A 56586-nucleotide genomic window follows, 5' to 3' on the forward strand; every position below is an offset into this window, starting at 1 on the left:
GCACGTCCCTGGCATGAACCCGCTCTTCCGCCGTGTCATATACATAGACACGCTTGCCATCGAGCAGCGCACGGGTCGGAATCCGCAACACGTTGTCCTGTTCCTGCAGAATCACTTCCACATCGGCGCTATACCCCGGCAGCAACGTCACCGATTGAATGTCTTCCAGCTCAGCTTCGATTTCCACAGTGCGCGCCTGCTTCTCCACGTCGAGCACATAGGGCGCCACCCGTCGCACGTGAGCAGCGAACGTCCGGTCTCGGAACGCATCGAGCGACACTCGCGCCGGCATGCCCTCTCGAATTCGCGGCGCGTCGACCTCGTCGATGGGCGCGGTTACATAGATGCAACGAGTGTCAACTACATCGACAGCTGGCGGCGTCGGAATTCCGACCGGCGACGGTGTTACAAACTCCCCGATCTCACCATTGATCTCGGCAACGATGCCGGCGAATGGCGCGCGTAACAGCGTGCGCTCCATCGACGCTTTCGCCTGCTCGATGCGCGCCTCGGCCACTTTGATATTTTGAGTAGTCGCACGACACGCCGCCGCTCGACTATCAGCATCGCCTCGCGCTCGCTCGGCCGCATCGATCGACACCAGACTTTGGGTCACCAGCTTGGCCAGACGATCCGACTCGCGCTGAGCGACTTTCGCCGCGACACAGGCTTCCTCGGCCCGCGCATGCGAAGCCACGGCATCGCGTTCAGCCAAACTCAGCTCGGCGCGGATGTCGTCGTTCCACAACTCGAGCAGCACTTGTCCGGGCTGCACGCGATCGCCTTTCTTTACCGGCAATTTGGCGATTTGACCGCCCGAAGGCGGCGCGAGTCGGGCGCGTTGACAGGCCTTGATGGTGCCGGCCCGCGTATTGGTAACTGTTTCAGCGACCGGCCCGCGGCTCACCGTTGCAGTTTCCACCTCGATGGGAACCGGCCGGCTCGCCAGCACACCGATCGCGAGCGCCACGAGCACGACTCCAGCCACGATATATAAGGTGCGGCGTTTCATATGTTGGCGGTGTCCTGCCCCGCAGGTAGCGCAGATATCGAAGTCACAGGCGGATTATCGACCCAACTTACCGGCGTTGCGCGGCTTTTCACCGACGCGCCTTACTTCTGCCCGGCCCGGGGATTAGAATCCGTGCGCCCTGCCGGTCGCCGGCATTGGCTTTTCTCGCATATACCAATGACCGCGCCGTCATTCGCTACGCGCGCGATCGCTAAAGGACTGAAGGCTTCCATGTCATTCGATCAGAACGCACTCGACAGCCTCCGCATCGAACGCAGCCCGGAACCCACTCGCAACGATCGCCAGGGCGGTGTCTATAAATGGTTCATCGCTGCCGTACTGGTTCTAGCCGCGGTGGCCGCGGCATATGCATTGTTCCGCGATAACGCCATCGAAGTGGAAACAGTGACTGCGACCGCCGCTGCCACGGGCGGTGGCGGCGGCGGCTCGGTGCTGAACGCCTCCGGCTACGTCGTGGCGCGCCGTCAGGCCACCGTGTCGGCGAAAGTGACAGGCAAGGTCTCCGAAGTGCTCATCGAGGAAGGCATGGAGGTCAAGGAAGGCCAGCTGCTCGCGCGCCTGGACGATACGACCACGCGCCCGCAGCTCGACCTCGCCGAACGTCAGCTCGATGCGACGACCAAGAATCTGCAGGAAGTCGAAGTGCGCCTGGCCGAAGCTGAACGCAACTTGCGTCGTACGCAGCAGCTGCGCGCCGACAAGCTGGTCAGCGAACAGGCGCTGGATTCGGCGCAAGCGGAATTCGGCGCTCTGCAGGCGCGACTGGAAGCACTGAAGAGCGAAGTGAAAGTGGCCCAGAGCAGCGTGCGCGTGCGCAACCAGGATCTGGACGATTTGTTAGTTCGCTCGCCCTTCGACGGCGTCGTGGTCTCCAAGGATGCGCAGCCCGGTGAAATGATTTCTCCGATTTCCGCCGGCGGCGGCTTCACGCGCACCGGAATCGCGACAGTCGTTGACATGGATTCGCGAGAGATTGAGGTCGACGTGAACGAGGCCTTCATCAATCGGGTGAAGGCCGGACAAAAAGCCGAGGCCGTGCTGGATGCCTACGGGGATTGGACCATCCCCTGTCACGTCATCAACATCGTGCCCACCGCCGATCGCCAGAAGGCGACGGTGCGTGTGCGCATCGGGTTCGATCAGCTGGATCCGCGCATCCTGCCGGACATGGGCGTGAAGGTGAGCTTCCTCGACGACCGCGCCGGCGAGCCGGCCGCCGCGTCGGCCCGCCCGGCCGTGCGGGTGCCGAGCGAAGCCATCATGAAAGATGGGGAGACGACGTTCGTCTGGCGAGTGCGGGATGACTCGGTGGAACGAGTCGCGGTGCGCACCGGGGGCGAACGTAGCGGACAGACAGAAGTGTTGTCGGGAATCGCCGCTGGCGACGTCCTTGTAGGGAAACCGGTCGAGGGGCTCGCCGACGGCGCCCCGGTCAAAAAGAAAGCGGAGTGACACATGGCTGATGAATCGTTGGTTCGACTGCGCGGCGTGGCGAAGGATTACAAGCGGGGCGCCGAGACCGTGCATGTGCTGCACGCCCTCGACCTGGACATCCCCAGGGGCGATTTCCTCGCGTTGATGGGCCCGTCGGGCTCGGGCAAGTCCACGTTGTTGAACCTGATCGGCGGCATCGACCGCCCGACCTCGGGCAGCATCGAGATCGCCGGTACGCGCACCGATTCGATGACCGACGGCGACTTGGGCAAATGGCGCGCTCATCACGTCGGCTTCGTGTTTCAAATGTATAACTTGTTGCCGGTATTGACCGCCGAGCGCAATGTCGAGCTGCCGCTGTTGCTGACGAAGCTGCCGGCGGCGGAACGGCGCAAGCGCGCGAATGCGGCTCTGGGCCTGGTCGGCTTGAGCGAGCGCGCTCATCACAAGCCTCGCGAGTTGTCGGGTGGTCAGGAACAGCGCGTCGGCATCGCTCGCGCCATCGTTTCCGATCCCACGCTGTTGTTGTGCGACGAGCCCACCGGCGATCTCGATCGCAAGTCCGGCGATGAAATCCTGGATCTGTTGCAGGCGCTGAACCAGCAACAGGGCAAGACCATCATCATGGTGACGCACGATCCGCACGCCGCGGCTCGCGCCAAGCACGTTCTGCACTTGAACAAGGGTCAGCTGAGCCGCGAAGCCGCGGCCTGAGGTGACGTCATGTTCAAATACTTACCTCTGCTGTGGGCCAACCTCGGGCGCAAGCGATTGCGCACCAGTCTCACGTTGGCATCGATCGTCGTTGCGTTCCTACTGTTCGGACTGATGCAGACGCTGCGCGTCGCGATGACCGGCAGCCCCGAGCTCGCCGGCATCGATCGTTTGATCACGATGCACAAGACCTCGTTCGTGCAATCGCTGCCGCTCGCTTATTTGAATCGGGTCAAAGGCGTCGACGGCGTCGTGACGGCATCGTCGCAGGACTGGTTCGGCGGCGTGTATCAGGAAGATCGGAATCAGATCGCCGCATTCGCGATCGACGCCCCGACGTTCTTCGAGGTCTACAACGAATACAAGCTGAAGCCCGAAGAGAAGCAGGCGTTCTTGCAGGATCGCACCGCCGTCATCGTCGGGCCGATGATCGCGGAACGCTTCAAGTGGAAAGTGGGCGACACCATTCCCATGCGCTCCAACATCTGGACGCGCAAGGACGATGGCGGCAACTCCTGGCCGATGAAGATCGCAGGTATCTACCAGGCGAGCAACGGCGACAACCAGAGCATGTACTTCCATTACGACTATCTCAACGAGTCGCGCGCCGAGATCCGGGACATGATCGGTTGGGTGGTCGTGAAAGTGAAAGATCCAGACCGCTCGGCCGACATCGCGCGCAGCATCGACGATTTGTTCCGCAATTCCTCCACGGAGACCAAGACTTCGACCGAGAAGGCCTTCATCCAAGGGTTTGCGAATCAGATGGGCAACATCGGCAAGCTGCTCACGTTCGTGGCCGCGGCCGTGTTCTTCACGATGCTACTGGTCACAGCCAACACGATGGGCCAGGCGATTCGTGAGCGCATCAACGAGATTGGCGTGATGAAGACGCTGGGCTTCTCGGGCGCGGGCGTCACGTTCCTGATTATCGCCGAAGCGATTCTCGTCACTGGGCTGGGTGGCCTGATCGGTCTTGGACTGGCGGCGCTCGCGAGCAAAGGCATCGGCGCGGCGGTCGCGCAGTTCTTCCCCGTGCTCGGCATGCCGCCCGCGACGTGGGGCATCGGTGTCGTGTTGATCGTGCTGCTCGGCGGCTTGGCCGCGGCCATTCCCTGCACGCAGGCATCGCGACTGAAGATCGTCGACGCCCTGCGTAAGTCCTGAGCCAGGAAGGATCAGCATCATGTCGAACAATTCTTGGGATCAGATCACCGCGATCACGAGCATGAACGTGCGCAACATGTCGCAGCGTGCAGCGTCGTCGATCGTCGCGCTCATCGGCATCGCCGGCGTCGTCACCGTGCTCATCGGCGTGCTCTCCATCGCCGAAGGCTTCAAAGCGGTGCTGGAAATCTCCGGCTCCGACCAGGTCGCCATCGTGCTGCGAAATGGCGCGACCGACGAAATGGGCAGCGGCCTGCAGCAGGAACAAACCCGCCTCATTGCCGACGCCAAACAAGCGGCGCGCGACGAGCAAGGGCCGATCGTTTCTCCCGAGCTGTACGTCGTGGTCGATGTACCGCTGAAGAGCACCGGCACCGCGGCGAATGTTCCTTTGCGCGGCGTCGGTCCGCAGGCAGTGAAGCTGCGTAGCAACTTCAAGATTGTCGAAGGTGTGAACTTCACGCCCGGCAAGTTCGAAGTCGTGGTCGGCAAGGGCGCGAGCATGCAGTTCTCCGGCCTCACCGTCGGCAGCCAACTGCGCCTGGGAACCACGAACTGGACGGTCACGGGCATCTTCGAGGATCGCGGCAGCGTCGCCGAGTCGGAAATCTGGACTGACGCTACTGTGCTCCAGGGCGCGTACAACCGCGGCACGTCGTATCAATCAATGCGTGTGAAGCTCACCAGCCCGAGCGCCATGCAGGCGTTCAAGGACGAGCTGTCGACCAATCCGCGACTCAACGTTCGTGTGTTCAGCGAGAAGCAGTACTACGCCGAGCAGTCGAAGATTCTCGTGACGCTGGTGAGCACCATCGGCAGCGCGATTGCGATCCTCATGGGGTTGGGCGCGATTTTCGCGGCGCTCAACACGATGTACTCGGCCGTGTCGTCCCGCACGCGTGAGATCGCGACGTTGCGCGCACTGGGCTTCGGGCCGGCTCCCGTGATCACGTCAGTGCTCGCGGAAGCATTGCTCATTGGCTTGGTCGGCGGTGTGGTCGGGATGGTCGTGTCGTATGTCGCATTCAACGGCGTGCGCGCATCGACGATGAACTTCGCGACTTTCAGCCAGCTGACCTTCGCGTTCACAGTGACGCCGCAGCTACTGGTTCAAGGACTGGTTTACGCGCTGATCCTCGGTTTCATCGGCGGACTATTGCCCAGCCTGCGCGCGGCAAAGTTGCCGATCACGACCGGCTTGCGCGAACTCTGATACCGACGCAGACGTTAGGCATCCATGCCAGAGCTGCCTGACGTCGCCGTCTACATCGAATCGCTCGAGGCCCGCGTCGTCGGGCATCGGCTGGAGCGGATTCTGTTGAAGAATCCGTTCCTGCTGCGCACCGCCGAGCCGCCTCTGCAAAGCTGCGAAGGCCATGCCGTCAGCAAGCTGCGCCGCCTCGGCAAACGCATCGCCATCGGCTTCGATAACGATGTGTGGCTGGTGATTCATCTGATGATCGCCGGCCGGCTGCATTGGTATGAGGCGGGTCATCGCGGCAAGATTCGCGGACCACTGCTTCAGCTCGATTTCGACAACGGCGCGCTGACCCTGACGGAAGCGGGCACGAAACGCCGCGCCTCGCTGCATGTTGTCGCCGGCGAAGCGCAGCTCGAAGAACATGACCGCGGCGGGCTCGAAGTGCTCGGTGTCGAGCCGGCTGTGTTTCGCGGACGCATGAGTGAGCGCAATCACACGCTCAAACGGGCCCTCACCGATCCGACCATTCTCAGCGGCATCGGCAACGCCTACTCGGACGAGATCCTGCATCGCGCCCGACTCTCGCCCATGATCCAGACGAAGCAGCTCGATGACGACGAATGGCGCCGGCTCTACGACGCCGTTCAAGAAGTGCTGACTGAATGGATCGAGCGCTTGCGTGCCGAAGCTACTCGCGGCTTTCCAGAGAAGGTCACCGCGTTTCGCAAGGACATGGCCGTGCATGGCAAGTTCGGTGAACCTTGCCCAGTGTGCGGCACGGCCGTCCAGCGCATTCGTTATGCCGAGAACGAAACCAATTACTGTCCTCGCTGCCAGACCGGCGGCAAGCTGCTCGCCGATCGGGCGCTGTCGCGGTTACTGAAAGACGATTGGCCGCGGACGATCGATGCGCTGGAGAATGCCAAGCGGCGAACGTAGCTACGGCAACAGCACTGTCGCACCAGTCGTCTGCCGCGATTCGAGGCGGCGATGTGCTTCCGCCACCTCGGCCAGCGGCATCCGTGTGTGCACCGGCACTTTCACCGCCCCACTCGCCACCACCGCAAACAACTCCTTACTCATCGCCACGACATCCTCACGCTTCGCCAGATGCGTAAAGAGCAGCTGCCAGGTGGCGAACAGCGAGCCCTTCTGCATCAACAGCATGATGTCGAACGGCTCGATCGCCCCGGATGCCGCGCCATAGCTCACGAAATAGCCAAGAGGTCGCAGGCTATCCAACGAGCCGTGGAACGTCGCTTTACCCACGCCGTCGTAAACGACGTTGACGCCCTCGCCGTCGGTGATCTCTCGCACTCGCTTCGCGAAATCTTCCTTGCGGTAGTCGATGACATAGTCTGCGCCGTTGGCACGCACGAGCTCAGCCTTCTCCGGCGATCCAACCGTGCCGATGACCGTGGCGCCCAGATGCTTTGCCCACTGAGTAAGCATCAGCCCAACGCCACCCGCCGCCGCATGCACGAGAATCTTGTGACCCGGCTCGACCCGAAACGTCCGCCGCAATAGATACTGCGCCGTCAGCCCCTTCAACATCATCGCCGCACCGGTCTCGAAGTCGATGGCATCAGGCAGGCGCACGACGAAATTCGCCGAGACGTTGCGCTCTTCGGCATATGCACCTAGCGTTTCGATATATGCGACTCGATCGCCCGGCTTGAATTCGCTCACGCCCTCACCCACCGCAACGACCTCGCCCGCGGCTTCGTTACCCGGAATGAACGGCAGAGTTGGCGGCGCATATGCGCCGGTCCGAAAATAGACGTCGACAAAGTTGAGTCCGATCGCGCGGTTGCGCACACGAATCTCGCCGGGTCCGGGCGGACCAATGGCGACGTCCTCGTAACTGAGCACTTCCGGACCGCCATGCCGATGAACTCTGATCGCTTTCACGAATGTCTTTCCTCTCGAATCGGGAGAGGAAGATAGCGACGGGCCCAGCCTTCGCGTAGGCTGATAACAGCAACATCTGAGTTCAACGAAAATGATATCGGAGCAAATCGGCCTCGACCTGCTGCGCACCTTCGTCGCCGTCTGCCAGCAAGGCAGTCTGAGCCGGGTGGCTGCGCACACCGGTCGCACTCAATCCGCATTGAGCATGCAGATGCGGCGGCTGGAGAGCTTGTTGGAACGTCACCTGTTTCAGCGCACCGGCCGCGGTGTGGTTCCCACGCCCGAAGGAGAGATCTTTCTGGGCTATGCCACGCGCATCCTCGCATTGAGCGACGAGGCTTACGCTCGCCTGCGCGAGACCGCCGTTAGCGGCAGTGTGCGTATCGGGCTCGCCGAAGAGATCGCCAATTCGGCCTTGCCGGCCGCGCTCGGTCGCTTACATCGCACCCATCCGGACGTTCAACTGGACGTCGTCGTCGAGCACAGCACAGCACTTGGCCGTACATGGGAAGAGAACACCATGGACATCGTGATCGCGCCGACTTCTGCCGTGGGCGCGGCCGATGCCTTGGTGACCTGGAATGTCGAGCTGCAATGGGTGAGCGCCATGGACTACGTGCAGGAGCCCGGGCGTCCGCTCGATCTCGTCGCGTTCGCGGCGCCTTGTCTGTGGCGTCGAAGAATGATTGAGGCGCTTGCGGCGACCGGGCGTGAGCACCGGGTAACTTTCACGAGCCAGAGTGTCATGGGCCTGCAAGCGGCCATCGAGAACGGACTCGGCATCGGCCTGCTTCCGCCCGACTCGATCCGCACGGAGACAATGCGGACTCTCGATGCGTCTTCCGGGGTTCCCCATCCGCTCACCGTTCAATACGGACTATATGCTCGCGACCGGCGAGCGCGCGTCGTCGATGCAACCATCGACGTGCTGCTCGCCGCTACTTCACCTTACGGCTCTCGTAACGAAAGTCCACCAGCTGCACAGTCAGCGATGTAACGCGACCGGATTTCTTGTTGAAGGTGTACTCGCGATCCGATTCGATCGCGAAGAAGCTTCCGTCGGCACGCGCACGCAGCTCGCGCTTGTTGTTAGCGACCTTCATGAACAGCTTGCCCTGCTCCATAGTGACGACGGACGTTTCATCGCTGTACTTGTACTCGCCAACGTAGCTGCGCAGCCCTGAGGGTGAAACAGTCGTCTCCGGAACCACGCTTTTCGGATCGACGCCGATCTTCTCCAATTCCTTGCGGGCGCCCTCGTGTCCTGGGTATAGCGCCAATGTTTTTTTCAACTCCGCCTCGCCCTGCGGTCGGTCGTTCAGCGCCAGATACACCTTGCCCAGCTCGAAGTGCGCGCCTGGACTGTGCGGATACAGCTCCAGCACTCGCTGCAGCACCTGCCGCGCTTCCTGGGGACGTTTGACGTGCTGCAAGTAGCCTTGGGCCTGCATGAGCTGGTGTTCCGGCACCTTCACTTCATACCCCAAATACTTCGAGATGAGCTCGAAGCGCTTGTCGAAGTACTGCAGCCCGCCCTCTTCATACGCGCGCGCCGGATCGTGGGTGTAGTAGAGCTCGTTCAGCCACTCCATCCCTTCGTAAACACTGCGCAAGACGACGGAACCGTGGTTCTCTTCCGGCCAGCGCTGAAAGTTCGCACCCGTCTGACGCAAGCTGGCCAGCGAGCCGATGACCTTCTGCGCGCCACCGAGCATCGCGCCACCTTCATTGCCCATCGTCATGTAGATGGCGGTCTGCAGATCCTTGTGATCGATCACGAACTGGTCGGCCTGTTTCGCCAGCGCCTGGTCGTCCCACCACAGCGACGGGCTCACTGCGATGTACGCCTTGAAGATATCGGGCCGGTTGAACAGCGTGTACACGGCGAACAGCCCGCCGTATGAATGCCCGATCAGGATTCGAGTCGGCCGCGTGCGATACGCGCGATCGATCTCGGGCAGCAATTCATCGGCGATGAAGCTCAGAAACTTGGCGGCGCCACCCACGTTGCCCGGCGGCCGCCCTTCCGTCCCGGCGAACGGCGGCGTGAAGTCACGCTGCCGGTCCGTGTTCTCGATGCCGACGATGAGCATGGGCTCGGACCGACCGTTTCTCGCCAACTGCTCGACGGTTGCGCTGACATGATGAATGTGCCCATCGCCGTCGAGCAGGATGACCACTCCGTAGCGCTGATCGGAGAAGTCATAGGCGTCTGGCTTATGAACGATATAGGTGCGCTGTTCGCCCAGCACCTTCGACGCGATCCGATAGCGATGTCCGATGACGACCGGCTCGCCCTGCGGTTGCACTGGGGCACTCGCCTGTGCCAACGGAGCTGCGAGCAGCGCGCAGCCGAGAATCCATTCATAGCGCATGACCTACTCCTTGTCGCTTCCCTGCAGTGTCCGTTGTATGAATCCGCGCATGACGATCATCGCGCCTTGCTCGACGGTGCCGTGATCCAGCCCCGCCATTTCGTAGAACTCCACTTTCTTATGACCCAGATTGCGCAGGGTCACCGCCATCAGCTCGTTCTCCTCCACGCGCGACTTGAACTCGATGTCCCGGCCGCCGACGATCAGGCAGATCGGCGGGAACTCATTCGCGGCGTGATACAGCGGCGCGTATTCGTCGATGATCGGGCGCAGTTGCGGGGCCGTGTCACCGCGTTGTTTCTTGACGGTGAAATGCGTGGTCATCTGGCCGCTGACGGCGATGACGCCCGCGAGCGATTTGTTAGATAGCCGGTGCGCACCGAGCCACTTCGGGTCCATCGCGATCATGGTTGCGAGGTAAGCACCGGCGGAGTGACCCGCAACGAACACTTTGCTCGGATCGCCGCCATAGCGGCTGATGTTCTTGAGCACCCACGCGATCGCAGCGGCGCTGTCTTCCAGATAGGCGGGCGGTTGAGCCTTCGGCGCGAATCGATAACTTGCGGCGACGAGTGCGATGCCTTGGTCCTTCAAGTTGGGAAAGTAACGACTGCCACCCGTCAGCCCGCCGCCATGAAACCACACGACCGTGGTGAAGCCCTTCGCGCCTTTGGGGTAATAAACATCCAGCTTGCTCTGCTGTTTCTGATATTCGTCGGCACGCGCCAACGCCGCGGCGTCGTAATAGGCGATGTTGTTCTCGATGCCATACTCCAGCTTCGGGGCCGTCCCGTCCGCTAGCGATACGGCGCCCGACAGCAGGCACCACATCCCGATCAACAAAGCACAGCGAAAAATCATCGGCTCTCCCCTCTTGGGCCCATTCCGTCCGCGGTCACACGCCGAAGTATGCAGTACTTTGCACGATTTAGACGCACCCACATTTGTCTGAGATAATGCCAGAGTCGGCGCCACGCGCGCCGAACTGCCGCTGAAGGGTTCCATCGATGCGAAATTTTTTCCGCTCTCGCCGCGACGAGGGCCATGCGTTGCGTCCGCTGCTGACCTGGCGCAACGTCCTGGTCTTCACTCTGTCACTGGTTGCGCCGGCACTGGCCTCGGCTCAAACCATCGCGCCAGGCGAACGCGTTTCCATCAACTCCGGCTGGCGTTTTCAGATGGGCGATCCGGCGGGCCTCACGACGCCACTGATGTACGACGTGCGTCCCGTGGTCACGCTGACCGAAGACGGCAAGCAAGCGGATGCGAAGCCCGAAGAGGCCGCGCAAGTTGCAGCCGCCAAACAGCAGGTGCTGAAGCCGTGGATCCTGCCCTCGGGCAACGCTTTCATCAAAGATCCAGCGCAGCGATATCAACGTCCGGCGGGCGATCCCGGCAGCGATGTTTCCTATGTCCAGGCGAACTTCGACGACAGCACCTGGCGCAAGGTCACCTTGCCCCATGACTGGGCAATTACCGGTCCTTTCATTACCGAAGGTCCGTATGGCGGCATGGGCCGGCTGCCGAGCTGGGGCATCGGCTGGTATCGGCAGAAGCTGGAGATTCCAGCGAGCGATCGAGATCGCTCTGTATTTCTGGATATCGACGGCGCGATGTCCTACGCCACCGTGTGGCTCAATGGCAAGCTCGTCGGCGGCTGGCCTTACGGCTACAACTCCTTCCGTCTCGATCTCACTTCGCACGTCGCTTTCGGCGGCACGAACCAACTCGTCGTCCGCCTCGACAACCCTCCGCACTCGGCGCGCTGGTATCCCGGCGGCGGCCTGTATCGCAATGTCTGGTTGACCAAGACGAATCGCGTGCACGTGAGCCATTGGGGCACTCAGGTCACGACGCCGCAGGTTTCGAAGTCGTCGGCCACTATCGATGTCGCCGTCTCCATCGACAACGATTCGCAGACCGAGGCGTCGGTCGATGTTTCAACGGACGTTTATGCGCTGGACGTTGGCGGCAAACGCAGCGGCGGCATCGTCGCAAAGATCGATCATGGGAAAGCTCGCGTCGCCGCCGGCGCGAGCGCTCAAGTGAAAGGTTCTGCAACGCTCGCGAATCCTCGCTTGTGGGGACCGCGACCGACGCAAACGCCGAATCGTTACGTCGCTGTGACGACGGTATCGCGCGGTGGCAAAGCCATTGATCGATACGAGACGCGCTTTGGCATCCGCTCGCTACGCCTGGACCCGACCCATGGCGTGTTCGTGAACGACGAGCGCATTCCGCTCAACGGCGTCAACAATCACCACGACCTCGGCGCGCTTGGCGCAGCTTTCAACGTGCGTGCGGCCGAGCGTCAGCTGGAAATGCTTCAGGAGATGGGCTCGAACGCGCTGCGCATGAGCCACAACCCGCCAGCGCCGGAGCTGCTCGAGCTGACCGATCGCATGGGCATCCTGGTGATGGATGAAGTATTCGACGTATGGGAACGCAAGAAAACACCGCTCGACTTCCACCTGATCTTCCCGGACTGGCACGAGCAGGATCTGCGTTCGATGCTGCGCCGGGATCGCAATCATCCCTCCATCATCATGTGGAGCGTCGGCAACGAAGTCGGCGAGCAATACACGGGCGAGCATGGCGCCGCGATTGCGACCTCGCTCGTGAACATCGTTCGCGAGGAAGATCCGACGCGCCTCGCCACCACCGCGATGAACTGGGCCAAGCCGGACATGCCGCTGCCCGCTACGGTCGATGTCATCAGCCTCAACTATCAGGGCGCCGGCATCCGCAGCCTGCCCGGCCAGTTTCCTGCGTTCCGCGAGCGCTTCCCGGACAAACTTATTCTCAGCAGCGAGAGCGCGTCAGCACTCAGCAGCCGCGGCGAATATCAGTTCCCTGTGAGCGGCAGCATCAGCGGCCCGGTGCGGCCAGGATCTGGCGGCGATCCGAAAACTCGCCAGGTCAGCGCTTACGAACTGCATGCCGCCGACTTCGGCTCCTCCGCCGATCGCGCCTTCGCCGCGCAGGATCAACATCCGTATGTCGCCGGTGAGTTCGTCTGGACCGGCTGGGATTATCTCGGCGAGCCGACGCCGTACTACTCATCGCGCAGCTCCTACTCCGGCATCATCGATCTCGCCGGCTTCAAGAAGGACCGGTTCTATTTGTATCAAGCGAAGTGGCGCCCCGAGCTGCCGCTCGCTCACCTGCTGCCGCACTGGACCTGGCCCGGGCGCGAAGGCGAAGTCACGCCGGTGCATTTGATCACTTCGGGCGATGAGGCGGAGCTGTTCGTCAACGGCAAGTCACAAGGCCGGAAGAAGCGCGCGGCCTATGAATATCGTCTGCGCTGGGACTATGTGACGTACGAACCCGGCGAGCTGCGCGCTGTGAGTTACAAGAACGGCAAGGAATGGGCCACCGCTTCCGTTCGCACCGCCTCCTCGCCGGCCAAGCTCGAGCTCACTGCAGATCGTTCGAAGATCCAAGCCGACGGCCAGGATCTGTCGTTCATCACCGTTCGTGTACTTGATCAGAACGGCCTGCCTGCTCCGACTGCGAAGAACTCCATTCGCTTCACCGTCGAGGGCCCCGGCGAAATCGTCGCTACTGACAACGGCGATCCAACCAGCTTCGTACCGTTCCAATCGCCCGTGCGCGAGGCGTTCAATGGACTGGCGTTGGTGATCGTGCGCGGGAAGGCGGAACAGGCGGGGAAGGTCACGGTGAAGGCGGAGTCGGCGGAGCTGGAAGGTGCGAAGGTCACCTTGAAGACGACAAGGCGACTCTAGCCGCTAATGGTTGTGACTTAACGGCGCTGCCATTTGGAACGCGGCGCAAGTCGCAGACGCATCGGCGCGGAACATCACGCGCGCACTCTCGCGCGGCATTCCTCACGTATTGGGCGCGCGCAACGGCAGCAAAAAAGATTCGAATTTGCGCCAAGACACTATCTGTTGTTATATACAGCCACGCCGCATCGAGTTACGATCAAACCATCGCTCGAAACCTCCCCGAAATTTTCGAGCGGTCCACCGACGATTCCTAGTGAGAGAAATGTTCAATGCATGAAGGCGGCGCTCGACGGTGCTGTCACACCGCCGAACGCCTGACCAAGCCACCTAACCAGAGGAAGATGACATGGCTGAGAAAGATGATACTTCCAACATCACCCGCCGACGTCTCAATCAACCCGATCACGCCGTCGCGGCACCCGTCCTCGCAACCTCTGACTCCGGCCCGCCACCCGACGGTGCTCCACCACCACCTCGCACCCTGGAGGAAGCCATTGAAAACGTACGCACCCTACTGCGCGAAGTGCGCGGAATGCTCTACTGCTTGTCCGAAGTACTGCAGTACGCGGACGACCCCGACTCAGTGCTACACGCGGAAGTGGCGCACGCCGCGCAGCGCTGGATCAGTGACTCAGCCGATCAGCTAGATCTCGTCAAGCTGAAACCGCTGATCGAGGCAGTTCGCCAGCGCGGCGGTGGAACGCCAGGCAATGACGAGCCGCAGGGAAATGCAGGCAACTTCCCGTACCAAGTGAGAGAGCAGACGGCGGTTTACCGCGTTTAGCAGACGAGCCCTTTGAGCGCCTCTGCCGCTGAGATCGGTTCGGCGGCAGAGAGCCGAGACAAACATCGCTGAGCATGAGGCGAGAACTTTATGGTCGCAATTTGCGACCTTAAATACCGGCCGTGACCAGTAAGGAAGACAACACTAGAGGAATAGGCCTGACGAAGAACGCCGCACTCATCTCCGTCGAGCACGTCGCACAGTCGATCTTCATCCTGCGCGGTCAGCGCGTGCTTCTCGATAGCGAACTCGCTGCGCTTTATCAGGTGCCAACCAAGCGGCTCAACGAGCAGGTCAAACGCAACCTAGACCGGTTTCCGGAAGACTTCATGTTTCGGCTCTCACGCCCAGAAGTCGACGTCTTGAACCGGTCGCAAATTGCGACCGGTTCCCAAAAGCATCGCGACCCGCGCTATCCGCCCTACGCCTTCACCGAGCATGGCGCCATCATGGCCGCCACCATCCTAAACAGCCAACGGGCAATTGAAATGAGCATCTACGTGGTCCGCGCCTTCGTGCAGCTGCGCGATCCGCTCGCTTCCAACCGCCAGCTCGCTGAGAAGTTCGCAGAGCTGGAGCGCAAGGTTTCCTCACATGACCGAGCCATCGTCGGCATCCTCAAGACATTCGCGAACTCATGCACACGCCGGAGCCGAAGACGCGGCCAATCGGGTTTACCGCCAACCTCGATGAGTGAACTCGCCCTACTGAGGCGGTTAAGGTGGGTTTCAGCAAGCGCGGAGCACCATAGTGCGGATTTTAGAGTTTCACCGAACGTCCTTTCGCGGAGACTCCCATGCGCGCACTCTGGTCAGCGTCAATGATGACCCTCGGACTGCTTTCCGCTGCCTGCAGCTCACACGGCACCCTGTATTCCAGACACGACGCGCAACGCAGCTGGACCGTGCGCGAGGGCACCGTCGTTCAGGTAGTCGAAGCCACCATTGAGGGTCAATCGGGAGTCATCGGCACGTACGGCGGCGGCTATGTCGGCCATGAGATCGGCCGAACGATAGGCTCCGGTTCTGGCTCGGGTATTGCCGGCGCGGTAGGCGCAGTCGCCGGCGCCGTTGTCGGCAAGCAAGCCGAAAAGAGCGCCACACAGAAGAAAGCCTGGGAGCTGCTGGTCGAAATGAACGGCAGCCGCGAAACTCTCGCCATCATCCAACCCGCGGACCAAAACTTCGACGAAGGAGAAAAGGTCCGCGTCTACACGCGTTCGGATGGCTCGGCGAGGATCGCGAAGTTGTAATCGCCCGCTGGCGCTAAGGTTGAAATTCCTCTGAAGTAACAAGCGAGCCGTCTGCCAACCTCAGCGTCAGCTTGCAACGCCCGGCCCGGTAGTCCCGTAAGAACTCATCAGGCATAGCAAAGCCTGCAACCAGTTCCAGTTGCCTGGCCGAGCCGATCTCGATGATCTCCGGCATGCCATCCACCAGAGTGTAGGGACCGGGTGTCCATAACCCGGTGGTTCCCTCGTGACACGCCACCCATCCATCCCATGCACTAGCGCGCCCGGATTCTGTGCGGTCACCTCGCAGCGAGATTGCCCGGGCCGACTGGTTTGTCAGCGCAAACACAAATTCATTCTCCGAATTGCTCACGTGTCGCAAGCCGATCTCTCCCGTGATTGGAAGCGGCGGCGTGTCCGGCTGACATGCACACAGCACGGCAATCACTGCGAAGAGACAACTCCTCACAGTCCTTACTCTGAATCGCATTTGAGCGTCCGAGCTTCTTGCATGAGCCCACGAAACTCGCGAACCAGGTCGGCGCGCTTCTGATCGATCGTGGCCAGCCGATCCAGTTCCTCACTGGCTTTCGGGTTGCACGATAGTGCCAACGCCGCATACGCAGATTTGTTGTGGCAACACTTATCGTCGAGCGCGATTTGTCTCAGCTTCGCTATATCGCGCTCAGTCAGAAAGTCGCCGATCCCCATGATCGCGGTATGCGCGATCTCCGAGCTCGGCGACGTCAGTGAGCCGCGAAGAGTATCCAAAACAGACTCCAGTTGCGGGACCTCCAACATCCGATTCGCTTGCGCCTGCGCGAGCGCATTGGCGACGGATACGCGGACGATCTCCTTCTGCATGCAATGATTCACAGCCGGATCGCCGCCACCGTCGGCCCAGGAGTCACTCAGGAACATCAACAGGTCGGCTGACGCCGGCGAACCCAGCACGTCTCGCAGGATCGGCATGACTTTGCCCACGTCGCACTGTTGCAGCAGCTGCTTCAGTTCGTCTGCATCGACGCCCGTCGGCGTGGAAGCAATGAAGGCAGCCGGTGGCTCTTGCACCGATACCGGCTCGAGCTGCGATGATCTGCCACACCCTGCGGCAGCCACGCATGCAGTAACCAATAGGAACGAGCGCCATCCATAGCTCGCGCCGCTCATCGCTCGTGCCCGCGTCATCGATCCGATCATCGCCTCACTCCGTTGATCCACTCACGCCGCGTAACCACTCCGTAACCTAAGGTTTTCTCCTAGCTCAAATCTGCGAACTCATTGACAATTCGATGACAATTTCCGCATCTCGCACTACGCCGTCGCATGATTGCGCTCCCATGCACATCGCGAGTGCATCCAAGCAAATCTCCGCGCATGCAGGCCCTTATTTTTCGCCGCTTCCAGGCCGCGGCGAGTTGGCACGCGTCCTGCATTTATGAAACCGAGCGTCTCAGGACGCGAGTCTCTTCGGTTTCAACGTGCTTACGACGATGGTCAATTATCCCCCTGAGCCATCTCGGATGCAGGCGTGCGCGATGTGATGAACCTCGCGCACGCTATTTTTTTCCCCCACCCTCTCGACGACTGAAACTCAACGCACGCTCAGCCATTGCGGCACGAGCGGCCAGAGGGTTTGTTCGAACTGTGGACGGAAGAAGCCGAAGTGGCCGATGTGGCGGGCGCCGATGTCGCGAGGGGTGATGCGGCGATATTCGACGGGCGCATTCGCATACAAGCCGTGCAGTGACTTGATCCCCTTCGCCGACATCATCTCGTCGTCGGTAAACGAAAGAGAAAGCATCGGCGTGCGCACGGACGCATAGTCGGCGCGAACGTCATCGCCTTCGGCGCCCACGACGTATTCGCGATTGAGGCACCAGCGGCGCCACTGCTGCATCACTCCAAACGGCAGGTTGCCGACTTTGCGCAGACGTTTGCCGGGGAAATAACCAGCGGTGCGCAGCGCGAGCGGCACAAGGATGAACCACAGCCACCACACCGTGGACTTGGTGCGCCAGGTGTTCTCGAGCCAATAACCCGTGCCGGCGGCGACGGTGATGACGCGATCGATGCGATCCCGGTTGGGAACGAGGCCGATCAATTGGCCGGCGAGGCTGTGGCCGATCCAGTGCAGCGGCACGTCGGGCATCTCGGACTTCACCCTGTCGATGATGGTGGCGCAGTCCTGTCGCGCCCAATCGAAGATGTTCACCGGGTAACCGCGCAACGAACGCGGCGCGGAGAAACCGATGCCGCGATAGTCGAACGTCGTCACGTGATAACCCTGCTGCGCGAGCCATTGCGCGAACTGGGTGTAGTACTTCTGAGCCACGCCCATCGCGGACGGAATGATCACCGCCGCCTTGGGCGAATCCGTCAGGCAAAACGTTCGAAACACCAGCGACGTGCCGTCGGGCAGAGTGATGTTATCTTGAGCGGGATCGAGCATCCGTCTCTCCAACTATATGAATGTCACCAACGCCGTTGCCAGCCGGATCAGCTGTCGCGCCTTTCTCGACAAGCCGGTCGAGAAGCAGATCCTGGTCGAGATTTTGGAAACCGCCAAGCGCGCGCCGTCGGGTGGCAATCTACAACCTTGGTTAGTGCACGTGCTCGCCGGGCAACCGCTCGCCGAGTTCCTCGCGGCGATCCGCAGCAAGCGGTCGATGCTGCCGGTCGGCGAAGGCACCGAGTACAACATCTATCCACCCGAGCTGCACGATCCGTATCGTGCCCGTCGCTTCAAGTGCGGTGAAGACCTGTACGCGACAATCGGCATTCCTCGCGACAACAAGCTGGCGCGGATCCGGCAGTTCACACGCAACTACGAATTCTTCGGCGCGCCGGTGGGGCTGTTCTTTTGCATCGACCGCCGCATGGGCCAGGATCAGTGGGCCGATCTGGGCATGTTCATGCAGACCGTCATGCTGCTCGCTCGCGAGCGCGGCCTGCACACCTGCGCGCAGGAAGCCTGGGCGATCTGGCACAAGACGATCGCGGAGTTCCTGCGACTGCCGCCGGACGTGATGCTCTTCAGCGGCATGGCGCTGGGTTATATGGACGAGAGCGCGCCGATCAATTCGCTGCGCACCGAGCGCGCGGCGCTCGATGACTTCGCGACGTTGCAGGGCTTTGAGACTTAGAAGTCGGAGAACTTCGCATCCAGAATCTCGGCCTCGGCAGCACAGCCGATCTCGCGCACGGAGTTCGGGCCGGGGAAAAACTGCTCGCTGAGATCCTTGCCGCCGGCCGCACGCCAGCGCACGGTGGTGGCGATGGTCTTGAAGGTGTGTGAATTCACCAGCCATAGCCGCGTGTTCTGCGCGTCGCAGCTGCCTTCGAGCTTGAGCGTGACGAAGCTGCTCGCAGGAGCATCCTCGGCCGCTTGAACCGCTACTGTTGCTATCGTCGCCACGACGCCAAAGGCGAAGATGGCCGCGATCTGTGTCGCTTTGCCCATGTCTTGTCCTCCCGGTGCATGTGGCTGACCGCTCCGTGCGGGCCCGCCCCCTTGCTCCTTCATGTTGAACCTTCGAGCTCCGCGCGCGCCCGAGACTTCTAGCGATCTCGTGGTCTGCGCAACGGAACCAGCGAAATATAGACGCTCTTGCGGCGCTGCGCATGTTCACTATTGACCGGAAGCCGCCATTTCGTCCTGAAATCGCCCGGTGGGTGCAAGCAAAGCAGCCCGTAGTGTGAGATGAATCACGTTCGTGACCCGGCCCCTGCGCCGTCGCTTGCGCGGCAGGCGGGTGGCCAAGGGCCTGTCAGGGAAGGTATTCTTTCTGGCCGCCTCGTCATCGAACGGTAACGAAGCACCCCGGATCGAGCGGGAACTTCGCGGTCCACGATACGTTGGCCCCTTTACCCCACTGTTTTTAGCGCTAGCTGGAGCCCGCCATGGCGTTCGAATTGATGTCCCTGCCGTTTCCCAAAGACTCTCTTGGCCCGACGATTTCGGCGCGTACGCTGGATCATCACCATGGCAAGCACCATGCGACCTATGTGACCAAGCTGAATGAATTCATCGCGGGCACGCCGCTGGAGAAACAGGATCTCGAGTCCATCATCAAGGCGACCGCCAACAAGACCGGCACCGAGCGCAAGATCTTCAACAACGCCGCGCAGGTCTGGAATCACGACTTCTTCTGGAACTCGCTCGCGCCGAACGGCGGCAGCGCGCCGCCGGAGCCGATCAAGAAGCGCCTCGAAGCCTCGTTCGGCTCGTTCGAGAATTTCCGCGACAAGTTCGTCGAAGCGGCCGTCGGCCAGTTCGGCAGCGGCTGGGCCTGGCTGGTCGCGAAGGACGGCAAGCTCGAGATCACCACGACGCACGATGCCGACAATCCGTTGATCACCAGCGGCTACGCGCTGTGGACCTGCGACGTTTGGGAGCACGCCTACTATCTCGATCACCAGCAGAACCGCGCCGGCTTCGTGAAGGCCGTGGTCGAGCAGATCGCCAACTGGCAGTTCGTCGGCAAGCGCCTCGCAGAAGCCGAGCGCAAGTAACCCGCGAACCGATCAACTATTGATTGCTCATCAGGGGCGGATTGCAAAATCCGCCCTTTTTCATAGGCATTTTCCGCGCCCCCTCACGACCGGCTTCAGTATAAATGCCGGTTTCTCTGGGCCTTGATCGCTCGCAACATGCTGCCCTTGCGTGTCCCTCGGATCCTGGACGCGACGAGCAACATGCAGCACCAGCACGACTCTCATACCGAAGCCGCTCTGTATTGGGCCGCCGTCAGCCTCATCGTTTGCGAGGGGCTGTCCATCGAAAAAGCCGCGGACCGGCTCGGTGTCGATGGCGAAGAGCTCACCGACATCCTGCACCGGCGCCAGAGCCTGCGCCCCACCGCGTTTGGCGACTCCCCGCTGCCCTCGCCCGCGAAGCCACACTGATCGACCTCTGACTCATTCTTAATTGCGAGTCATTCTCGATTGCGAATAAAATCGGGCACCTCCCGCCCGTGGCGGGCCGCATCTACTTCCTACAAAGCGCCCAACATGCTCGCATCCGCCCTGAAGTCCGCCGCCGCGGCCGCCATCTGCTTGTCCCTGGCCGTCGGCTGCACCCGCACCGAACCCAAGGACTCGCGCCAGCCCGTGCTGGAGAACTACGCGCAGATCGTCCTGGCGACGTACGAGGACACGATCAGCGCGGCCCGCGAGCTGGACCAAGCCATTGACGCGCTGCTCGCCAATCCGAGCGAGGAGACCTTGAATGCGGCCCGTGAGCGCTGGCGTGCCGCGCGCATCCCGTACGCCTATACCGAGGCCTTCCGCTTCTACGGCGGCCCTATCGACGGCGAGAATGGGCCTGAGGGTCAACTCAACGGCTGGCCGCTCGACGAGAACCACATCGACGCCGTGGTCGTGGACAAGTACAACGCCGCGCCGGGCCTCAACATCATCGGCGACGTCGAGCGCTTCCCGAACATCACGCCCGAGCTGATCGCCGAGCAGAACGAGCTGGGCGGCGAGAAGAACATCGCCAGCGGCTATCACGCGGTCGAGTTCCTGCTGTGGGGCCAGGACTGGAACACGCCGCCCGAGTCGGCCGGTCAGCGCCCCTTCACCGATTTCGTTGTCAAAGGCGATCCCGCGACCGATGTGAACGCGCGCCGTGGCAAATATTTGAAGGCCGCCTCGACGTTGATCGTCAGCGATCTGGAGTCGGTGGCCGCGCAGTGGCGTGAATCGAAGGAACCGAACTATCGCACTTCGTTCGTCACCGGCGACGTGTACACCGGCTTGAAGCGCATGTTCACGGGCATCGCGGCGCTGTCCGAAGTGGAAATGGCCGGCGAGCGCATGAATGTGCCGTTGCTCTCCTCCGATCAGGAAGAAGAACAATCCTGCTTCAGCGATCTGACCGCCGACGAGCTGCGCGCCAACGCGGTCGGCATCGAGAATGTTTATTTCGGCCGCTACCAGCGGCTCGATGGCTCGACTCTCAGTGGCCCGAGTCTGGCCGATCTGGTGAAAGAGAAGGACGCACGCGCCGCCGAAGAAATCGAAGCGCGCCTCGCTCGCACTCGTGAAACGGTGGGCGCCGTGAAGAGTCCGTACGACCGTGAGATTCTGGCGGACAACGCCGAAGGTCGCGCTCGCATGCAAGCCGGCATCGATGCGTTGCGCGCGCAGACGTTGTCGTTCTCGCGCGGCGCTCGCTCGATTGAAATCTTCCTGTCCGATCTGGAAGGGCTGGGAGATTAGTAGCTCGCGATGATCCGCATTCAAAAAGAGCCAGCCCACGTCGCCAAGCTCATCGGCCTCGCGGCGCTGTGGGGCGCAATGTCATTCCTCGGCGCATGCTCCAAAGGCAGGTCGACCGAGCAGCTGTTACAACCGAACTCCGGCGGCGCCATGACGGTAAGCGAGTCGTCGCGCCACGCCTTCTCGCGGCCCGCGACCAACCTGACGGTCGCGCAGCGTGGCGAGTTCTTCATCGGCAACGCATTCTTCAACAGCCCGTGGGTGGTCGCCCCCGCGAGCGCCGGAGCGCGTGACGGGCTCGGCCCGCTGTTCAATGCGCGCAGCTGCGACCAGTGCCACAACAACGATGGCCGCGGTCAGCCACCGTTGAAAGAAGGCGAGCCGCCCGTGTCGCTCGTCATTCAATTTGCGACGCCGACGCCCGGCGCCAACAACGAGCCGCAGGCCGATCCCAACTACGGCGTCAACTTCAATCCGTTCGGCATCGGCGGCGTGGCCGCGGAAGGCAAGCTGCGCATTCGACATCGCGAAGTTGCAGGCACCTTCGGCGACGGCACGTCATACACGCTGCTCGCTCCCGAATATGCCTTCGAAGAACTGGCGTATGGCGAGCTCGCAGCCGACACGAAGTTGTCGCCGCGCGTTGCGCCTGCTGTGTTCGGTTCGGGCTTGCTCGAAGCGATTCCCGAAACTCAGATCATGGAGCGCAGCGATCCGGACGACGCCGATAACGACGGCATCTCGGGCCGGCCGAATCACGTGTGGGATCCGCTGGCAGGTCGCGCAGTGCTCGGACGTTTCGGTTGGAAACTGAATCAGCCCGACATCGCACATCAAACTGCGGCTGCGTTCTCCAGCGAGATCGGCATGACCTCCTCGTTCCGTCCCGCTGAAATCTGCATGCCTGCTCAAACGGCTTGTGGAGCCGCGCCGAGCGGCGGCGAGCCTGAGATCAGCGATGAGATCTTCGAGCACATGGTCCGGTATCAGCGCATGCTCGCGGTGCCGGTGCGTCGGAATCTGGAGTCGCCCGAAGTCAAGCGGGGCGCGAGGTTGTTTCTCGAGTCCGGCTGCGAGTCCTGCCATCGCGCGACCTTCAGGACTGGCAACGTAAAAGACCAGCCGTGGCTCAGCGATCAGACCATCCATCCGTTCACGGACATGCTGTTGCATGACATGGGCGAAGGCCTCGCCGACGGGCGCGCCGATTTCGCGGCCAGCGGCAGCGAATGGCGCACGTCGCCGCTGTGGGGCCTGGGGCTGCAAAAGATGGTCAACGGTCACACGCGTCTGCTCCATGACGGCCGCGCGCGCGATGTGACTGAAGCGATTCTGTGGCACGGCGGTGAAGGCGAGCGCGCCAAGGAAGCATTTCGCAATCTGTCGACGCAGGATCGCGAGGCTTTGTTGAGGTTCATCGACTCTCTATGAACGCATCCAACCCTAAAGCGCTCAAGTGGTCGCGTCGCCAGGTCTTGGTCGCCTCGGCGTCATTGAGCGCGGTCGCGGCAGGCAGTTTGTTGTTCTCATCCGAAAGCAAGGCACGTACCGGCACCCTGCTCTCCGCGTATGAAGATGCGCGTGGCGATCAATACGTCGGTGGCGTGTCACTGAAGGATCAGGAAGTCTTCGGAACTCGCGTGCCGATGCGGGCGCATGGTTGCGCCGTTCATCCCACCGATCCCAATCGCGTTTTGTTCTTTGCGCGACGACCCGGCACGCAGGCGTTCGAGTTGGATCGCGTGACGATGCAGGCTCGAACCGTATTCACGACTGAGCCGGGTCGACATCTCGCCGGCCACGGCACGTATTCCGCCGATGGCTCGTTGATTCTCACACCCGAACACGACTTCGAGCGCGCCAGAGGCGTTGTGGTCGTGCGCGATGCGCGCACCTTCTCAGTTGTCGGTGAGATCGATACGAGCGGCATCGATCCTCACGAAGTGGCGTGGCTGCCAGGCCATCGTTCGTTGCTGGTCGCGAACGGCGGCATCATGACGCATCCGCGCAGCTTCCGACGCAAGCTGAATATTCCGACGATGGATCCGTCGCTCTGCGTGATCGATGCGGCCACCGGCCAACGCAAGGAGCAGTGGCGGCTGCCGGATCATCTGTTGAGCATTCGTCACGTATCGATGACCAGCACCGGCATCACTGCCGTCGGCTTGCAGTACGAAGGCGAGGACAAGAACAAAGCGCCCGGCATCGTCGCTTTGTATCGACCCGCGCACGCGAACCAACCGGCGCAATTCCGTTTGCTCAGCGCACCGGCGGCGGAGATTCCAATGTTCCAAGGCTACGTCGCCAGTGTCGCGATCAGCGAAACGCACGATCTGATCGCCGCAGCCTGTCCGTACGGCAACGGCGTCGCTTGCTGGTCGATCGGCGACGAACGTTATCTCGGCTTCATCGCAGCTTCGGAAACATATGGTTTGTCGCGAGTTGCCGACGGGTCGATCCTCGCTTCGCAACGCGACGGCACGGCTTACGGCCTCGACGAAACTCGACTGCGTTCACAATTTCTGAAAATCGCGAGCTCACAACCGATCCGCTGGGACGATCACTGGGTCGCGACCGCGTAAGCACCCGGGCATAATCCGGATACAAATGCCGGAGTGCCCGAAGTGATTTCTGAACGCCACGTCGCCCGTCAGTCACTGTTCGCTTGTCTCGCGCTGAGCCTGTTCAGCGGGGCGCACGCCGCCGACCCGAAGCCCACCAACGACAAACTGCCGGACTGGGCGCCGCAGCCCAAGCCGCACGTCGTCGAGGATCGCTTCCGCGTCGAAGTCATGACGCTGAGCGCCAACCTCGACACCGATATTCGCGTCGATCCGACACTGGCCACGCCGGGCACGTTGGTCGACGCCGAAGAGGATCTGGGACTGGACGACAACAAACTGTTGCCGCTGGCGGAGATCACATTGCTGCCGGGCGACCGTCACCTGATCCGTCTGAGCGGCTTCAGCCTGCGACGCTCGGCGCGCCAGGCGATCGATGAAAGCATCGTGTTCGACGATCAGATCTATCTGCCCGGCGAGGTCGTCGACAGCACGCTCAATCTCACATCGGTCGGTCTCACGTACGGCTACAGCATCGTGAAGCTGCGCAACTTCGATCTGGCGCTGACGTTCGGCATACAGATCGTCGAAGTGGACGCGAACGCGGTGGTGCGCCGGCGCGTGGTCCGTGAGTCCGAGACAGCCGTGACGCCGCTGCCGCTCGCGGGCATCGAAGGGCGATACGATTTCAACGATCGCTGGTCGTTCGAAGCCCGAGTGCAATATCTTTCGGTGGAGTTCGACGAGATCGACGGCTCGGTGCTGGACGCGCGCGCCGCGCTCACCTGGCGCATGAATCCGTATCTGGTGTTCGGGCTCGGCTATCGAACCTTCGATGTGGAGGTCGATTCCCGCGACGTCGACGATCCGGGCCTCTTCGACCTGAAGATGGCCGGCCCGCTGTTGTTCATGCGGGCCAGCCTCTAGCCTTCGATCAGGGCTTAGCCCGCAACTGCGGCAAGTCGGCCGGCTGGATCACCAGCGGCGCATCGACATCGTCGCCATTGCCATCGAGGACATGCGGATGGGCCATCGGCCGCATGTCATCGATAAAAATCTTCGACGCATAGTGCAGCCACGACACCGGCGAGCGCGTCTTCACATCCGACGGCGGCGTGCGCAGCGTGCGTGACGGCGATTCGCCGAACAACGCTTTGTAGTTGCGGGCGAACAGACTGAAGTCCCAGATGCCGAAGCGGGCGGCGATGCGCGTCACCGTGTCACGTTGCGGATCGGCCCGCAGCAGCGCGGCGCGAATCTCCCGCAGCTGACGGACCTTCAACAAGCGCATCGGACCGACGCCGAAGAACTCGTGGAAGATGTTTCTCAGCGTGCGCTCGCTGACCTGCGTCACGCGACATAGATCGTCGATGAACAGCGGCTGGCCTTCGTTCGCTTCGATCAGCTGCAAAGTGCGAGCGATGACGCGACCGCGCGAGAACTGCGGCCGGCCGACATGACGATCGTGCACCTTCATGCTGCGCTCGAGCACATGAGTGAGACAGATCGCGACTTCTTCCTCGACAGCCTGGACGGCCGCCGGCTCGTTGGGATCCAGATTCGCGGCAATCGCCCGCTCCGTCACCCAGCGCAGCCGATCGAGATAGGGCAGCGCAGAGCGCGTGCGCGGACCGCCGCCGGAACGTGCGGTGTTCATGAGGTCCATGGACACCAGCTTGGTATCGTGCGGCACGCTGACGCCGGCCCAGCGCACCACGTCCTGGCCAGTGAACGTGAACGGCTGGTCTTCGTACAGCGTGATGAAGGCGTCGGGCTCGAGGAAATGCCCGTCGATGCGGATGTGCGTGGGGTCCGTCATCGGCAAGCCGAGCGTGAAACGGCCGGGTTCGCCGTCGCCCGCGAACGTGGTCGGGCTCCCGATCTGAATCTGCTGTAGCGACACAGCGCCGGGACGCACCGCTTCCGCCCACCATTCCGAGGTCGAGCGCGCCGTCGGAATGAAGCGTCCGTCTACGCCTGTAATCGCTTCGGCAAACTCATCGAAGTCCCGAAATACCAGTCTTGCCATGGCTTTTCCTCCCTTGCCTTGACTGTTGGTCCGATCAACGATCCGTCGACATTTCCAGTTTGCAGTAATCTGCCGTTAACTTTTATGGCCCGCGCAATTGTTGCCGAATCCTCACAGCCGTACATACGCGGAATGGGCAAAGTCGTGTGTTTTCCGATCCCCACCGCCATCGACCGTTTGCGGCGTCATTCCCGTGGGACAACCCGTCCTGTTGTCATTGCTGGTGTTGTTGGCGGTGGCGCAAGGCGTCGTACTTGCCTATTGGGCAATCCGTGACCGTCGTTTCCGCTCGGCGCACCGTGCCGCCCGCCATCTCCACAGCGCCGACACCCATGCCGGGCGCCTGGCGCTGGTCGGCGAGATCGCCGGCTCCATCGCGCACGAGATCAGCCAGCCGCTCAGCGCCATTCTGACCAACGCCGACGCCGCCGAAAACCTGCTCGGCGAGCCGGATCCCCCGCTCGACGAAATCCGCCGCATGCTCGCCGATATCCGGCGCGACGACCTGCGGGCCAACGATATCGTGCGCCATTTGCATTCGTTGCTGAAGCGTCGCGAATTGCAGACCACGATGCTCGACCTGAACGAGGTTGCCGCGACGGCCCTCAGCCTGATCCAGCCGGTCGCGCGCAAGCGACTGGTCACGGTGCGCAGCTGCCTGGACCCGATGTTGCCGCCGGTCCGGGGCGATGCCATTCACCTGGAGCAAGTACTGCTGAATCTGATGATGAATGCCATGGATGCGATGGCCTCTAATACCGCAAACGGCGCCGCTGAGCGTATCCTCGACGTCACGACCGGCCGTTATGACAAATACTCAGCGGCCATCACGGTTACCGACACAGGGCCGGGTATCGCGGCGGCCTATCGGCCCAGGATTTTCGACTCGTTTTTCAGTACCAAGCAGGAAGGCATGGGGTTGGGGCTGGCGATCGCGCGCACCATCGTGCACGCACACGGCGGCAAAATCTGGCAGGAGGGAACCTCCGCCGGGGGCGCCGCCTTCAAGTTCACAATTCCGTTACAGGCGGCGTGAACGGATCGAAGCGAGGGAGAGGGGATAAGACGGATGGACACTGGGGACGGTCGCGAGCTCGACCGGGAATGCGCAGCGTTCGATGGCTTCGTCGTTCACATCGTCGACGACGACGACAGCTTTCGCACCAGCCTGCTCAGATTATTCCGATCGAAAAACATTCCGGCAGTGGGTTACGCCACGCTGGCCGACTTCGAGCGCGCCGATATCGATGGCTCGCCCGGCTGCGTATTGCTGGATCTGTGCATGCCGGACGGCGACGGCCTGGCGCTGTTCGAACGTCGGATCGGCGACGATTCGGTGCTGCCAGTGATTTTCGCCAGCGCTTATGCCGATATTCCCACCAGCGTACGGGTCATGAAGTCCGGTGCGCTGGATATCCTGGTCAAGCCGGTGCGCAGCGAGCAATTGCTGGAAGCCATCGATCATGCGCGCAAGGTCGCGGTGCGGCGTTACGCCGCACGCACCGAAGTCCGCGACCTGCTGGAACGTTATAGAACACTGACCGATCGAGAACGCGCGGTGTTTGCCGGCGTCGCCGAAGGCAAGCTCAACAAACAAGTTGCCGTGGAAGTCGGCGCCTGCGAGCGCACCATCAAATCCGAGCGCGCCAAAATGATGAAAAAGCTGCAGCTCACCCGGCTCGTGGATGTGGTGCGCGCGGCCGAGATGGTGGGATTGAAGCTGTCGTTCGACGACAGCTCTACAACTGAAAGGCAACCGTAAGCAACACACCTTCGGCGATATCGCGCAACAGCCCCGGCGGCTCTGCTCGATATGACGCGCCCTGCTCTGCCATCGTCGCAATCCACTCGGCCAGCCAATCGATGGACTCGCGCCCATAAAACACCACAGCGGCTTCGTGGTTGAGCAGCAAACTCCGCAAGTCCAGATTGATCGAGCCGCACAGAGCGAGCGTCTCGTCGATCACCACGGCTTTGGCATGCACCATCCGCGGCAGCAAGCGAAACTCCACGCCGGCGGCGGCCAGATCCCGCATCGGCCGCGAGCGCACGAAATCAGCTAACAAATGATTCGAGCGCTGCGGGATGGCGATCGTCACTTTCACACCCCGCCGCGCCGCGAGCCGCATGGCCGCACGCAAGCTGTCGTCGGGCACGAAGTACGGCGTGACGACCAGCAATCGCCGCCGGGCGCGATAACACCCGTCGATCAACAGCGACTGCGCGGTGTCCTCGACCTGATCGGGCCCGCTCGGCAGGAATTGCGCCAGCTCGCCGCCTTCCATCTCCACCGTGACGCGCTCACGGATCGGTGCTCTCAGACGCGTGGTGTTCCAATCGAGATCGAACTGATGGCCCGCGGCCGCCGCGACTGGCCCTTCCAGATCGAAAGAAAGATCCGGCCAGACCGTGCCCCGCTCATCGCCGAGGAAATATTCGGCAGCGAGGTTGCGACCGCCACACCACAGGAAACGATCGTCGACCACGATCAGCTTGCGATGGTTGCGCAAGTTGCGAGGACCGAGCCGACGCAAACTGAAGAACGGACGAAACACCGCGACCTTCGCCCCGGCGGCCTTGAGCGTTCTCGTGTAACGACGCGGCACCAGGACGGCAAAGAAGCCATCGAGCAACAGGCGGACTTGCACACCCTCTCGGGCGCGATGCGCAAGCCGCGCGACGACCTCGGCACCGAACGCATCGTTGCCGATGATGAACGTGCTGATATCGATGGTACGGCGCGCGTCATCGATCAATTTGAACAACGCATCCCGCGCCTGCGTGCCGTCGGCGTGCATGTGGACTTTGCATGATGAGGGTGGCGCGAGGCCGAAGCTCTCGATCAACTCCGCCGCCCAATGCGGCCCTTCGACGACCACGCCGGCGTACGGAATCGCGACCGGCTTGAGCTTGCGCTGCCCGAACAACAGGTACAGCGGCAACATGAGATAGGGAACGAGCGCGAGGCCCAGCACCCAGGCAATCGCGGAGGTCGGCGCCCGTCGCTGATCCAGGGCGCGACTGGTGAGGATATAAACGAGGAGCGCAATCGCGCTGACCAGAAAGTGCTGCGAAGGAGTCGGCAGCCAATCGACGATCATTGATCTCGCCCTGCCCGGAAAGGGGGCGGAGGGTAGCAGATCCCGCCTAGTTTTCCGCCTGCAGACGTCTCATGTACTCGTTGGCGGCTGCGACGTCACCGGCGTCGCGGGCGTAAGCGGCCAGCGCGCTGAGCAGATCCCGATCCTTGGGATGCTGGCGGAGTGCGCGCTCGAGCGTGGCGATGCCCTCTTTGCGTTTGCCCGTGTCGTGGAGCGCTACCCCGAGGACATATGCGTAGCGAACATCGTTGGGGGCCTGCTTGGCCGCCATCTCGAGCTGGGTGAGCGCCTCGTCATAATTCCGCTCGCGGATCAATGCGAGACCCAGAGAATGATGGAGCGCGGCAGTCTGTGCACTCTCCTGCCGCTGCGATTCCAACCCAGTACGCAGGACGGCGATCGCCACCGCGTTCTCGCCGCTACGGCTCTTCAGATCAGCCAGATTTACATAGGCCGGCGCGAAGGTCGGATCGAGACGGATCGCGGCTTGATAGGCCGCTTCAGCCTCGGCCGCCCGGCCCAGCGATGAATACATGTTCCCGACATTGATGTGAGCGCCCGGTTGATCGGCGTTCTCCATCTGCGCGCGCTCGTACTCCGCCACAGTCGCAGCATTCAAGCTCGCGGGCGGCGCGGAGGCGATGGCCGCCAGTCGCACAGCACGCACTGGATCGTTGAGCAGCGGCACCAGCGCCGACCGCTGCTCCGGCGCATAAACATTGAACGCATCGGCGGCAGCCATGCGTACGAGCGGATCGGCATCGCGCACGGTGGAATTCAGAACATCGAGGCCGGCCTGGCTCGGATGAGCGCTCAGACGCTCGACAGCAGACGCGCGCACGATCGCCGGGGCATGAGCATCGCCGGCCCACTTCGCCAGAGATGCGCCGTCGCCAGCCGCGAATGCATCCGCGAATGTTTCTTCCTGCCTCCGATTCGGGCCGTACCACTTGGCCACCTGCTCCGCCGCCCATTTCGGCGAGCGCTTGTCGTGACAGCTGTTGCAGGCATTGGGCGTTCCGAGCCGAACGGAAATATCCGGCCTCGGAATGCGGAAGCTGTGGTCGCGGCGAGGATCGATCTGCATGTACACACGTGACGGCGCATGACAGTCCACGCATTGCGAACCTGGCGTGCCGGCCTTGTGAAAGTGATGCTCAGGCGAGTCGTAATCTTTCTTGTGCAGCCCCGATGTATCGATACTGGCTCGCGCCGCCGGCGCAGCCGCGTTGTGACAACCGACGCACAGCTGATTGCCCTCACGACGCAGCTGCAAAGAATGCGGCTCGTGGCAATCGCTGCAGCGAAGTCCCTTCGCATGCATTTTCGATTGCAGGAACGAGCCGTACTCGTACACCTCGTCTCGAATCTGCCCGTCCGGGAAATACAGATCCGCCGTGAGCAACGACGGCAGATGCGTCTGCATCAGCCGTTCGCCATGACGATAGTCGCTGGAAATCACGGAGCGCCGCGAATGACAGCGAGCGCACGTTTCGATCTGAGCACTCGCATCGGGCCCGGCGAAGTCGACGGCGAAATCTTGCTTGCCCGGCGTGGCCGCCACCAGATGCGTGGATGCGGGTCCATGACACGCCTGGCACCCGACATCGATCTGAGTCCACGTGGTGCGATAGCTGTTCGTCGGCAGATCGAAGTTCTTTTGCAGGTCGGTGGAATGACACTCCGCGCACATGAAATTCCAATTCTGCGACGGCTGGGTCCAATGCAACGGATCGCGATGATCGATGCGTTCGTCGGGGTACAGATGAAACCACCGGCGGGCACGCACGTCCCACGCGATCGTGAACGACTGCAGCCGTCCGCGATCCAGCGCGATCAGATATTGCTGAAGCGGCTCGACGCCGAAGGTGTACTTGACCTCGAAGTCGGCCGGCTTGCCGTCGGGGCCGTCGGTGTTGATCCAGTACTTGCCCTCGCGTTGGAAGAAGCGGGTGCGGACGCCATTCTTGGTGAAGCTGGCGTTGTTGAAATTGCCCAGGACGGTGGCCGCGTTCGCCTCCTGCATGGCCAGGTCGTGATGCGAGCCATGCCACGCCTTCGCCTGGTCTGCATGGCAACTCCCGCACGCTGACTCGTCAACGAACGTCGCGGCAACCGGCGCGCGCACGGAAGCCGCCGCAGGAGGCGGAGCAATCTCGGCAGGCGATTCAGGCTGACGATTGAACAGCAGCGCGAGCGCACCGCCGACGAGGATGATCAGAACCAGCGACGCGGCCCATGCGCGACGCCCAAAGGAATGCATTTATTTCTTGGGATCGGCAGCTTGCGAAGTCTGGGACGGTGCAGCCTGCTGCGCCTTCTGGTCCGGGGGAACCAGCAGCGGCGACAGCATCACGACACCGGGCTCATCGGACGTAACCGGCGCTTGCGCCTCGGCAGCCGCTGCGGCGGCGGCCGCTGCTGCCGCCTGCTCTTCGGCCTGCTTGTTGGCCGTTTGCACCGTCACGTCGAGATATTTATGGAAAACCCGCAGGAACGCCTCCGCCGCGGTCAAGGTCAACGCGATGGGAATCGCAGCGATGAGTAGCGCGATGGCCCACTTGAGCGGCTTGGGGCGTCGCTGTTCATGGTCGAGCGCGGCTTCACGCTCGACGGATTCCTGGGCCCGCTGCTGAATGGCTTTCTGCAGGTCGTAATGGCGCCCCTTCATATGCAGTATGCGCGCGCCGGGCGCACCGTTCTGCTCGGCTGAAGCCGATTCGGGCAGGCACTCTTCAGACTGTTGACTCATGACGTGCGCTTTCGGTGACAGTCGCAACGGGACACGCCGCAGCATAACGCGCCGGCCCGCGTGTTCAACTAGTGGGACCCGTCGCGCCGAGGAATATTTGCGGATACCAAGAAGACCGGCGGCGATGCTTCGAGGTTCCCTTCGCCGCCGCGCGCCGACCTGTACTGATGTCCAACATACCCTTACAGCGCTTGACGGGCAGTATCCACGCTGGCGACGATGCTGCAATCAAAGGCGGGGCGACGAGAAAATGAACGGCAAAGCCGTGGTGTGGTTGGGAAGTTTATGCGCGGCGCTGGCGTGGTTCGGCGTCAGCATTGCTGAAGACACCGGCAAGCCCGTCGAGAACACGGCCCAGGCGACGAAGCCGACCGCCGCCGACACCGCCCGCCGGACCTGCATCAATCAATGCGAAATCTCCAACGGCACTTGCAACAGCGAAGTGCGTCAGGCGCGTCAGGAATGCTCGAAGAACGCCGCCAACAGCGGGCGCGACCCGATGACGATGCGCAATAACGACTACACCTACTTCTGCAGCTACTTCCGCAACCCGGGCGGCCGGCGCGGCCCGGGCAATTACGGCGCCCGCTTCGCTCAGCACTACAACGTGTGCATCGATGTCATGCAACAGAACATCGCGTCGATGCGCTACGACTGTTACCGTAACGAACGCGACGCGCAGAGCATTTGTCGCACCGAGCTGCGCGAGTGCGAGGCCGCCTGCCAATGAGAAAACACAGGCACATGGATGTGCCCGCCGCCTTGGCGGCGAGCGCCGGGGAAAAGTCACGCCTCTTCTCCGGCGCCACAGCGCGAGTGGCAGGATGCCCGAGTCGCTGTTTTAGATAACAGCGCTAGACGCGCTCGATCACCATCGCGATACCCTGGCCCACACCGATGCACATCGTGCATAGAGCGTAGCGACCCGACGTTTTCTCCAACTGATTCAGCGCCGTCGTGACCAGACGAGCGCCGCTCGCGCCGAGCGGATGACCGATGGCGATGGCGCCGCCATTCGGATTCACATGCGCGGCATCGTCCGGCAAGCCAAGTTGACGCGTCACTGCCAGGCCTTGCGCAGCGAACGCTTCGTTCAGCTCGATCACATCCATCTGGCCGATCTCGAGCTTGGCGAGCTTCAGCACCTTGAGCGTCGCCGGGGCCGGGCCGATGCCCATGATGCGAGGAGCGACGCCAGCGGTTGCCGTTGCGATCACGCGTGCACGCATCTTCAAGCCGTACTTGGCCGCCGCCTCTTCACTGGCCAACAACACCGCGCAGCTGCCGTCGTTGACGCCAGAGGCGTTGCCCGCAGTCACCGTGCCGTCGGGCTTCACCACCCCTTTCAACTTCGCGAGCGCTTCGAGTGAGGTCTCGCGCGGATGCTCGTCGGCGATGAATTTAATGGGGTCGCCTTTCTTCTGCGGAATCTCGACCGGCGTAATCTCGCTTTCAAAAAACTTCGCGGCGTGCGCGCGCGCATATCTCTGCTGACTACGCAGAGCAAACGCATCCTGATCGGCACGAGCGATGCCGAATTCTGCCGCAACGTTCTCGGCGGTCTCCGGCATCGAGTCGATGCCATACTTCGCCTTCATCAGCGGATTGACGAAGCGCCAGCCGATGGTCGTGTCTTCGATCCTGGCCGTCCGCGAGAACGCGCTGTCGGCCTTACCCATCACAAACGGTGCGCGCGTCATGCTTTCCACACCGCCAGCGATGATGAGCTCGGCTTCGTGCGAACGGATCGTGCGAGCGGCGAGATTCACCGCGTCCAATCCCGAACCGCACAGACGATTGATGGTTGCACCGGGCACTGCATCCGGCAGGCCCGCCAGCAGCGCCGCCATTCTCGCGACGTTGCGATTGTCCTCGCCGGCCTGGTTGGCGCAGCCGTAGTAAACATCGTCGACCGCGGCCCAATCGACTTTGGGATTGCGCTGGATCAGCGCCTTGATCGGGATCGCGCCGAGATCGTCGGCACGCACGCTGGCTAGAGCGCCGCCGTAGCGGCCGATGGGAGTGCGGATGGCATCGCAGATGAAGACTTGGCGCATGACTCGAGCTCGATAATAGCTAATAGCGCGCTGATTCTAGCCGCGTTGAGGCGCGTCGCGTAGCATGCGTTTCTTATGCCCGCGAGTAATGTCCGAGGAATTCTCAGCATGCTGGCCGCGGTGGCGACTTTCGCCGTCATGGATTTGAGCATGAAGCGCCTGGCCGAAACCTATCCTGCCATGCAGGTGACGTTCATTCGCGGCCTCGCCTCGCTTCCTTTTCTGCTGCTCGCAACTGCCTCGGTGGGGCGCTGGCGCGACCTCGTGCCGAATCGGTGGGGCCTGCACCTGCTTCGCGGCGTACTGCAGGTCGCGACGCTGTACTTTTTTGTCTACGCGGTCAGCCGTCTTTCGTTAGCTACGGCGTACACCATCTTCATGAGCGGGCCGCTGCTGATCACAGCCCTGTCCGTGCCCTTCTTCGGGGAGCGTGTCGGCTTGCATCGCTGGGTCGCGGTGATCGCCGGCATGCTCGGCGTGCTCGTGGTTGTCCAACCTGGCGGCGATGGCGTGGCGGTGAGTGGCACGGCGCTGCTTGGCGGAGTCGCGGCCATCGCTGCCGCCACTGCCTATGCGCTGGGCGTGCTGCTGATTCGAGTCTTGAAGCCGACCGAGACCAGCGCGGCGACCATGTTCTGGGCGCTGTTTCTGACTGCCGCGTTCGCGGGCATTTTTTCGATCAAGGGGTGGGTGCCGGTGTTATGGGATCACTGGTACTGGATCGGCATCATCGGCATCACCGGCGCGCTCGGTCAGCACTTTCTCACCGAAGCCTTCCGATTGGCCGCACCGCCGGTGATCGCGCCGCTGGAATACACGGCGCTGGCGTGGGGCATGCTGTTCGACTGGCTGTTGTGGATGACGGTGCCGAACCAGCGCATGCTGGTCGGCGCCGCCATCATCGTTGCCAGCGGGCTCTATGTCATTCACCGGGAGCGACTGCAGGCGCGCGTCGCGACACAAACGACCTGAGCCGCGACGGCTTCAGCACGTCCTGGAACAACACCAGTCCGACGCCGGCCAGCACCAGCACGGTGGCCATGATCACCAGTGGGGTGAGCGTCTCGTTCAACACGATCGTGCCCAGTAGCAGCGCCACGACCGGATTGACCAGCGCGTACGTCGCGACTTTCGGCGCGGCCACCTTCGTCAGCAGCCACAAATAACAATTGAGGCCGACGATGCTGCCGAACACGACCAGATACGCGACCGCCGCCAGCGAGCTCCAGGTAATGATCGAAGGATCGAAATGCGACCACTCGCCGTCCACGACCGACATGAACAGCTGAAACACCCCGCCGAACAACATCTGCGCGCAGGTGAAGCTCAGCACCGCGCCCGGCTGTACGGCTCGCTTCTGAATCAACGTGCCGAAGCTCCAGCCCACCGTCGCCAGCAACAGCGAGGCCAGATACAACGGATGCGCCTCGCCTGACAGCGAGCGAGTGTGCGTGACGATGGTCACGACGCCGATCACCGCGACGGTGGTTCCAATCAGCGCCTGACGCGTCGGTGCGCGCTTGCTGAAGAACGCCCAATCCAACAGCAGCACGATGACCGGCACGGCAGTGACGATCAGCGCAGCGATGCCCGACGGAATGCCCTGCTGAGCCCAGACCACGAATCCATTACCTACGCCGGTCAGCAGCACGCCGGCGAGCGCGGCCATTTTCAGATCGACATTGGCGAGCGGCTTCGACTCGCGCCAGCGCAGCCACACGTACATGGCGAGACCGGCAAGCATGAAGCGCATCGAGCCGCTGATGAACGGCGGGATCTCGCGGATTGCCACGGCGATGGCGAGATAGGTCGTGCCCCAAAAGAAATAGATGGCGGCGAAGGCGGCAAGCATGCCTGCCGACAGTCGCGTCGTGCTGGCTGAAGACATGAAGAAATCCTTTTGGGTCGGCTGTGTACTTTAGCCGGTGCTGGCAAGCAGTACAGACTCAGGTAGACTGGCCCACGACCAATACAGTTGAGGTGGCTTATGTCTGCCGAAGAACCGCTGCTCTACGAACGCGTCGCGCGCCTGGTCGAAGCGCAGATCGCGAGCGGCGCTTTGCGCGGCAATGAGCGCATTCCTTCGGTGCGCTCCATGAGCCGCACGGCGAAGGTCAGCATCTCGACAGTGGTGCAGGCGTACCTGCACCTGGAAAACATCGGGTTGATCGAAGCGCGGCCGCAGTCGGGCTTCTATGTCCGCCCGCCGATGCGCGCGACTGTGCCGCCGCCGCGTCCGAAGGTCAGCCGCTCCAGACGCCCGATCTCCATCGCCGCGGAAACGCTCGACACTTGTCGTGAAGCGCTGGCTCGACCGGACATCCTGCAGCTCAACGGCGCGTTCACGTCGCCGACGCTGTATCCGAATCAACGGCTGAACAATCTGATTCGCGAAGTGTTGCGCGACCATCCCGCTCACGCCGGCGAATGTTTGCTGCCGCCCGGTCATGAGGAGCTGCGCCGACAGGTCGCCAAGCGCATGACGTTCGCCGGCGCACCGGCCGATCCCGCGCACGTTGTGATCACCAGCGGCACGATGGATGCGATCACCATGTCGCTGCAGGTGTTGTGCAAGGCCGGCGACACCGTGCTGGTGGAATCGCCGACTTATTTCGGCGTCCTGCAAGTCGTCGAGTACCTGGGATTGAAAGTCGTCGAGGTGCCCAATCACACCAGCACGGGCATCGATGTCGACGCCGTCAGAAACATTGCGCGCACGACGCGGCTCGCCGCGGCCGTGCTGATGCCGAATTTCAACAATCCCACCGGCAGTGTCACGCCGGACGACGCCAAGCGCGAGATCGTCGCGATCCTCAGCGCCGCCGAAGTGCCCATCATCGAAGATGACATCTACGGCGACCTGCATTACGGCAATACTCGCCCGACCTCGCTGCGTGCGTATGACGACGCCGGCCTGGTAATCACCTGCGGCTCGGTGTCCAAAACCATCGCGCTCGGCTATCGCATCGGCTGGGCGGTCACGCCGCAGTTTCATGCCGATATCGCGCGCGCCAAATTCTTTTCGTCGGTCGCCTGCCCGACCTTGCAACAGCTGGTGCTCGCCCGCTATTACGCGAGCGGCGGATACGATCGCTATCTGCGCCGCGTGCGCACGACGCTCGCTGCGAATTCGCAGAGCGCGGTCGATGCAATCGTTCGTTACTTCCCGCCGGGGACCCGCGTCGCGCGTCCAAGTGGCGGCATCGTGCTGTGGATCGAATTGCCCGCGGGCGTCGACGGCGTGGAGTTGTTTCGTACCGCGCTGGCCAGCCGCATCGGCATCGCGCCCGGGCTGGTGTTCTCCGCGAAGGCGGACTATCGCAATTACATCCGCATCAGCTGCGGCATGCTGTGGACGCCGACCATCGAGCGCGCCATCGAAAAACTCGGCCGGCTGGTGGCAGGCATCGCCAAAGCGGCGTGAGTGGACGACAGCGCGCATCGGTGCATCGAGCGATCGTTCAGCACGGCAGTCGGCCGGAAAACGCTCCGGCCGACCCGTTGTTTTGCAGACCGATCTTCAACAAGGCCAGCACGGCCAGGTTGAGAATCAGCGATGCGGTGAAAGTGATGATTACGAAGGCCATGATCCTCTCCTCCGTTGCAGCTCTATGAAGCCGTTACAGACTGTGAGTCGTCTGCACGAGCTGACCGTCGGCCTGGGCCTGCGTCAATGACGCCACCTGGGCCGGCTCCTCGATCTGGACAACGGTGACTTCACCCGCCGGCGTGACCGCCTCGGTGACGTTCCATTCCCAGGCGGCCAGTGCAGTCACATTGATGACCACCGCCGCTGCCAAAGTCAGTGCCGTTCTCGTATTCATGACTGTTCCCTCCAGAGGGGTTGTTGCGAAAACCAACGATGCGAATGCCGATGCGTCTCGACCGGCTCGGCCAAATCCAGGCGGAGCTGACTCTCGGGGTCGGGCGCCGTAGCGCGCTGTTCCCGTTCGAGTTTCAGACGGTCGGCTTTCAACTTGGCCAGGGTCATGAACAGGTACTCGTCCATAAAAACCTCCGTTGAGATATGCATCTCGGTCATGGAGGCGTAGTGTGATCCTGGCCAATTACTGCGAATAGCGATACTTTGTGTTCTTGATCTATGATCTGAAGTCATATCAGAAGCCATCCTTGCGACTGCCATGAAGCGCATTCCAGTCGGGCCCCTGCGGGCCTTCGATGTGGCCGCCCGGAACCTGAACCTGAGCGCCGCCGCCGAAGAAATGAACGTGACCCACGCGGCGGTAAGCCGGCAGGTAAAGCAGCTCGAGGAGCGACTCGGGGTGAAGCTGTTTGAGCGCTTGCCGCGGGGATTAAGGTTGACGGCTCAGGGTGCGCTCCTGGCGGAGGGAACCCGGGCCGCGTTCGACCGGCTGGCTAGTGCACTCGAGGATGTATCGACGCCGACTGTGCGGCGGAAGCTGACCATTTCGACTTTCTCTTCTTTCAACGCGCGCTGGCTGATGCCCCGCGTACGCTCGTTCTCTATGTTGTTCCCGGACGTCGATCTTCAAGTGATCACGACCGCGCAGTTGGTGGATTTTTCGCGCGAGGACGTCGATATCGGCATTCGTTTCGGGCGGGGAAATTACCCGGGGTTGCACGTCGTGCCGCTATTTCAGCCCCGGGAAATCGTGGTGTGCGCCCCCAGCCTGCTGAAGGTCGGGCCGCCGTTGAAAACGATTAGCGATCTGCGCCATTTCACCCTGCTTCACGACGACTCACATCGCTCCTGGACCCGCTGGCTCGAAGCCGTCGGCGCCAAAGGCATCGATGCCCGCCGTGGCATCGTCTGCGGCGACCGAAATTCCATGCTCCAGGCGGCCCTCGCCGGGCAGGGCGTGGCTATTGCGTCGGAGGTGTTCGCGGCTTCTGACCTGGTGGCTGGGCGCCTGGTGAAGGTGTTCGAGAACGAAGTGACGTCGGAGTATTCGATCTACGCGGTGTGCTTACCGCGACGCTTGAATGACCCGATGGTTGCTGGGGTTGTGCAGTGGCTGCAGCAGGAGGCTCAAGCGTCGCACGATGTGCATCCGCCGCCGGCGGAGTGAGACGGGCCGGCTACTTCTTCTTCCCAAACAACGCTTCGAGCTCAGCCCGAGCTTTATCAGCGGCAGAGGGTTCAGCGGGCGCGTCGGGTTTCTTCCCAAACAGAGCATCCAACTCCGCCTGCGCCTTCGACGCGGCGTCCGTGCTCTTCATGGAGTACGCGTCTTCGCGAGGCTTGAAGTAATCGCAGAAGTTCGCCCGCTCCTTATCCTTCACTTCCTCAGCAACCGTCTCGCGGCAATGTTTCGCGACGCTGAGGCTGTACCACTCGCAGAGTTTGCAAACGTGCAGTTCGGCGTGGCATTGGCGGCATTCTTCGAGGCGGCGCAGCGGCAGCGTGAGGTCTGCCAGGGACGCGCCGCATTTCCAGCAGACCAATGCCATGACATCACCGGTGCTTCTGATCGTGGCTGGTGGCGATCTCGTCGTAGCCCTTGCCGACGAACTCGATCAGGCAGATGCCGTGGCCGAACGGATCGGCGAGCATGGCGATCTTGCCCCAGTTGTTGGTCTTCACCTGGGTCTCGAGGCGGGCGCCGGCATTGCGGGCGCGGTCCAGCGCGCCTTCGATTTCCTCGACGACGAAGTCCAGGTGCACGGGGGTCCAGTGACGGGCGTACGAACGCAGGTGTCGGCTGGTCGCGGACGCCGTCGTGCCATTCGGCTTCACCAGCAGGTAGATGGGCGAAGTGCCGCCGAGCAGCTCCACCGCGTCCGCGCCGAAGCGCCGGCCGACGTGCAGGTTGAAAGCTTTGCAATAGAAATCGGTGGCCTTGGCCAAATCGTCCACGTCGATATTGACCAGCATTTTGACGGTCATCGAAAACCTCGGATCCGGGAGCGGTCGCTATGTTAAGAGAGCGAGATTAACGCGTCGCCGGCCCGAACACAGCAGGTCGCCATCGGACGACTTCCTCCGAGGCGATCATGATGCGCCGTGATAACAGTCATGCCTTGCGGCGCGCAGATGCGCCTTCATTAAAGGTGGCAGGATACCCCCATGAACGCCATCAACCCTTTAGCTTCCAACACCCCTGCCCAGGCCGCCCAACGGCGAATCGCCCGGGTGGTGCAGTCGATCAGCACCATCGAAGGCGGCGGCTTCCCGGTGCGTCGGCCGTTTCCCATCCAGGGCTTCAGCCACTTCGATCCGTTCCTGCTGATCGATCATCTTGGGCCCGTGCAGTGGCCGGCCGGCGGCCCGATAGGCGCGCCCGATCATCCGCATCGCGGCTTCGAGACCGTGACCTATGTGCTCGCCGGTGAGAACGAGCATCGCGACTCGTTCGGCAATGCCGACGTGCTGCGTCCGGGCGACGTGCAGTGGATGACCGCCGGCGGCGGCGTGATTCATTCCGAGATGCCGACCGAGCGCTTCCATCGTGAAGGCGGCAATCAGGAAGGCTTCCAGATCTGGGTGAACCTGCCGGCTGTCGACAAGATGATGACGCCGCGTTACCAGACGTTGCGCGCCTCCGACATTCCGCAGGCGACGACAGCGGACGGTCGCGTGCATGTTCGCGTCATCGCCGGCGAATCGCTTGGCAAGGCGGCGCGCATCGACACGCGAGTGCCGATTCAGATGCTGCATTTCACGATCCAGCCCGGCGGCGAGTTGTTGCAGTCGGTGCCGGCCGAGCAGAGTGGCTTGCTGTATGTCTTCAAAGGCAAGGCGACCATTGGCAGCGATCAGCGCGAGGTCGGCGAAGGCCAGGCGGCGCTGCTCGGTTCGGGCGACTCGGTGAAGATTGGTGTGAGCGCAGATGAGAGCGGCCCGGCCGAGATCTTGTTGCTCTCGGGCAAGCCGTTGCACGAGCCGGTGGCACGCTACGGCCCGTTCGTGATGAACACGCGCGAGGAGATTGAACAGGCGTTCCGCGATTATCAGAGCGGACGGTTTGGGTTGATTCCGCCTCGCACGTGACCAGTTACGCCGGCGCGCCCCGATAGAGCCGCGCCGGCGGGAACCTGAATATCGGGCGCGCGATACCTCGGCGGCCGGCGTTGGTCGCTCAAGTCTTGCCGGCGGCCGGCTCCTTCGCGGTCGGCGCGGCTATCGCATCCTCGAGCTCCACGGTCTTGCGATTGTCATCCGGCAGACGGTCGATCAGCTTGTTATACGGATCGAAGCCGACTTCGTAAGGCATCGCGTCCACCGTCATCGTGAACTTGCCGCGAGGCTGCGTGATCCGCTTGCGCTCCAGATAGAGCGGCTTCTCCAGACGCTCGCTCTCGCCCTCTTCGCGCGCGAACACGCCGACCTCGATCCAATCATCCAACGCGAGGTTGGTCTCTCGGCCCATGCCGTCGCCTTCGCGCTTGGCCATTTCGTACTCGATGGTCACATCGTACTTGCCATTGCGCGGCGTCACCGACGCCGACACGACGCGGTTGTCGTAGAAGATGATCTTGGCGAGCAACTCGTCGATCACCGGGTACTTCTCAGCAGTCGTCTGTGCGCGGATGTAATCGACCAGCTCGAGCGTCGTCGTGTACGGCGCCTGCTGATATGCCTTGTCGCGAATGTAGTTCGCCAGAGCGCGATTGAGATTCTCCTCGCCGATCTCGTCACGCAAGCGATACAGCACCACCGATCCCTTGCCGTAGTGGATGTATTGCTGATCCTCGACGCGCATCAGCGGCAACTCTTCGATCAGCTCGCCGCCGCGGCCGCGCAGATACCGATCCAGCTCGTACTTTAGAAAGCGGCGCATGTGCTCGCGCCCATATTCCTTTTCCATGACCATGAGCGCCGAGTACTGCGACAGCGACTCCATCAGCATGGTCTGACCCTGCACGTCCGCACCGATGACTTGATGGCCCCACCATTGATGCGCCATCTCGTGCGCGGTCACATAGAACACGTAGTCGATGCTGTCGGGATCGGTGAGATCGGCGATGAAGCCGATGCTCTCCGAGAACGGAATGGTGTTCGCGAAGCTCTGCGCAAACCTCGCATAGCGCGGAAATTCCAGAATGCGAACCTGCCGGTGCTGGTACGGCGAGAAGTTGGTCGTGAAGTAATCGAGCGACTTGCGGGTCGCATCGATCATCCGGTCGACGTTATAGGCGTGCTTGGGATCGTGATAGATCTCGATGGGCAGGCCGCGCCACTCGCCGCGCTTCACCTCCCAGCGCGCCGACAGGAAGCAATAGAACGGCAGCATCGGCCGATCCATCTTGTAGTGGAAGTAGCGGCGGCCGTTCTCGGTCCACTCGCGTTGCAGATAACCCGGAGCAAGCGCGATCTGATCGGCGCTGGTGCTGACCGTCGCTTCGAAGTTGATCCAGTCGGAATCGACGATGCCCATGGTGCCGCGCGCATGCTCGTCTTCCAGTTTCGCCTTGCGCGGCACTTCGCCGAGGCCGCGCTTGCGACGCTCGTTCCGATCCAGGATCTGGCGCGACTCGTCGTAGCCGAAATGCGGCATCTCATTGCTGTTGAAGAATGTGCCATTGGCATTGAGCGTCGAGCGCAAATCGCCCGCGCCTGTCGACGGCGGCATGCCACTATTCGTAAAGCCTCGTTCCGCGCGCTCGAGGACGAAGTCGAAGTCCAGCGCCGCGCCGGGAGCCAAGGGTTCGCGCAGCGCATAGATGCGCATGCCAGCCTCGCGATCTTCCTTCTTCATGACCAAACCGGCAGGCTTGGTCACTTCGATGCGCGAGCTGACGTTCGTGTACACGTGCAACTCGGGAATCGCCACGTCGTGCTTGTTGATCAGACGATAGTGGCCCCGAATGACCGAGCGGCGCTCCTCGGGATAGATATCCACGTCGGCACGCACATCGAGGACCCGAGGCTGTGGCAGATCCTTGAACTGCCGATACTCCTTCTCCATGCGCGCCTGGCGGTCCAGCGCCACATCTTCGGGCAGGTACTCGTTGACGACATTGGTGTTATAGAAAATCCAGCCGCCCGTGACGACGAACGCCAGCGCCAGGCCCGCAAGCACGGCGGTCTGAGGACCGCGCAGGCTGCGCAACGCGTCGCGCCAGCGACGGCTCCAGTTCGACGCCGTGCCACGCACCCAGAATGCGTTCGCGAGCACGATCAGCATCGCGGCGAACAGTGTCCAGTACGTCTGGAACCACGCGAACGGCTGCAACAGATGACCGTACCCGTTCATATCCGAGTACGTCATGGCCGGCGCGCCGCCATAGAGATACAAGTTGTGTTCGTAGCCGATCCGGCTCAGTACGATCTGCGCGAGCAGCACCAGGATGAGCAGCAGATAGCCGATGAACTTCTGATTGCTGACGACCTGCAGGAACAGCGCCAGCGCGCCCATCAACACCCAGGGCCAGGAGTCGATGAAGGCGGCCTGCAGAAAAACCAGCGGCTCGAGATTCGTATAGCCGTGCCACAACTGATAGCCGATTGCCGCCAGCACGCCGAACCCAACGAAGGCAACGACGACCGCGGTGATCGCGCCGAGCTTTGACAGCAGCGGCACCCAGTTCGGCACCGGCAACGAGTCGGTCACCTCGGCGAGCCTGGCGTCACGCTCACGCCACAACACGTCGCCCGCGTAGAACGTGACAATGATGATCAGCAGGAACTGATAGCTGCCCTGCATGGACTGCATCATCAGCGCCGTGACCGGGTAGATGGGGGTGCCGAACGTGTTGTCGATCGCGACCGAGCTGCCCAGATAGTTGAACAGGCCGAACGCCAGCAGCACCAGGAACGGAATGCTCCGGAGCACCGACTTGGTGTCGAACCACGCGAGATGAATGAATTGACCGAAGGCGGTCGCGGCGTCGAACGCTCGCGGCGCTGCTGGCGCCGTGGCGATTGCTCTTGGCGCACTGGCCGACACCTCTTCGCTCTTGCGCGAGCGCTGCCACCAATGTTTCTTCGCCCGCTGCCGCTGCGGCTTGAAGAGCAACTGCGTCGCCACCAGCATCACCACCGCGACACCGGCCCAGATCAGACGATTCGACAACACCAGGCCGCTCAGCTCGGGCAACTGCGTGTTGCGCTCGGCCACCGACCAATAACGCATTACCTGCGCGATCGCCTCGCCGCCGAGCGGATCGATCAGCGCCGAGATCGTGTTGTATTGAATGTCCTTGGTGAGCGCGCCGGAGATCGACCACAACGCCACGAAGGCAATCACGCCAATGAACACGAACAACAACCGTCGCGTCGTCACCGCGAGCAATCCCAGCAGCGCGCCGGTGAACAGCAGATTCGGAATGATCATGACCCCGAAGCCCCACAGATACGGGGCCAGCGAGAACGGCCCGAGCCGCTGCGGATCGATCCACGGCATGACCGAGCCGAGCATCATGCCCAGCGCAGTGACGATCATGACGATCAACGCCATGAACGAGCCCGCGGCAAACCGTCCCCACAGATACGTCGCCTTGTTCAGCGGCTTGCTGAAGAACAGCTCCTCGGTGCCGAGCTCGAAATCACGCAGCAACGGCTGCGCGATCAGCGCGACGGCGACGAACAGGCCGAGCGTCGAGAACACATCGAGGAACGTCAGGATGACGTACGGCGCGTTGCGGTTCACATTGCCGATGCCCTCGCCGATCGTAATCATGTCGCTCGTGGTTGCGCCGAACGCCATCAGCGCGAATACCAGCGCGACCACCCAGGGCAACGGCGAGCGCAGCTGATAGCGCAGCTCGAAACGGAAGAATTCGCTGAACATACGCGCGTCTCCCGATGGGTTTCAGGCGGCCGCGAGAGTGGCCGGCGCCGCACCGTGCTGGCGCAAGCGCTGGAAATAAACATCCTCCAGGTCCGGATCGACGGCCGCGAAGCCCTCTTCGGGGCGCGCCTCGCTGTACACATGAATCAACGGCTCGCCGGCGATCAAGCGCGTCGACAGCACGGTGTAGCGCGACTGGTAGTCCGGCAGCGTCGACTTGCTGACCAGCTTGCTCCATACCCGATCGCGCATGGCCGCGATGGCCTCGCGCGGCTCGCCGCTCATCAACACTTCGCCACGGCAGATCATGGCCATGCGCGGACACAGATCGGTCACGTCTTCGACGATGTGCGTCGAGAGAATGACGACGACCTGACCGCCAATATCGGCGAGCAGATTCAGGAAACGATTGCGCTCTTCGGGATCCAGGCCGGCGGTGGGCTCATCGACGATCACGAGCTTCGGATTGCCGAGCAGCGCCTGCGCGATGCCGAAGCGCTGACGCATGCCGCCGGAGAATGTGCCGAGCCTGCGCTTGCGCACGTCCCAGAGATTCACCTGACGCAGCAGCGCCTCGACCACATCGGCGCGCTCGCCCCGGTTCAAATAGCCCTTCAACACGGCCAGATGATCGAGCAGGCCGAGCGCGCTCACTTTCGGATAGACCCCGAAGTCCTGCGGCAGATACCCGAGCGTGCGCCGGATCGCCATCTTGTTCGCGATCACATCGATGCCGTCGAACGTGATGCTGCCCGCGTCCGGATCCTGCAACGTCGCGATGGTCCGCATCAGCGAGGACTTGCCGGCGCCGTTCGGGCCGAGCAGGCCGAACATGCCGGCGGGAATCTGCAAAGAAACGTTGCGTAGCGCGGTCACATTGCCGTAGGACTTCGACAGATTGCGAATCGTGAGCATGAGCGTCTCCTTGACGCCGGCTGCAGGCCAGCGCACTCATTTGGACGAGCTTGTCGGGACGAGCCCTGGGCGGGCTGGCGAATCGAATTCTTGGTTTTGATGCAGCCGGTGCTTAGAGGGTTGCAGGCCCCTGCGAATATCTGCCGTTGCGCTCGGCGCGATCGCGCATGTCCTGTTCCTGCTGACGCGCTTCGACGTGACGGCCTTCGACGGCGTAATAGATGAGATAAGCGAGGCCGATGGCCAGCGGCACCAGACCGAACACCACCGGCAAGTCATCGCCGATGCTGATCGAGCCGGCGACCATCGCCAGGCCGATGAAGAACCACACCAACCCCGGCAACAGCGAGCTGCGGGGCCGGCGGCGGCTCTGGCCGTCGATGAGCTCGAGCGGCAGCGGCGGCACTTCCATGCCGCGCTCGATGGCGGCCATGCGCTCGGCGTGGCTCAGTTCCATGAGGCGCACCCGCTTGCGGTAGTTCAGGGCGATCCAGATGATGACAGCGGATAACGGCAGGCCCAACGAAAAAACGATGGCCAGAATCGGAACGAGATCGCTGAGCATGTTGCCTGCCTCGAAATACCAGATTTCCAAACGTGGGGTTGGGACGCGCCCCACCCCCTGCAAGGTTGCACCTCCCCACGCCGATTTTGCCGGGTCGGTGAACAACCCGTTGTAACCGGCCGACGGCGGCGGTGTTAGGACTAATAAATCGCTCACATTGTTAAAGTGAGCCCACTGCAACCTTTTCCCCACCCCCACACGTCCCAACAGCCAATGACGTCCTCGTCAGCTTTCCAGGCAGACGCCGACATTCAAGAGCGGCTGCAGGCCAAGCAATATCGCGAGGCGTTCGCGTTGTTGTTGCCACGTTATCGGGATAAGGTTTTCCGTCTCATATTCAGTATGTTACGCGATCGCGCATTGGCTGAGGACACTACCCAGGACGTGCTCCTGCGGATCTGGAAGGCGTTGCCCGGCTTCGCCGGCCAGTCGCAGCTGTCGACCTGGATCTATGCGATCGCCAAGAACGGCGCTCTGTCCGAGATCCGCAAGCGCAAGCCCACGGTATCGCTGGACCAGAACGACGACGAGGATGGCTACAACCCGGCCGTCGCCGCCCTGGCCGCGCCGGAAGCCGACGACTCGGCGACGGTCAGCGTCGGACAGCTGCTCGACCAACTCCCCGAGCGGTACCGGCAGGCCGTGGTGCTGTTCTATATGGAGGACAAGTCTTACGACCAGACCGCGGCCAGCCTCGGGTTGCCCTTGGGTACGGTCAAAGCCTTGCTTCATCGCGCCCGTAAGCGCCTAATCGAGCTGAACAAGGAAGCGGAGGCCGCCACCGCCGCCTGACCATGAAGCAGCCAAACGATCATTCACACTGGGATCACGCCCTCCAGGACTGGCTGGATGGCGAGCTGAACGACGCGGAAAGCGCGGCGTTCGAAGCCCATTTGGCTGGCTGCGGGCTGTGTCAGCGCAGCCTGCCGGAATTCGAGGAGCTGGACCAGGCATTGGTCGAGTCGGCTCCGCCGCTGCAGCTCGACGCCAACTTCGACCAGGCCCTGCTCGCGCGGATCGACGCCATCGACGAGAGCAAGCGCCTGGAAGCCCGCCGCCGGCTCGAGCAGGAATGGCAGGAACAGATGCAGTCCCTGAGCCGCAACTGGCGCCGGACGCTGGCTTTTGTCATCCCGGGCATCATTGGCGGCATCGTGCTCGCCGTGGCGCTCATGACCTGGCTGGACAGCTCAGGCATCACCAGCAATCTGGTGGCCCAGGGCGCCGCCGAGCTGGGCGGCCGCTCCATCGACTACCTTCGTGTCAGCATCACCGCCGTGGTCGGCGCGGCCTTCGGTATGCTGATTGCCCCCTGGCTGGCCCGGCTGGCCGACTGACCTCGTGTGACGCCCAGCTTCGCTGGGTCCGTCCGAATCCTCTAGAATCCCGCGCCCTTGGCAGCTGCCGCCACGCCTAGCGTGTAATAACAACATCATGGGCCTCCGCTCATCCGATTCCGCCGACGGCGACCGTAACGGCGCTAACCGCAAACTGGTGCTGGCCGCCCTCGGCGTGGTCTTCGGCGATATCGGCACCAGTCCGCTCTACGCCCTGCGTGAATGTTTCAATCCAGCGCACGGCATCGCCGTGAACGAGGCGAACATCCTCGGGCTGCTGTCCTTGATCCTCTGGTCGCTGGTGCTGGTCATCTCGATCAAATATGTCGGCATCGTGCTGCGTGCCGACAACCGCGGCGAAGGCGGCGTGCTCGCACTCAGCACGCTGGTCTCCACGGCCAGCACCAACTGGAAAGTGTGGGCGCCGGTGAGCGCGGTCGGGTTGTTTGGCGCCGCGCTGTTCTTCGGCGACGGTTTCGTCACGCCCGCGATCTCGGTGTTGAGCGCGATGGAAGGCCTGACGGTCGCGACGCCCAAACTCGAGCGCTTCGTCCTGCCTGGCGCCGTGCTGATTCTTACGTCGCTGTTTCTGATGCAACGTCATGGCACGGGCGCGATGGGTCGATTGTTCGGTCCCATCACGCTGATCTGGTTCCTGACGCTCGCGGCGCTCGGCGCAAGTCATATCGCGGAATCGCCCAACGTGATCTTCGCGATCAATCCGCTGTACGCCGTGCACTTCTTCATCAACAACGGCGTCATGGGATTCGTCACGCTGTCCGCGGTGTTTCTCGCCGTGACCGGCGGTGAAGCCCTGTACGCCGACATGGGTCACTTCGGCCGCTCGCCGATCCGCAAAGGCTGGTTCATGATCGTGTGGCCGGCGCTGGTGCTGAATTACTTCGGCCAGGGTGCGCTGCTGCTGTCCGATCCGACCGCCATCAAGAATCCGTTTTATCTGCTCGCGCCGAGCTGGCTGCTGCCGTTCCTGATCGTGCTGGCCACCTGCGCGACCGTGATCGCTTCGCAGGCCGTGATCTCGGGCGTGTTCTCGATCACGCGCCAGGCGTTGAACCTGGGCTATCTGCCGCGCCTGCGCATCCTGCACTCTTCGGAAGAAGAGATCGGTCAGGTGTATGTGCCGTCCGTGAACTGGCTGTTGTTCGCGGGCACGCTGACGCTGATCCTCAGTTTCCGTTCCTCGAGCGCGCTGGCCGGCGCGTACGGCATCGCCATTTCGAGCACGATGCTGATCGACACCATTCTGGTCATGATGTTGCTCCGGGTGCGCATGGAGCCGCACAACCGCAAGATCATCGCGCTGCTGTCGCTGATCCTGATCGCGGAGTCGGCGTTCTTCTTCTCCAATCTGCTCAAGTTCGCTCACGGCGGCTGGCTGCCGGTGGCCGTGGCCATCGGTATATATATTTTGATGAGCACCTGGCAGGAAGGCCGGCGCACGCTGGCGTGGCTGATTGCTCGCGAGCAAATGCCGGTGCGCGACTTCATGACGATGGTGGAGAAAGAGCCGCCGACGCGCGTCGAAGGCACCGCCGTTTATCTCGCCGCCGAAGCGGGCGGCATGCCGCGCGCGTTGTTGAACAATCTGAAGTTCAATCGGGTTCTGCACAATCGCAATGTGCTGCTCACCTTCGTGCGGCCGGAAGTGCCGTTCGTACAGCCGGAAGAGCGCATCGAAGTACAACACCACGGCGATGGGCTGTGCCGGATCGTCGCGCGTTACGGCTTCATGGAAACGCCGAACGTCGTCGCCGCACTTCGGGGCGCCGAAGAAAAAGGCGTACCGTACGAGCCCGACTCGACGGTGTATGTGGTCGGCCGGGAGAACCCGATATTCACCTCGGGCTCCGGCATGCCGTTGTGGCGCAAACGACTGTTCGCGCTCATGGGCCGCAACAGCCAGCTCGCCGCCATCCATTTCGGCGTGCCGAGCCATCGGCTGCTGGAAGTCAGTAGCTTGGTGAAGCTGTAGAACAGACCACTTCTGGTGCAGACAGCGCAACGTCTGCACCAACTCGACCGGCCTTCTAGTTCAGCAGCTCGGCCATTTCGATCACCGATTTGGCCACGTCTCCCATGCGCCGGTTGCGCTCCATCGCCATGCGCCGGAGCGTGTGATACGCCTCGTCTTCGCTCAGGTTGCGCGCTTTCATCAGCAGGCCTTTGGCGCGCTCCACGAACTTCCGTTCAGCCAGCTTCTGCTGGGCGAGACCCAGCTCGCTGCGCAGGCCCGAGATGAAATCGAAGCGTGCCAGGGCAACTTGCAGAATTGCCGGGACGCGCGCTGCTTCGAGCCCATCGACTACATAGGCCGCGGCGCCCGCGCGCACGCCATTTTCAATGGCCTGCGACGAAGCATCGCCGCCGGCAAATACCGCAAACGGCATGGCGGTCGAGCCCATGGCGTCGAGCAGACGATCCAGCAGATCCAGCGAAGGCGAACGCGCTTCCAGCAGCAGCACGTCGGGCTTGCCCCGTTCCAGCGCCGGCAACAAAGCACTGTCCAGGGGCAGGACTTCGGTCAGTTCATGACCGCCCAGCCGCACTCCCGACTTCAGGATCTCCGCGCCATCGGCGGATTCAGCGACGACGAGCACACGCACGATGCACGCTCACTTGAGTTAGTAGGTGGAACCGGTGTTCCGATGCCTACCACGTTGCAATCCGTGTGCCAGGGGTCCGGAGTCGTGTTTACTGAGCTTCCAGGCGCGGCCCCGGGTCGGTGAACGCGCTGGCCAGGCCGAGCAGCGCCGGCAGCTCGGCGCGTATAACGAACGTCGGCACGCGCGAAACGTAATCGGTAAACCGGCCTTTGTCTTCGAACCGATCGCGGAAGCGCGAGCTGGTGAACATCGGGCCCAGTCCGGGCGCGATGCCGCCGCCGATATAGGCACCGCCCAGCGCACCGAGGGTGAGCACGAGGTTGCCGGCCATCGTGCCGAGCAGAGCGCAGAACATGCTGACTGTTTCGAAACAGAGCCGGCACGTTCCTTCCTGCGCGCGCTTGGTGATCTCGGGCGGGGTGAGTACCTCGGGAATCACACCTTCGACACCGCAGATCGCGTCGTACAACGTGACCAATCCCGGTCCTGAAATCACGCGCTCCGCCGAGACATGCGAGAACCGCTGCTGGAGCTGCTGAAGCACGGCGAGCTCACGCTCGTTCATCACGGACAACGTCACGTGACCGCCCTCCCCTTGCAGCGGAATCCAGTGTTCGCCGCTCGGAACCAATCCTGAAACCCCCAACCCCGTGCCCGGGCCGATAACGGCGATCGGTGCGTTCGGTTGCGCTTTGCCGCCGCCGATCTGCTCGAGGTCGCTGCCCTTCAGATGACGCACGGCCATCGCGAGCGCGGTGAAGTCGTTCAGCACGATGAGACGACGCAGCTGCAGTTGCTGTCGTGTGTGTGCGGCCGAGAACTGCCACACATGATTGGTCATGCGAATGATGTCGCCCGTGACCGGGCCGGCGATCGCGATCGCCGCTTCGAGCGGCCGACCGCTGGTCTTCGCACCGACGCGCTGCAGATATTCTTCGGCGGCCGAGACCAGATCGGGATAGTCGGCGCACGCCAGCACGACCTCATCGCGCCGGTCCATGCCATCGAGCAACGCGAAGCGCGCGTTGGTGCCACCGATGTCCGCGATCATGCGCGGAGGAATTGCTGTTCGGCTCATGTGCGGCTCTTCACGGCGCCCAATACACGTCCATGGGCACTTCCTTCTGGTGCAGCACCGAGCGCACCGGCAACTCGGCCACCGGCCCCGCCGCTTTCGCGCGCTGATAAACCTGCCACTTCGACTCCCCCTCGATATGCAAAATAATACGGCGCGAGTCCAGCAACGCCGACAGATTCAAACTCAGGCGCGCATGCGGCGCCGTCAGCGAGTTGATGGCGATGCAGCCCGGCGGGACCGACCGGTCCAGCGCCTTGCCCAAGGCCAGCGAGCCGGGAAACAACGACGCGGTGTGGCCGTCATCGCCCATTCCCAGCAACACCACATCGAACGGGTGCGGCACTCGGGTTAACGCGCGAGTGGCCCAATCGGCACCCGCCTCGGGCGCCGGCGCCGGGTTCTTCAATCCGACGAAATGCGCCGCCGCGGCCGGGCCGGTCAGCAGGGTTTCCCGCACCAGTTTCTCGTTACTCGCGGCCGCCGTGGTCTCCACCCAGCGCTCGTCGGCGAGCGTGATCCAGACCTTGGACCAGTCCAGCGCCTCGCCGCGCAGCTGCTCGAACAGCCTGGCGGGCGTGCGCCCGCCGGAGACCACCAGGCTGGCCGCACCCCGCTCCTGAATCGCTTCCTCGAGATCCACTTTGATCTCGCCCGACAGCGCATGGGCCAGGGCCAGCGAATCGGGAAAGCGGTGTTCGTGCACCCAGCTCATGGAGTTCTCACTGCCGCTACAACTACCTCTTATTACAGCTCGTTACGCCAGGCGAAGCCATCCCGGCCCAACAATGCGCTGGCCGCGGCCGGGCCCCAGCTGCCGGCGGTGTAGGTCTTGGGCGCCTCGTCCGACTGATCCCAGGCCTGGCGGATGGGATCGATCCACTGCCAGGCGGCCTCCAGCTCGTCACGGCGCATGAACAGGGTCAGATTGCCCTTCAACACATCGGTCAGCAGGCGCTCGTAGGCATCCAGGCGCGGCGCCTTGAAGGTTTCCGAGAAATCCAGGCTCAGATTGACCGGCCGCAGCCGCATGACCTCGCCGGGAAACTTCGCCAGCACGGTGAGCTCGATGCTTTCGTCCGGCTGCAGCTGGATCACCAGGCGGTTCAGCGCCTGCGGCGTGTCCGGGCGCTCGTAGATGGACAAGGGCACATCCTCGAATGTCACCACGATCTCGGACAGCTTTTCCTGCAGCCGTTTGCCGGTGCGCAGATAGAACGGCACGCCGACCCAGCGCCACGAATCGATGTCGACACGCAGGGCCACGAACGTTTCGGTCTTGCTGTCGTTCGGCACGTCTTTTTCATCGAGATAGCCGACGACGGGCTTACCGCCGGCCGCGCCGGCCTTGTACTGGCCGCGCACCGTCTTATGCAGCACATCGCGGCCTCGCAATGGACGCAACGCGCGCAGCACTTTGAGCTTTTCATCGCGCATCGCATCCGGATCCGAAGTCGCCGGCGGCTCCATCGCGATAATGCACAGCAGTTGCAGGAGATGGTTTTGCACCATGTCGCGCAACGCGCCGGTCTCATCGTAGAAGCCGGCGCGGCGCTCGACGCCGAGCTCTTCGGCGACCGTGATCTGCACGTGCTTCACACGGCCCCGGCGCCACAGCGGTTCGAACAGCGTGTTACCGAAACGCAGCGCCAGCAGGTTCTGCACTGTTTCCTTACCGAGATAGTGGTCGATACGGAAGATCTGCTGCTCGCTGAAAATGCGGCCGACCCGTTCGTTGATCTGCGCCGACGACGCCTGATCGTGACCCAGCGGTTTTTCCAGTACGACGCGCGAATTCGGGGTGGCGAGGGAATGTGTCGCGAGGCCTTCGCAAATGGGCGCGAACAGGTCCGGCGCGACCGAGAGGAAGAACGCGCGCCCGTGTTCATCACAACCTTCGAGCTTCTTCTTCAGGCCGGCGAAGTCCTCGGGGGCCGAGGCATCGACCTTCACATAGTCCACATGCTGTGCAAATTCTGCCCAGCGCTTCTCGTCGTAATCCTTGCCGAGGTAGGTCTGGCAGCTGGCCTGGACTTGCGCGAGATACTCATCGCGCGACAACTCGCTGCGCGCCACACCGAGCACGCGCGATTTGGCAGACAGATAGCCGGATGCCTTACGGCGATACAGAGCCGGCAGGAGCTTGCGCATGGCCAGATCGCCCGTGCCGCCGAACAGGACCAGATCGAAAGTCGGAAGAGGTTGCATGAATACTGACGCCTTGCAGGAAATCTCGATCGCAGCCCACTAAGTTAGCGCCCCAGTGTGATGCCCGCAAACGAACGACGAGACATTTTGTGGACATTTGTTTCGGTGCGCGGGCTGCGATTCCAAAAGTCCGCCCGATGATAGCGTGACTCCCGAAGCGATGCGCCGCGTGAGTGGGTAGAATCGCGGGCATGATTGAGCCAAATCCATTGATCCGCCGCGGGGCGGATACAGAGCACACATGAAGACCAGCGCACCCTTGCATGAACGCGTGCGCGCCGTAACCGAGAGGATTCGCGAGCGCAGCCAACCCACCCGCAGCGCCTATTTGGAGCGCATGCGAGAAGCACAGCGGAGAGATAAACCCACTCGCTCGGGCTTGTCTTGTACCAATCTGGCGCATGGCTTCGCGGCCATGGATACACAGGACAAAGACAAGCTGCGCGTCGCGCGTTGGCCTAATCTTGCTATCGTTTCCTCTTATAACGACATGTTGTCGGCACACCGGCCGCTGGAGCGTTATCCGGAGCTGATCAAGCTGGCCGCGCGCGAAGTCGGAGCGGTCGCGCAATTCGCCGGCGGCGTGCCCGCCATGTGCGACGGCGTGACGCAGGGCCAGCCAGGCATGGAGCTGTCGTTGTTCAGCCGTGACGTGATCGCGATGAGCACGGCGATCGCGCTATCTCACAACATGTTCGACGCCACGCTGTGCCTCGGTGTGTGCGACAAGATCGTGCCGGGCCTGTTGATGGGGGCGCTCACCTTCGGCCACCTGCCGACCCTCTTCGTGCCGGGCGGGCCGATGACTTCGGGCATTCCGAACAAAGAGAAGGCGCGCATCCGTCAGTTGTTCGCGGAAGGCAAAGTCGGCCGCGACGCGCTGCTCGAATCGGAAGCGCAGAGTTATCACTCGCAAGGCACGTGCACGTTCTATGGCACGGCCAACAGCAATCAAGTGATGATGGAAGTGATGGGCCTGCATCTGCCGGGCGCGGCCTTCGTCACTCCGAACACGCCCCTGCGCGATGCGCTCACCAGCGCCGCCGCCCGGCGTGCCGCGAAGATCACTGCGCTTGGCGATGAGTATCTGCCGCTGAGCCAGACGGTCGACGAGCGCGCCATCGTGAATGCGATCGTCGGCCTGCTCGCGACCGGCGGCTCGACCAACCATACATTGCACCTGGTCGCGATGGCGCATGCCGCGGGCATCAATATCAATTGGGACGATTTCAGCGACCTGTCGGAAATCGTGCCGTTGCTGGCGCGCATTTATCCGAACGGCGCGGCTGACGTGAATCACTTCCATGCCGCCGGCGGCATCGGCTTCCTGATTCGCGAGCTGATCAGCTCCGGTTTGTTACATCAGGACACGGTCACCGTGGTCGGTCAGGGGCTGGAGGCGTACACGCGCGAACCCTGGCTGTCGCCGAATGGTTTGGAATGGCGGCCTGCTCCCGCACAGAGCGGCGATCACGAAGTCCTGCGGCCGATTACCGACCCCTTCGGCGCCGACGGCGGACTGAAGGTGTTGCGTGGAAATTTGGGTCGCGGCGTGATCAAGACATCGGCGGTCCAGCCGCAACATCGCGTTGTCGAAGCGCCCGCGCGCGTGTTCGACGATCAGGAAGATGTGATCAAGGCGTTCAAGGCCGGCGAACTGGCGCGCGATTGCGTGGTCGTCGTTCGCTACCAAGGCCCGCGCGCCAACGGTATGCCCGAGCTGCATCAGCTGACACCGACGCTCACTTCCTTGCAGAGCAAAGGCTTCAAAGTCGCGCTCGTCACCGATGGCCGCATGTCCGGCGCCTCGGGTGCGGTGCCGGCTGCAATCCACATGTCGCCGGAATGTCTCGCGGGCGGTCCGATCGAGAAGGTGCAGGACGGCGATATCATCCGTCTCGACAGCTACACCGGCGTGCTCGAAGTGAAGGTGCCCGACGCCGTGCTGCGCGGCCGTGTGGTGCCGAAGCCGGATTTGAGCCGTAACAGCTTCGGCATGGGCCGCGAGTTGTTTGCTACGTTCCGAGCCGCCGCGGGGGATGCGGAAGCGGGCGCTGCTTCCGTCTATGGCGGGCTCTGAGTGACCAGTCATTCTTCAATATCATTTACATCGATCTCATGAATATTCGCTCCATTCTCGCACTCGCTCCCGTCGTTCCGGTGATCACTGTCGAGCACATCGATCATGCCGTGCCGCTCGCTCGCGCCCTGTGCGCCGGCGGCTTGCGTGTTCTGGAAGTCACATTGCGCACGCCCGCGGCCCTGCCTGCCATCGAAGCGATGCGTAAAGCGGTGCCGGATGCGGTCGTGGGCGTGGGAACGCTGGCGCGTCCGGGCGATTTTGTGACGGCTGGGAATGCGGGTGCGCAGTTCGGTGTGAGCCCTGGGCTCACTGCGGAGATGGCCGCCGCGGCGCGCGCTGCTTCGTTTCCGATGCTGCCCGGAATCATGACGCCGACGGAACTGCTGGCGGGATTGGGTTGGGGCTACGACACGTTCAAATTGTTTCCTGCCCAACAGGCCGGCGGCATCGGCATGCTGAAAGCGCTCGGCGCGCCGTTCCCCGAAGTGGTGTTCTGCCCCACCGGCGGCATCAGCCGTGCGACTGCGCCGGACTTTTTAGCGCTGCCCAACGTGGCATGCGTCGGCGGCTCGTGGGTCGCACCGACGGACAAGATCCGCGCGGGAGATTGGGCTGCGATTGAAGCGCTCGCGAAGGACGCAGCGTCGCTGGCGAAGGCGAAATAACGGTTACTTGCCGCTAGCAGCGCGCTTCGGCTCGACTGCTGGCTGAGGGAGCAGCGCGAGGTCAGCTGCCGG

56 protein-coding genes (2 of these 56 cut by a window edge) are annotated in these 56586 nt (G+C 62.5%); 29 read left to right on the forward strand and 27 right to left on the reverse strand.

The window, feature by feature from the left end; translation table 11 throughout:
* Positions 1–1012 carry the 5' portion of an efflux RND transporter periplasmic adaptor subunit gene (locus GYH35_RS20135; protein WP_161812750.1) on the reverse strand. Its footprint begins 131 nt before the window's first position, so the window shows 1012 of its 1143 coding nt (coding positions 1–1012); the start codon lies at positions 1010–1012; its stop codon lies beyond the left edge, outside the window.
* Between the two features lie 231 nt (positions 1013–1243).
* Here GYH35_RS20135 and GYH35_RS20140 point away from each other — a divergent pair, with 231 nt between their 5' ends.
* The 5 genes from GYH35_RS20140 to GYH35_RS20160 are packed head-to-tail and all read left to right on the forward strand — an operon-like array spanning position 1244 to position 6488.
* On the forward strand, positions 1244–2485 hold the full coding sequence (locus tag GYH35_RS20140) for an efflux RND transporter periplasmic adaptor subunit (RefSeq protein ID WP_161812749.1): 1242 nt from the start codon (positions 1244–1246) through the stop codon (positions 2483–2485).
* A gap of 3 nt (positions 2486–2488) precedes the next feature.
* Positions 2489–3181: an ABC transporter ATP-binding protein gene (locus GYH35_RS20145; protein WP_161812748.1), complete on the forward strand. Its 693-nt coding sequence runs from the start codon at positions 2489–2491 to the stop codon at positions 3179–3181.
* Positions 3182–3190: 9 nt separating this feature from the next.
* On the forward strand, positions 3191–4348 hold the full coding sequence (locus GYH35_RS20150; RefSeq protein ID WP_161812747.1) for an ABC transporter permease: 1158 nt from the start codon (positions 3191–3193) through the stop codon (positions 4346–4348).
* Between the two features lie 19 nt (positions 4349–4367).
* Complete coding sequence (locus GYH35_RS20155; RefSeq protein ID WP_161812746.1) at positions 4368–5561, forward strand: ABC transporter permease; 1194 nt, start codon at positions 4368–4370, stop codon at positions 5559–5561.
* A 24-nt stretch (positions 5562–5585) separates the two neighbouring features.
* Complete coding sequence (locus tag GYH35_RS20160; protein WP_161829324.1) at positions 5586–6488, forward strand: Fpg/Nei family DNA glycosylase; 903 nt, start codon at positions 5586–5588, stop codon at positions 6486–6488.
* On the opposite strand, the gene GYH35_RS20165 is transcribed toward GYH35_RS20160, so the two are convergent.
* Positions 6489–7460: a quinone oxidoreductase family protein gene (locus GYH35_RS20165; protein ID WP_161829325.1), complete on the reverse strand. Its 972-nt coding sequence runs from the start codon at positions 7458–7460 to the stop codon at positions 6489–6491.
* A gap of 91 nt (positions 7461–7551) precedes the next feature.
* Between GYH35_RS20165 and GYH35_RS20170 the strand changes: the two genes are divergently transcribed.
* The gene (locus tag GYH35_RS20170) at positions 7552–8457 is read left to right on the forward strand and encodes a LysR substrate-binding domain-containing protein (RefSeq protein ID WP_161829326.1); all 906 of its coding nucleotides are present in this window, start codon (positions 7552–7554) and stop codon (positions 8455–8457) included.
* Here GYH35_RS20170 and GYH35_RS20175 read toward each other — a convergent pair.
* Both GYH35_RS20175 and GYH35_RS20180 read right to left on the reverse strand, forming a co-directional pair.
* On the reverse strand, positions 8399–9835 hold the full coding sequence (locus GYH35_RS20175) for an alpha/beta hydrolase-fold protein (RefSeq protein ID WP_161829327.1): 1437 nt from the start codon (positions 9833–9835) through the stop codon (positions 8399–8401). The genes GYH35_RS20170 and GYH35_RS20175 overlap by 59 nt on opposite strands.
* A gap of 3 nt (positions 9836–9838) precedes the next feature.
* On the reverse strand, positions 9839–10696 hold the full coding sequence (locus GYH35_RS20180) for an alpha/beta hydrolase (RefSeq protein ID WP_161829328.1): 858 nt from the start codon (positions 10694–10696) through the stop codon (positions 9839–9841).
* Positions 10697–10842: 146 nt separating this feature from the next.
* Between GYH35_RS20180 and galB the strand changes: the two genes are divergently transcribed.
* The 4 genes from galB to GYH35_RS20200 all read left to right on the forward strand — a co-directional run bounded on the left by galB (position 10843) and on the right by GYH35_RS20200 (position 15623).
* Positions 10843–13584 (forward strand): beta-galactosidase GalB, encoded by a 2742-nt coding sequence (gene galB, locus GYH35_RS20185; protein ID WP_202624442.1) that lies wholly within the window; start codon positions 10843–10845, stop codon positions 13582–13584.
* A gap of 349 nt (positions 13585–13933) precedes the next feature.
* Positions 13934–14371: a hypothetical protein gene (locus GYH35_RS20190; protein ID WP_161829329.1), complete on the forward strand. Its 438-nt coding sequence runs from the start codon at positions 13934–13936 to the stop codon at positions 14369–14371.
* Between the two features lie 122 nt (positions 14372–14493).
* Positions 14494–15195, forward strand: a complete 702-nt coding sequence (locus GYH35_RS20195) for an ORF6N domain-containing protein (protein ID WP_202624443.1) — start codon at positions 14494–14496, stop codon at positions 15193–15195.
* Entirely contained in the window at positions 15168–15623 is a 456-nt protein-coding gene (locus GYH35_RS20200) for an outer membrane lipoprotein (protein WP_161829330.1), read from the forward strand. Before GYH35_RS20195 ends, GYH35_RS20200 begins: the two co-directional genes overlap by 28 nt.
* A gap of 13 nt (positions 15624–15636) precedes the next feature.
* Here the strand turns inward: GYH35_RS20200 and GYH35_RS20205 are convergent, their stop codons facing one another.
* The 3 genes from GYH35_RS20205 to GYH35_RS20215 all read right to left on the reverse strand — a co-directional run bounded on the left by GYH35_RS20205 (position 15637) and on the right by GYH35_RS20215 (position 18054).
* On the reverse strand, positions 15637–16050 hold the full coding sequence (locus tag GYH35_RS20205; protein WP_161812738.1) for a hypothetical protein: 414 nt from the start codon (positions 16048–16050) through the stop codon (positions 15637–15639).
* A 26-nt stretch (positions 16051–16076) separates the two neighbouring features.
* Positions 16077–16802, reverse strand: a complete 726-nt coding sequence (locus GYH35_RS20210) for a hypothetical protein (protein ID WP_161829331.1) — start codon at positions 16800–16802, stop codon at positions 16077–16079.
* Positions 16803–17196: 394 nt separating this feature from the next.
* Complete coding sequence (locus GYH35_RS20215) at positions 17197–18054, reverse strand: alpha/beta hydrolase family protein (protein ID WP_161812736.1); 858 nt, start codon at positions 18052–18054, stop codon at positions 17197–17199.
* Positions 18055–18070: 16 nt separating this feature from the next.
* Here GYH35_RS20215 and GYH35_RS20220 point away from each other — a divergent pair, with 16 nt between their 5' ends.
* A complete protein-coding gene (locus GYH35_RS20220) occupies positions 18071–18748 on the forward strand; it encodes a nitroreductase (RefSeq protein WP_161829332.1) in 678 nt (225 codons plus the stop codon).
* Here GYH35_RS20220 and GYH35_RS20225 read toward each other — a convergent pair.
* On the reverse strand, positions 18745–19065 hold the full coding sequence (locus GYH35_RS20225) for a hypothetical protein (protein ID WP_161812734.1): 321 nt from the start codon (positions 19063–19065) through the stop codon (positions 18745–18747). The genes GYH35_RS20220 and GYH35_RS20225 overlap by 4 nt on opposite strands.
* A gap of 440 nt (positions 19066–19505) precedes the next feature.
* On the opposite strand from GYH35_RS20225, the gene GYH35_RS20230 reads away from it, so the two are divergent.
* The 6 genes from GYH35_RS20230 to GYH35_RS20255 all read left to right on the forward strand — a co-directional run bounded on the left by GYH35_RS20230 (position 19506) and on the right by GYH35_RS20255 (position 25315).
* Positions 19506–20117 carry a superoxide dismutase gene (locus tag GYH35_RS20230; RefSeq protein ID WP_161812733.1) on the forward strand — a complete coding sequence of 204 codons (612 nt, stop codon included), beginning with the start codon at positions 19506–19508 and terminating at the stop codon, positions 20115–20117.
* A gap of 183 nt (positions 20118–20300) precedes the next feature.
* Positions 20301–20510 (forward strand): hypothetical protein, encoded by a 210-nt coding sequence (locus tag GYH35_RS20235; RefSeq protein ID WP_161812732.1) that lies wholly within the window; start codon positions 20301–20303, stop codon positions 20508–20510.
* A 105-nt stretch (positions 20511–20615) separates the two neighbouring features.
* A complete protein-coding gene (locus GYH35_RS20240; RefSeq protein ID WP_161812731.1) occupies positions 20616–21827 on the forward strand; it encodes an imelysin family protein in 1212 nt (403 codons plus the stop codon).
* Between the two features lie 9 nt (positions 21828–21836).
* A complete protein-coding gene (locus GYH35_RS20245; protein WP_202624444.1) occupies positions 21837–23258 on the forward strand; it encodes a di-heme oxidoreductase family protein in 1422 nt (473 codons plus the stop codon).
* On the forward strand, positions 23255–24409 hold the full coding sequence (locus tag GYH35_RS20250; RefSeq protein ID WP_161812730.1) for a DUF1513 domain-containing protein: 1155 nt from the start codon (positions 23255–23257) through the stop codon (positions 24407–24409). Before GYH35_RS20245 ends, GYH35_RS20250 begins: the two co-directional genes overlap by 4 nt.
* A gap of 42 nt (positions 24410–24451) precedes the next feature.
* Complete coding sequence (locus GYH35_RS20255) at positions 24452–25315, forward strand: porin family protein (protein ID WP_161812729.1); 864 nt, start codon at positions 24452–24454, stop codon at positions 25313–25315.
* Between the two features lie 7 nt (positions 25316–25322).
* On the opposite strand, the gene GYH35_RS20260 is transcribed toward GYH35_RS20255, so the two are convergent.
* A complete protein-coding gene (locus GYH35_RS20260) occupies positions 25323–26417 on the reverse strand; it encodes a helix-turn-helix domain-containing protein (protein ID WP_161812728.1) in 1095 nt (364 codons plus the stop codon).
* 211 nt (positions 26418–26628) lie between these two features.
* Here GYH35_RS20260 and GYH35_RS20265 point away from each other — a divergent pair, with 211 nt between their 5' ends.
* A complete protein-coding gene (locus GYH35_RS20265) occupies positions 26629–27453 on the forward strand; it encodes a sensor histidine kinase (protein ID WP_161829333.1) in 825 nt (274 codons plus the stop codon).
* 33 nt (positions 27454–27486) lie between these two features.
* Entirely contained in the window at positions 27487–28179 is a 693-nt protein-coding gene (locus GYH35_RS20270) for a response regulator transcription factor (protein ID WP_161812726.1), read from the forward strand.
* Here GYH35_RS20270 and GYH35_RS20275 read toward each other — a convergent pair.
* From GYH35_RS20275 to GYH35_RS20285, 3 genes are read right to left on the reverse strand one after another with little or no spacing between them, the layout of a single operon-like run.
* Positions 28157–29518, reverse strand: coding sequence for a phospholipase D-like domain-containing protein (locus GYH35_RS20275; RefSeq protein WP_161829334.1), 1362 nt, complete (start codon positions 29516–29518; stop codon positions 28157–28159). The genes GYH35_RS20270 and GYH35_RS20275 overlap by 23 nt on opposite strands.
* A 46-nt stretch (positions 29519–29564) precedes the next feature.
* Positions 29565–31781, reverse strand: coding sequence for a tetratricopeptide repeat protein (locus GYH35_RS20280; RefSeq protein WP_161829335.1), 2217 nt, complete (start codon positions 31779–31781; stop codon positions 29565–29567).
* Positions 31782–32270 carry a hypothetical protein gene (locus tag GYH35_RS20285; protein ID WP_161812723.1) on the reverse strand — a complete coding sequence of 163 codons (489 nt, stop codon included), beginning with the start codon at positions 32268–32270 and terminating at the stop codon, positions 31782–31784. It lies immediately after the preceding gene.
* A 250-nt stretch (positions 32271–32520) separates the two neighbouring features.
* On the opposite strand from GYH35_RS20285, the gene GYH35_RS20290 reads away from it, so the two are divergent.
* Positions 32521–33000: a hypothetical protein gene (locus GYH35_RS20290; protein ID WP_161812722.1), complete on the forward strand. Its 480-nt coding sequence runs from the start codon at positions 32521–32523 to the stop codon at positions 32998–33000.
* 124 nt (positions 33001–33124) lie between these two features.
* Here the strand turns inward: GYH35_RS20290 and pcaF are convergent, their stop codons facing one another.
* Entirely contained in the window at positions 33125–34327 is a 1203-nt protein-coding gene (pcaF, locus tag GYH35_RS20295) for a 3-oxoadipyl-CoA thiolase (protein WP_161812721.1), read from the reverse strand.
* A 75-nt stretch (positions 34328–34402) separates the two neighbouring features.
* Here pcaF and GYH35_RS20300 point away from each other — a divergent pair, with 75 nt between their 5' ends.
* A complete protein-coding gene (locus GYH35_RS20300) occupies positions 34403–35299 on the forward strand; it encodes a DMT family transporter (protein WP_202624445.1) in 897 nt (298 codons plus the stop codon).
* Here GYH35_RS20300 and GYH35_RS20305 read toward each other — a convergent pair.
* Complete coding sequence (locus GYH35_RS20305; RefSeq protein ID WP_161812719.1) at positions 35250–36215, reverse strand: EamA family transporter; 966 nt, start codon at positions 36213–36215, stop codon at positions 35250–35252. The genes GYH35_RS20300 and GYH35_RS20305 overlap by 50 nt on opposite strands.
* Positions 36216–36314: 99 nt before the next feature.
* On the opposite strand from GYH35_RS20305, the gene GYH35_RS20310 reads away from it, so the two are divergent.
* Positions 36315–37751 carry an aminotransferase-like domain-containing protein gene (locus GYH35_RS20310; protein ID WP_161812718.1) on the forward strand — a complete coding sequence of 479 codons (1437 nt, stop codon included), beginning with the start codon at positions 36315–36317 and terminating at the stop codon, positions 37749–37751.
* A gap of 37 nt (positions 37752–37788) precedes the next feature.
* Here GYH35_RS20310 and GYH35_RS35155 read toward each other — a convergent pair whose 3' ends face one another.
* From GYH35_RS35155 to GYH35_RS20320, 3 genes are read right to left on the reverse strand one after another with little or no spacing between them, the layout of a single operon-like run.
* Positions 37789–37914 (reverse strand): hypothetical protein, encoded by a 126-nt coding sequence (locus tag GYH35_RS35155; protein ID WP_268894951.1) that lies wholly within the window; start codon positions 37912–37914, stop codon positions 37789–37791.
* A gap of 33 nt (positions 37915–37947) precedes the next feature.
* Positions 37948–38151 carry a hypothetical protein gene (locus GYH35_RS20315; RefSeq protein WP_161812717.1) on the reverse strand — a complete coding sequence of 68 codons (204 nt, stop codon included), beginning with the start codon at positions 38149–38151 and terminating at the stop codon, positions 37948–37950.
* Positions 38148–38336 carry a hypothetical protein gene (locus GYH35_RS20320; RefSeq protein WP_161829336.1) on the reverse strand — a complete coding sequence of 63 codons (189 nt, stop codon included), beginning with the start codon at positions 38334–38336 and terminating at the stop codon, positions 38148–38150. Before GYH35_RS20320 ends, GYH35_RS20315 begins: the two co-directional genes overlap by 4 nt.
* Before the next feature lie 133 nt (positions 38337–38469).
* On the opposite strand from GYH35_RS20320, the gene gcvA reads away from it, so the two are divergent.
* Positions 38470–39378 carry a transcriptional regulator GcvA gene (gene gcvA / locus GYH35_RS20325; protein WP_161812715.1) on the forward strand — a complete coding sequence of 303 codons (909 nt, stop codon included), beginning with the start codon at positions 38470–38472 and terminating at the stop codon, positions 39376–39378.
* A 10-nt stretch (positions 39379–39388) separates the two neighbouring features.
* On the opposite strand, the gene GYH35_RS20330 is transcribed toward gcvA, so the two are convergent.
* Positions 39389–39760, reverse strand: coding sequence for a hypothetical protein (locus tag GYH35_RS20330; RefSeq protein WP_202624446.1), 372 nt, complete (start codon positions 39758–39760; stop codon positions 39389–39391).
* 4 nt (positions 39761–39764) lie between these two features.
* Positions 39765–40196, reverse strand: coding sequence for a VOC family protein (locus tag GYH35_RS20335; RefSeq protein ID WP_161812714.1), 432 nt, complete (start codon positions 40194–40196; stop codon positions 39765–39767).
* Between the two features lie 180 nt (positions 40197–40376).
* On the opposite strand from GYH35_RS20335, the gene GYH35_RS20340 reads away from it, so the two are divergent.
* Positions 40377–41300: a pirin family protein gene (locus GYH35_RS20340; RefSeq protein WP_161829337.1), complete on the forward strand. Its 924-nt coding sequence runs from the start codon at positions 40377–40379 to the stop codon at positions 41298–41300.
* Positions 41301–41388: 88 nt separating this feature from the next.
* Here the strand turns inward: GYH35_RS20340 and GYH35_RS20345 are convergent, their stop codons facing one another.
* From GYH35_RS20345 to GYH35_RS20355, 3 genes are all read right to left on the reverse strand, one after another.
* On the reverse strand, positions 41389–45042 hold the full coding sequence (locus tag GYH35_RS20345; RefSeq protein ID WP_161829338.1) for an ABC transporter permease/M1 family aminopeptidase: 3654 nt from the start codon (positions 45040–45042) through the stop codon (positions 41389–41391).
* Positions 45043–45063: 21 nt separating this feature from the next.
* Entirely contained in the window at positions 45064–45957 is an 894-nt protein-coding gene (locus GYH35_RS20350) for an ABC transporter ATP-binding protein (protein ID WP_161812711.1), read from the reverse strand.
* A gap of 112 nt (positions 45958–46069) precedes the next feature.
* Entirely contained in the window at positions 46070–46522 is a 453-nt protein-coding gene (locus tag GYH35_RS20355) for a DUF6249 domain-containing protein (protein ID WP_161829339.1), read from the reverse strand.
* A gap of 213 nt (positions 46523–46735) precedes the next feature.
* Between GYH35_RS20355 and GYH35_RS20360 the strand changes: the two genes are divergently transcribed.
* The 3 genes from GYH35_RS20360 (at position 46736) to GYH35_RS20370 (ending at position 49852) form a co-directional block, all read left to right on the forward strand.
* Positions 46736–47314 (forward strand): RNA polymerase sigma factor, encoded by a 579-nt coding sequence (locus GYH35_RS20360; RefSeq protein WP_161812709.1) that lies wholly within the window; start codon positions 46736–46738, stop codon positions 47312–47314.
* A 2-nt stretch (positions 47315–47316) separates the two neighbouring features.
* Entirely contained in the window at positions 47317–47859 is a 543-nt protein-coding gene (locus GYH35_RS20365; protein ID WP_161812708.1) for an anti-sigma factor family protein, read from the forward strand.
* Positions 47860–47956: 97 nt separating this feature from the next.
* Positions 47957–49852, forward strand: coding sequence for a potassium transporter Kup (locus GYH35_RS20370; RefSeq protein WP_161812707.1), 1896 nt, complete (start codon positions 47957–47959; stop codon positions 49850–49852).
* Between the two features lie 55 nt (positions 49853–49907).
* Here the strand turns inward: GYH35_RS20370 and GYH35_RS20375 are convergent, their stop codons facing one another.
* From GYH35_RS20375 to zwf, 4 genes are all read right to left on the reverse strand, one after another.
* A complete protein-coding gene (locus tag GYH35_RS20375; protein WP_161812706.1) occupies positions 49908–50483 on the reverse strand; it encodes an ANTAR domain-containing response regulator in 576 nt (191 codons plus the stop codon).
* 88 nt (positions 50484–50571) lie between these two features.
* Complete coding sequence (locus GYH35_RS20380; protein WP_161829340.1) at positions 50572–51561, reverse strand: glucokinase; 990 nt, start codon at positions 51559–51561, stop codon at positions 50572–50574.
* Between the two features lie 10 nt (positions 51562–51571).
* Positions 51572–52273, reverse strand: coding sequence for a 6-phosphogluconolactonase (gene pgl, locus GYH35_RS20385; protein ID WP_161812704.1), 702 nt, complete (start codon positions 52271–52273; stop codon positions 51572–51574).
* A 32-nt stretch (positions 52274–52305) separates the two neighbouring features.
* Positions 52306–53766 (reverse strand): glucose-6-phosphate dehydrogenase, encoded by a 1461-nt coding sequence (zwf, locus tag GYH35_RS20390; RefSeq protein WP_161812703.1) that lies wholly within the window; start codon positions 53764–53766, stop codon positions 52306–52308.
* Positions 53767–54007: 241 nt separating this feature from the next.
* On the opposite strand from zwf, the gene edd reads away from it, so the two are divergent.
* A complete protein-coding gene (gene edd, locus GYH35_RS20395) occupies positions 54008–55846 on the forward strand; it encodes a phosphogluconate dehydratase (RefSeq protein WP_161812702.1) in 1839 nt (612 codons plus the stop codon).
* A 38-nt stretch (positions 55847–55884) separates the two neighbouring features.
* On the forward strand, positions 55885–56514 hold the full coding sequence (gene eda, locus GYH35_RS20400; protein ID WP_161812701.1) for a bifunctional 4-hydroxy-2-oxoglutarate aldolase/2-dehydro-3-deoxy-phosphogluconate aldolase: 630 nt from the start codon (positions 55885–55887) through the stop codon (positions 56512–56514).
* Positions 56515–56517: 3 nt separating this feature from the next.
* On the opposite strand, the gene GYH35_RS20405 is transcribed toward eda, so the two are convergent.
* A protein-coding gene (locus tag GYH35_RS20405; RefSeq protein WP_161829341.1) for a glycosyltransferase crosses the window boundary here: on the reverse strand, positions 56518–56586 show its 3' portion. The gene runs 2337 nt beyond the window's last position; 69 of the gene's 2406 nt are visible here — the last part of the coding sequence; its start codon lies off the right edge, out of view; its stop codon occupies positions 56518–56520.

Source organism: Steroidobacter agaridevorans, from assembly GCF_009932555.1.
Lineage (GTDB): Bacteria > Pseudomonadota > Gammaproteobacteria > Steroidobacterales > Steroidobacteraceae > Steroidobacter > Steroidobacter agaridevorans.

Coding starts and splice junctions, on each gene's coding strand:
- GYH35_RS20140 (WP_161812749.1), top strand. CDS start 1,244: ATGTCATTCGATCAGAACGCACTCGACAGCCTCCGCATCGAACGCAGC.
- GYH35_RS20145 (WP_161812748.1), top strand. CDS start 2,489: ATGGCTGATGAATCGTTGGTTCGACTGCGCGGCGTGGCGAAGGATTAC.
- GYH35_RS20150 (WP_161812747.1), top strand. CDS start 3,191: ATGTTCAAATACTTACCTCTGCTGTGGGCCAACCTCGGGCGCAAGCGA.
- GYH35_RS20155 (WP_161812746.1), top strand. CDS start 4,368: ATGTCGAACAATTCTTGGGATCAGATCACCGCGATCACGAGCATGAAC.
- GYH35_RS20160 (WP_161829324.1), top strand. CDS start 5,586: ATGCCAGAGCTGCCTGACGTCGCCGTCTACATCGAATCGCTCGAGGCC.
- GYH35_RS20170 (WP_161829326.1), top strand. CDS start 7,552: ATGATATCGGAGCAAATCGGCCTCGACCTGCTGCGCACCTTCGTCGCC.
- GYH35_RS20175 (WP_161829327.1), bottom strand. CDS start 9,835: ATGCGCTATGAATGGATTCTCGGCTGCGCGCTGCTCGCAGCTCCGTTG.
- GYH35_RS20180 (WP_161829328.1), bottom strand. CDS start 10,696: ATGATTTTTCGCTGTGCTTTGTTGATCGGGATGTGGTGCCTGCTGTCG.
- galB (WP_202624442.1), top strand. CDS start 10,843: ATGCGAAATTTTTTCCGCTCTCGCCGCGACGAGGGCCATGCGTTGCGT.
- GYH35_RS20190 (WP_161829329.1), top strand. CDS start 13,934: ATGGCTGAGAAAGATGATACTTCCAACATCACCCGCCGACGTCTCAAT.
- GYH35_RS20200 (WP_161829330.1), top strand. CDS start 15,168: ATGCGCGCACTCTGGTCAGCGTCAATGATGACCCTCGGACTGCTTTCC.
- GYH35_RS20210 (WP_161829331.1), bottom strand. CDS start 16,802: ATGATCGGATCGATGACGCGGGCACGAGCGATGAGCGGCGCGAGCTAT.
- GYH35_RS20215 (WP_161812736.1), bottom strand. CDS start 18,054: ATGCTCGATCCCGCTCAAGATAACATCACTCTGCCCGACGGCACGTCG.
- GYH35_RS20220 (WP_161829332.1), top strand. CDS start 18,071: ATGAATGTCACCAACGCCGTTGCCAGCCGGATCAGCTGTCGCGCCTTT.
- GYH35_RS20225 (WP_161812734.1), bottom strand. CDS start 19,065: ATGGGCAAAGCGACACAGATCGCGGCCATCTTCGCCTTTGGCGTCGTG.
- GYH35_RS20230 (WP_161812733.1), top strand. CDS start 19,506: ATGGCGTTCGAATTGATGTCCCTGCCGTTTCCCAAAGACTCTCTTGGC.
- GYH35_RS20235 (WP_161812732.1), top strand. CDS start 20,301: ATGCAGCACCAGCACGACTCTCATACCGAAGCCGCTCTGTATTGGGCC.
- GYH35_RS20240 (WP_161812731.1), top strand. CDS start 20,616: ATGCTCGCATCCGCCCTGAAGTCCGCCGCCGCGGCCGCCATCTGCTTG.
- GYH35_RS20245 (WP_202624444.1), top strand. CDS start 21,837: ATGATCCGCATTCAAAAAGAGCCAGCCCACGTCGCCAAGCTCATCGGC.
- GYH35_RS20250 (WP_161812730.1), top strand. CDS start 23,255: ATGAACGCATCCAACCCTAAAGCGCTCAAGTGGTCGCGTCGCCAGGTC.
- GYH35_RS20260 (WP_161812728.1), bottom strand. CDS start 26,417: ATGGCAAGACTGGTATTTCGGGACTTCGATGAGTTTGCCGAAGCGATT.
- GYH35_RS20270 (WP_161812726.1), top strand. CDS start 27,487: ATGGACACTGGGGACGGTCGCGAGCTCGACCGGGAATGCGCAGCGTTC.
- GYH35_RS20275 (WP_161829334.1), bottom strand. CDS start 29,518: ATGATCGTCGATTGGCTGCCGACTCCTTCGCAGCACTTTCTGGTCAGC.
- GYH35_RS20280 (WP_161829335.1), bottom strand. CDS start 31,781: ATGCATTCCTTTGGGCGTCGCGCATGGGCCGCGTCGCTGGTTCTGATC.
- GYH35_RS20285 (WP_161812723.1), bottom strand. CDS start 32,270: ATGAGTCAACAGTCTGAAGAGTGCCTGCCCGAATCGGCTTCAGCCGAG.
- GYH35_RS20290 (WP_161812722.1), top strand. CDS start 32,521: ATGAACGGCAAAGCCGTGGTGTGGTTGGGAAGTTTATGCGCGGCGCTG.
- pcaF (WP_161812721.1), bottom strand. CDS start 34,327: ATGCGCCAAGTCTTCATCTGCGATGCCATCCGCACTCCCATCGGCCGC.
- GYH35_RS20300 (WP_202624445.1), top strand. CDS start 34,403: ATGCCCGCGAGTAATGTCCGAGGAATTCTCAGCATGCTGGCCGCGGTG.
- GYH35_RS20305 (WP_161812719.1), bottom strand. CDS start 36,215: ATGTCTTCAGCCAGCACGACGCGACTGTCGGCAGGCATGCTTGCCGCC.
- GYH35_RS20310 (WP_161812718.1), top strand. CDS start 36,315: ATGTCTGCCGAAGAACCGCTGCTCTACGAACGCGTCGCGCGCCTGGTC.
- GYH35_RS35155 (WP_268894951.1), bottom strand. CDS start 37,914: ATGGCCTTCGTAATCATCACTTTCACCGCATCGCTGATTCTCAACCTG.
- GYH35_RS20315 (WP_161812717.1), bottom strand. CDS start 38,151: ATGAATACGAGAACGGCACTGACTTTGGCAGCGGCGGTGGTCATCAAT.
- GYH35_RS20320 (WP_161829336.1), bottom strand. CDS start 38,336: ATGGACGAGTACCTGTTCATGACCCTGGCCAAGTTGAAAGCCGACCGT.
- gcvA (WP_161812715.1), top strand. CDS start 38,470: ATGAAGCGCATTCCAGTCGGGCCCCTGCGGGCCTTCGATGTGGCCGCC.
- GYH35_RS20330 (WP_202624446.1), bottom strand. CDS start 39,760: ATGGCATTGGTCTGCTGGAAATGCGGCGCGTCCCTGGCAGACCTCACG.
- GYH35_RS20335 (WP_161812714.1), bottom strand. CDS start 40,196: ATGACCGTCAAAATGCTGGTCAATATCGACGTGGACGATTTGGCCAAG.
- GYH35_RS20340 (WP_161829337.1), top strand. CDS start 40,377: ATGAACGCCATCAACCCTTTAGCTTCCAACACCCCTGCCCAGGCCGCC.
- GYH35_RS20345 (WP_161829338.1), bottom strand. CDS start 45,042: ATGTTCAGCGAATTCTTCCGTTTCGAGCTGCGCTATCAGCTGCGCTCG.
- GYH35_RS20350 (WP_161812711.1), bottom strand. CDS start 45,957: ATGCTCACGATTCGCAATCTGTCGAAGTCCTACGGCAATGTGACCGCG.
- GYH35_RS20355 (WP_161829339.1), bottom strand. CDS start 46,522: ATGCTCAGCGATCTCGTTCCGATTCTGGCCATCGTTTTTTCGTTGGGC.
- GYH35_RS20360 (WP_161812709.1), top strand. CDS start 46,736: ATGACGTCCTCGTCAGCTTTCCAGGCAGACGCCGACATTCAAGAGCGG.
- GYH35_RS20365 (WP_161812708.1), top strand. CDS start 47,317: ATGAAGCAGCCAAACGATCATTCACACTGGGATCACGCCCTCCAGGAC.
- GYH35_RS20370 (WP_161812707.1), top strand. CDS start 47,957: ATGGGCCTCCGCTCATCCGATTCCGCCGACGGCGACCGTAACGGCGCT.
- GYH35_RS20380 (WP_161829340.1), bottom strand. CDS start 51,561: ATGAGCCGAACAGCAATTCCTCCGCGCATGATCGCGGACATCGGTGGC.
- pgl (WP_161812704.1), bottom strand. CDS start 52,273: ATGAGCTGGGTGCACGAACACCGCTTTCCCGATTCGCTGGCCCTGGCC.
- zwf (WP_161812703.1), bottom strand. CDS start 53,766: ATGCAACCTCTTCCGACTTTCGATCTGGTCCTGTTCGGCGGCACGGGC.
- edd (WP_161812702.1), top strand. CDS start 54,008: ATGAAGACCAGCGCACCCTTGCATGAACGCGTGCGCGCCGTAACCGAG.
- eda (WP_161812701.1), top strand. CDS start 55,885: ATGAATATTCGCTCCATTCTCGCACTCGCTCCCGTCGTTCCGGTGATC.